The sequence below is a fragment of the Roseburia sp. AF20-18LB genome (assembly GCF_003461185.1).
Lineage (GTDB): Bacteria > Bacillota > Clostridia > Lachnospirales > Lachnospiraceae > Roseburia_C > Roseburia_C amylophila.
Genome location: NZ_QTWP01000001.1, coordinates 745,953 through 801,948, shown reverse-complemented (window position 1 = coordinate 801,948; position 55,996 = coordinate 745,953). Strand labels below are relative to the sequence as shown.

Genomic DNA, 55,996 nt, shown 5'->3' with positions numbered 1-55,996 from the left:
CGAGAAACAAACCGATTCAAAAGAATCAACAAACACAAGCGTCGTAACGCTATACGACGGGAGCATTAGTGTATACTAAGTGCTCATAACAAGGTCAAGCGAAGAAGAGCGCAGGGTGGATGCCTTGGCACTAAGAGCCGATGAAAGACGTGATAAGCTGCGAAAAGTCACGGGGAGGAGCAAATATCCATTGATCCGTGAATGTCTGAATGGGGAAACCCACATGAGTATACCTCATGTATCCATACGCCAATCCATAACGTATGGAAGGGAACCCGGTGAACTGAAACATCTAAGTAGCCGGAGGAAGAGAAAGAAAAATCGATTTCCAAAGTAGCGGCGAGCGAAATGGAAAGAGCCCAAACCGGAGTGCGTGCATTCCGGGGTTCGGACCGCATAATTGATTCAGCAATTCCAGCAGAACTGTTTTGGGAAAGCAGACCAGAGAGGGTGAAAGTCCCGTAAGCGAAAGAAGAGCTGACATGGCGGTATCCAGAGTACATCGAGACACGAGAAACCTTGATGGAATAAGCGGGGACCACCCCGTAAGGCTAAATACTACTTAGTGACCGATAGCGCATAGTACTGTGAAGGAAAGGTGAAAAGGACCCCGGGAGGGGAGTGAAAGAGAACCTGAAACCCTGTGTTTACAAGCTGTGGAAGCACTTTATATGTGCGACCGCGTACTTTTTGTAGAACGGTCCGGCGAGTTACGCTTACTGGCGAGGTTAAGGACTTAAGGTCCGGAGCCGAAGGGAAACCAAGTCTTAATAGGGCGGTTATAGTCAGTAGGAGTAGACCCGAAACCGGGTGATCTATCCATGTCCAGGTTGAAGATGCCGTAAAAGGCGTTGGAGGACCGAACCCACATCCGTTGAAAAGGGTGGGGATGAGGTGTGGATAGGGGAGAAATTCCAATCGAACCCGGAGATAGCTGGTTCTCCTCGAAATAGCTTTAGGGCTAGCCTCGTTTTAGTCTTGTGGAGGTAGAGCACTGAATTTCCGCGGGGGCGTCAAAGCTTACCAAAGAATATCAAACTCCGAATGCCATTAAGATGATGAACGGGAGTCAGACTGTACGAGATAAGTTGGACAGTCAAAAGGGAAAGAGCCCAGACCACCAGCTAAGGTCCCAAAGTGTGTGTTAAGTGGAAAAGGATGTGGGGATTCAAAGACAACTAGGATGTTGGCTCAGAAGCAGCCATTCATTCAAAGAGTGCGTAACAGCTCACTAGTCGAGAGTCCCTGCGCCGAAAATGTCCGGGGCTGAAACACAACACCGAAGCTGTGGAATCATACCTAGTATGATTGGTAGAGGAGCATTCTTAAGACCGACGAAGCTGTACCGGTAAGGAGCAGTGGAGGGATAAGAAGAGAGAATGCCGGAATGAGTAGCGAGAGGAAGGTGAGAATCCTTCCGGCCGAATATCCAAGGATTCCAGGGTAAAGCTGATCTGCCCTGGGTAAGTCGGGACCTAAGGAGAGGCCGAGAGGCGTATCCGATGGACAACAGGTTTAGATTCCTGTACCACATATGGTCAGAACTGTGGGGACGCAGAAGGAAAGCATGAGCCAGGAATGGAAAGACTGGTACAAGCAGAGGGGATGGTGTGCTGGCAAATCCGCACACGAAAGTCCTTGCTGTGATGTGGAGCGAACTAGAGTAGCGAAGCATGCGGACCGGCTGCCGAGAAAAGCCGCTATTGTGCCATATGTGCCCGTACCGTAAACCGACACAGGTGGATGAGGAGAGAATCCTAAGGCCGACGGAAGAAGTATTGTTAAGGAACTCGGCAAAATGACCCCGTAACTTCGGGAGAAGGGGTGCCTGAGAAATCAGGCCGCAGAGAATAGGCTCAAGCAACTGTTTAGCAAAAACACAGGTCTATGCAAAACCGAAAGGTGAAGTATATGGGCTGACGCCTGCCCGGTGCTGGAAGGTTAAGAGGAGAGGTTAGCGCAAGCGAAGCTTTGAATTTAAGCCCCAGTAAACGGCGGCCGTAACTATAACGGTCCTAAGGTAGCGAAATTCCTTGTCGGGTAAGTTCCGACCCGCACGAAAGGCGTAATGATTTGAGCACTGTCTCGACAATACATCCGGTGAAATTGAAGTACCAGTGAAGATGCTGGTTACCCGCGCCAGGACGGAAAGACCCCATGGAGCTTTACTCCAGTTTGGTACTGGGATTCGGTACTGCATGTACAGGATAGGTGGGAGACGAAGAAGTTAGGACGCCAGTCTTAACAGAGTCGCTGTTGGGATACCACCCTTGCAGTATTGGGTTTCTAACCAGCCGCTGTGAACCAGCGGTGGGACAATGCCAGGCGGGGAGTTTGACTGGGGCGGTCGCCTCCGAAAGGGTATCGGAGGCGCTCAAAGGTTCCCTCAGAATGGTCGGAAACCATTTAAAGAGTGCAAAGGCAGAAGGGAGCTTGACTGCGACACCGACGGGTGGAGCAGGTACGAAAGTAGGACTTAGTGATCCGGTGGCATAAAGTGGGATTGCCATCGCTCAACGGATAAAAGCTACCCTGGGGATAACAGGCTTATCACTCCCAAGAGTTCACATCGACGGAGTGGTTTGGCACCTCGATGTCGGCTCATCGCATCCTGGGGCTGTAGCAGGTCCCAAGGGTTGGGCTGTTCGCCCATTAAAGCGGTACGCGAGCTGGGTTCAGAACGTCGTGAGACAGTTCGGTCCCTATCCGGCGCGGGCGTAGGATATCTGAGGGGAGCTGGCCTTAGTACGAGAGGACCGGGCTGGACGGACCACTGGTGCATCAGCTGGATACCAAATCCATAGCTGGGTAGCCAAGTCCGGAAGGGATAAACGCTGAAGGCATCTAAGCGTGAAGCCCCCCCCAAGATGAGATGTCCCTGTCTATAAGACAGTAAGACCCCTGAAAGAGTATCAGGTAGATAGGGCAGAGGTGGAAGCACGGTAACGTGTGGAGCTGACTGTTACTAATCGGTCGAGGGCTTGACCAAAAAGCAGTAAGATGGTAGGACGGATGAAGAGATGTGGAGCAGATTTATCTGCGGAAACAGCTCTTAAGCCGGACGAACATTTGCCTGCAAATGACATCGAAAATGCGAAGCATTTGAGATGACCATCTTAGAAATAAAGTTTTCGGATTCCTGTATGAAGTTTTGAAGGTATGTTACAAAACAAACCTATTGTGACGTACTTGTACGTCATTTTAGCATATAGGGGTGTAGTTCATCGGTAGAATAAGAGTCTCCAAAACTCCAGAGGAGGGTTCGATTCCTTCCACCCCTGTTCTTTAAAAGAAAGTATATTCTATACTTTCTTTTTTTACTTTACAGGAAATTGCTTTCCTGTAAAGTAAAAAACGCTCTGCGAGGATGCACACTGCGGCGTATAAGGTAGATGTCGCAAGCGACCGCCGCAGGCGCAAGAATGTGCCAAGGCACATTCTGTGTTATGCGAGTAGCGAGAAACTCGCAAAGCATGTTTCTCGTAGTTGTGCCAGGTATTCGTAAGAAGCTACCGGCAGACTTAGCATGAATTCACAAACAGCTATTAGCAGTAAATTTTGTATAAAAAAGAAAAGTGGTATAAAATAGACAAAGAGTGTTAAAATCTAAGAGAAAGTAATGAAAGAGAAGTTTTATAAAGGGTAGTCTACTGACATAGAAGAAAATATGTGATGAATGAAAACAGGATTGTGAGGAAGGGAGCTGTAAGAGAAATGAACAGGTATTGGTTGCATGCGGCATCAGGAGAACTTTCTTTAGCAAGGGATAATGGGAAAAATATAGAAAAGGAATCTGAACCGCAGATAATACTATTAAATATGGAAGAATTTCAGCAATTAGAAGGAAATTATCCGCATCGAAAGAATCTGATTAGCAGCATGCGTTTTATCCGCTATAGCAAAGTAGAGGCATTTCATGAATGTGTACAGGGGATTATACATGTACCAAAACAGGGAAGTAAAAAGGAAAAAGAGTTTTCCTTTGGCTTTTATCTCTTTGAAAATAAACTATTTTTAATAGAAGAAGATGAGGAATTACAGGAAATATTGGCAAAGGTCAAAAATGATATGTTTGATGGCTGCACACTTCATATGGTGTTGCTCTTTATTTGTAATGCATTAATTGACAATGATATTCTTTATCTGCAAAAGATAGAGGAAAATTTGGAGAAGGTAGAGGATGTTGTAATTAAGAGGATACCGGAGCATTTTAATGAAGTAATTATGCGTTATCGGAAGCAGCTTTCAGAGAGCCGGGCATATTATGAACAGTTAATGAATATGGGAGATTTCATGCAGATGTATATGAATCGGGAGTCTTTAGTAGAAGAGGAACAGGGCTGGGAACGCTATATGAATCGTGTGGAGCGGCTGCATAATTACGTAGAGACAATCCGCGAGTATTTACAGCAAATCCGTGAAATGTATCAGACGCAGATTGATATTCACCAGAATCGGATTATGAGTATTCTGACCATTGTAACAACTCTCTTTTTGCCATTGACACTAATTACAGGCTGGTATGGAATGAATTTTCCGGGAATGCCGGAATTTCAATGGAAATATGGTTATCTGGCAGTAATCGGAGTGTCCGTTCTTCTTATTATTATAGAGATAGTATATTTCAAGAAAAAGCGGATCTGGATATCTTCGAAAGACGTAATATAATGAGCGCAAGCGAGTCAAGATACTTGCATGATTTAAAATCGGCGAAATTAATGAGTGATACAATCACGTTATAATACACAAAATGTCCACTTATATGGAAAACCGCTGAATGTACGGGAAAAAGTGCAATAGTAAGTATTATGTAAATGTTATGTGTAGAAAGAAGTTTAGGAATAATGATGGAATTTGGAGCTTTTTTGAAGACTTTTGAAGGAATGCGAGGCTTATTACCTTATTTTTTGACACAAAAATTTGTGAAAAACGATAAAAAATATTGACTGAGTAAAAAAAAACTTGTAAATGTGACTAAAGTACCATAAAAAACGACAAAATGTGACAGGCAAACTAATTTTGGTAAGACCAAAATTGAGAAAAACAGAAAAATTTATTGTGTAAAATGCTCATAAAATTCATATACTAAGATGGTAAGCGAAAATTGACAAAAAAAAGAAATGGTGTCATAATGCTCAAGAATCAAAAGTAAATCAGTTTATTTTTTTGAGGATGGTGAAAAAAATGAATGAAAAGAAAATCAAATTAGCTGGCACAGAAGAGGTTAGAGACTTTGTACGTGAGGCAGGAAAATGTGATTTTGACATTGATATTTCATACAATAGAGTAATAATTGACGCAAAGTCTTTTCTTGGAGTATTAAGTCTTGATCTGAATCGAGAGCTTACTGTTAAGTATGGCGGACATGATATGAACTTTGAGAATGTATTAAGCAAGTATGCAACTGCTTAAATGATGGCACAGGTTTTCTGGCAGCCAGAAAATACAGGTTCATAAGGTAAGAAGAAATACCGGGTAGCGGACAATTTGGATATTGTCTTTTCTATCTGGTATTTTTTTGTTATTATGAAATGAGAGTACGTTTCAATTCCTTTAAAGTCTGCTAGAAAAATGAGATTTTTCAAAAATTGATAAATAGAAAAAATAGTGAATAGCATAAATAGAAATAAGTATAAGATGGGATGAAATGAGGTGACAGCGGAATGGAACGTGAGCAGATAAGAATATCGGTACGAAATCTGGTGGAGTTTATCTTGCGTTCCGGAGACATTGATAACCGTAGAGCCAGTCTTGATACGATGGAAGCCATGCAGGCGGGCAGCAGACTCCATCGGAAGATTCAAAAGAAGATGGGAAGCACTTACCATGCCGAGGTTCCGTTAAATATTATCATTGAGGAAGAAAATTATGAGCTTGGAATCTGGGGACGGGCAGACGGCATTATAATAGAAGAAACAGTTACCATTGATGAGATAAAAGGCGTATATTTAAGCCTTGACTTATTGGAAGAACCCGTAAAGGTACATCTGGCACAGGCAAAGTGCTATGCGTACATATATGGAATCCAGAATGATTTACAGAAAATCAATGTTCAGATGACATATGGAAATCTCGATACCGGAGATTTAAAATATTTTTCTTATGAATATAGCATGCAGCAGCTGCAGGAATGGTTTTCAGATTTGATTTTAAAATATAAGAAATGGGCGGATTTTCAGTATGAGTGGCGGAAGAAACGGCAGGCATCCATTAAGGAACTGGCATTTCCGTTTCCGTACCGGGAGGGACAGAAGGAGTTGGCTGCCGGGGTTTACCGTACGATAGCCAGAAAAAAGAATCTGTTTATTCAGGCACCCACCGGAGTAGGCAAGACCATTTCTACATTATATCCGGCAATCAAAGCGGTGGGAGAAGGATTAGGTGATAAGATTTTTTACTTAACTGCCAAGACTGTTACCGCAAATGTGGCAAAAGAGACCCTTGGCATTTTATGTGAAAAGGGTTATCGGGCAAAAAGTGTGCAGATTACAGCGAAAGAAAAATTATGCCCTTGTGAGGAAGTGGACTGTAATCCCGTAAGCTGCCCTTATGCAAAGGGGCATTTTGACCGGGTAAATGATGCGGTTTACGATTTATTACAGAAAGAAAATAATATGACAAGAGAAGTTTTGCTGGCACATGCAAAAGAATATCAGGTCTGCCCGTTTGAAATGTGTCTGGACACGGCAACCTGGGCAGATAATATTATCTGCGATTATAATTATGTCTTTGACCCGAATGTGTATCTAAAGCGTTTTTTCGCAGATGGCATCAAGGGTGATTATATCTTTCTGGTGGATGAGGCACACAATCTTGTGGAACGTGGACGGGAGATGTATAGTGCTGCCCTTGTCAAAGAGGATATTCTTGCGGTGCGGAAAATTATGAAGCCAAGAAGCTCTGCCATTGAGAAAGAACTGGGTAAATGCAATAAGCTGATGTTGGAATATAAGAGAGAATGCGAAACTTATCAGATTTACGAAAGCATTCCGAATCTCATTTTCTCCTGTATGCGTCTTGCAGCAAAAATCGAAGAATATATGCAGAAGAATCCGGAGTTCCCGGGGCGGGATGTGGTTCTTGATTTCTATTTTGAATTGCGCAATTTCTTGAATATCTATGAGCGTGTGGACGAGCATTATGTAATTTACGGGCAGCATGATGAAGAGGGCAGATTTGTCATAAAGCTTTTTTGCGTGGATCCATCCTTTAATCTGCAGGAGTGTCTGGATAAGGGAAATGCTACGATTTTCTTCTCGGCAACGCTGCTGCCGGTTCAGTATTATAAGGAGCTTTTGACGAATAAAACGGATAATTATGCGGTTTATGCAAAGACAACATTTTCTCAGGATAAGAGACTTTTGTTAATCGGAAATGATGTCAGCAGTAAATATACCAGAAGAACACCGGAAGAATACGGAAGGATTGCAGATTATATTTATCGTACAATAAAGAAGAAAAAGGGCAATTATATGGTGTTTTTCCCATCCTATCTTTTCCTGAAAAAAGTGCATGAGGCATTTGAGCTGCGGACGGATGAAACAATTACCTGCATCTGTCAGGAATCCGGTATGCGGGAAGAAGAAAGAGAAGCTTTTTTAGAAGCATTTCAGGGAGAAAAAGAGGAGTCACTGGTGGCATTTTGTGTCATGGGCGGAATCTTTGGAGAAGGAATTGACTTAAAGAGGGAGCAGTTGATTGGCGCAATTATCGTAGGAACCGGTCTGCCGCAGATTAGCAATGAGCGGGAAATTTTAAAAGAGTATTATGATAAGAAAGAGGGCATGGGATTCGACTATGCCTATCGGTATCCGGGAATGAATAAGGTACTTCAGGCAGCGGGACGCGTTATCCGGACTGCAGAAGATGTGGGAATTATTGAACTTTTGGATGAACGCTTTCTGCAGAATGATTATCAGCGGCTGTTCCCAAGAGAGTGGGAACAGCGGAGTGTGTGCCAGCTTTCTAATTTGGAAGAGAAGCTGACCGCCTTCTGGGAGAAAATGCATTTATAATGTCGGCAGCAGGTTTAAGAATTCTTCCGTAGAAGTAAGAATCGGAAGATTCGGATTGACGGAGACGGCAAGCTGTCTTCGCGGAAGAGGTTCTAAGGTTTTTAAGATAAACAAATCTTTGGATTCATGTTTTAAACAGTAGTCCGGAATGCAGGCAATGCCAAGACCGATGCGGGCAAGGTCAATCAGAAGGTCATTACTGCTCAGTTCAATTTCCGGAATCAGCTCCAACTGATGGGAGAGGAAGAGATTGTGCATGAATTCGCTGGTGGTACTCTTGTTATCGAGCATCAGCAGAGGATATTTTGTTAAATCCCGGAAACTTAATTCCTGTTGTCTTAAATTAAAGTAGGATGGATTCGCAATAAATACATCCGTAAAATCCAGTACCATTTTGCGGATGTAGGATTGATTTAATCGTACATTCGGGCAGTTGGTAACGGCAATATCGACTTTTCCCTGCTCTAAGAGGTCAACGCAGCCAAGAGAGGTTGCATTGGTAACCTTGATGGGAACGCTGGGAAATTTTTTATGAAATTCTTTTAAATAAGGTACTAAAAAATAGCGGCAGATAGTATCGCTGGCAGCAATATGAAGCTGACCCAATCCAAGAGTATTGGACTCTAAGAGCTGGTTTTCCCCGCGGGCGATGAGATTCATGGCAGGTTCAATGTGTTTTAACAGAACCTGTCCTGCCGGAGTAAGCTGGACTTTCTTGGTGCTCCGGATAAAAAGCGGCTGCTCTAATTTCTTTTCTAAGGTCTTGATGGACTGGCTTACTGCAGACTGGGAAATGTAAAGCTGCTTGCTGGCTTCCGAGAAGCTTAAGGAAGTAGCAACGTGATAGAATACTTTATATAATTCGTAATTAATATCCATAATGGCTCCTTTATCATATCAGAATGCATATCTTGCATATTTTCCTTTATTATAAGTGACGCTTATAACTGTGTCAACATTAGTAACTCTTATAAATAAAATTAAATATATTAATTGTTCTTATTCATAATGCCGTGCTATAATGAACATAAGAAAGTAAACATTCAGGAGGTAGAAGATGAGTAAGGTAAGAAGAGTGTATGTAGAGAAAAAAGACGCTTACGCAGTACGCGCCAAAGAGTTACATGCAGAGATTAAGAGTTATCTTGGAATCAGCGCAGTAGATAAGGTACGTGTCCTGATTCGTTATGATATTGAAAACATTTCCGATGATGTATATAAAAGAGCAGTTCAGACTGTATTTTCAGAGCCGCCGGTAGATGATGTCTATGAAGAGAATTTTGAAATGGGGGATGGAAAAGTATTTTCCGTTGAATTCCTTCCGGGACAGTTCGACCAGAGAGCAGATTCTGCAGAGCAGTGTGTGAAGCTTTTAAAAGAGGATGAAGAGCCGGTTATCCGTACCGCAACAACGTATGTTATTTACGGAGATATCAACGCTGGGCAGTTAGAGGCAATCAAGCATCACTGCATCAACCCGGTAGATTCCAGAGAGACCGGCATGGAGAAGCCTGAGACTTTGGTAACAGAGTTCCCGGAGCCTGCAGATGTTAAGATTATGACCGGATTTAAGGATATGCCGGAGCAGGAATTAAAAGCACTCTATGATTCCCTTGGACTGGCTATGACATTCAAGGATTTCTTACATATTCAGAACTATTTCCATGGAGAAGAAGATAGAGACCCATCCATGACCGAGATTCGTGTGCTGGATACCTACTGGTCAGACCATTGCCGTCATACCACATTTTCTACCGAACTGAAAAATGTTGCATTTGAAGATGGTTTCTACAAAGAGCCAATGGAAAAGACATATGAGGATTATCTTGATACACATAAGAAAATGTATGAAGGCAGAGATGACAAATTTGTCTGCTTAATGGACATTGCATTAATGGCAATGAAGCGTCTGAAAAAAGAAGGAAAATTACAGGATCAGGAAGAGTCCGATGAGATTAATGCCTGCTCTATTGTAGTGCCTGTTGAAGTAGATGGCAAGACAGAAGAATGGCTTGTAAACTTTAAAAATGAGACCCACAACCACCCAACCGAAATCGAGCCGTTTGGTGGAGCTGCAACCTGTCTTGGTGGAGCAATCCGTGACCCGTTGTCAGGACGTACCTATGTATATCAGGCAATGCGTGTAACCGGAGCTGCTGACCCTACCGTATCTGTAAAAGATACCATGGAAGGAAAGCTTCCTCAGAAGAAACTGGTTCGCGGCGCAGCACAGGGATACAGTTCCTATGGTAACCAGATTGGACTTGCTACCGGATATGTCAAAGAAGTATATCATCCGGATTATGTTGCTAAGAGAATGGAAATCGGAGCCGTTATGGGAGCAGCACCTCGTCGTGCCGTTCAGAGACTGACTTCTGATCCGGGGGATATTATTATCCTCTTAGGCGGACGTACCGGACGTGATGGCTGCGGTGGAGCAACCGGTTCCTCCAAAGCACACAATACAGAATCCATTGATACCTGTGGAGCAGAGGTTCAGAAAGGTAACCCACCTACCGAGCGTAAGATTCAGAGACTTTTCCGCAGAGAAGAAGTTGCCCACATTATTAAGAAATGTAATGACTTTGGTGCCGGTGGAGTGTCCGTAGCAATCGGAGAGCTTGCAGACGGATTACAGGTTGATTTGGATAAAGTACCAAAGAAATATGCCGGACTGGACGGAACAGAACTTGCTATTTCCGAGTCTCAGGAGCGTATGGCAGTTGTTGTTGCACCGGAAGATGCACAGCAGTTCTTAGATTATGCAAAAGAAGAAAACTTAGAGGCTGTGAAAGTTGCCGTTGTAACCGAAGAGCCAAGATTAGTATTATCCTGGAGAGGAAAAGAAATTGTAAATCTTTCCAGAGCATTCTTAGACACCAACGGAGCACATCAGGAGACTGATGTAAAGGTAGAGCTTCCGGTAAAAGAAGAGAATTATTTAAATAAAATCAGCACAAAGGCTGTAGAAGAAGCAGTTGCAGCAGGCGATATGAAAGCAGCATGGTTAAATGAATTAAAAGACCTTAACGTATGTTCCCAGAAGGGTCTCGTAGAAATGTTTGATGGTTCCATCGGAGCAGGCAGTGTATACATGCCATATGGTGGAAAATATCAGTTGACCGAGACACAGAGTATGGTTGCAAAACTTCCGGTTATGAATGGAAAATGCGATACAGTAACCATGATGAGCTACGGATTTGATCCATATTTATCTTCATGGAGCCCATACCATGGAGCAGCTTATGCAGTATTAGAGTCTGTTTCCCGTATCGTAACAGCCGGTGGTGATTTCCACAAGATTCGTTTCACATTCCAGGAATACTTCCGCAGAATGTCGGAGGAGCCAAGTCGTTGGAGCCAGCCATTTGCAGCACTGCTTGGTGCTTATAATGCGCAGATTGGTTTCGGACTTCCATCCATCGGTGGAAAGGACTCCATGTCCGGTTCCTTCAATGAAATTGATGTACCGCCAACACTGGTATCCTTTGCAGTTGATGTAGCAAAAGAAAAAGATGTTATCACACCGGAGCTTAAGAAAGAAAATGATAAGCTGATGTTATTTACCATCGAAAAAGATGCTTATGATATGCCGGATTACGCACAGGTTATGAAGCTTTATGATGCAATTCATGAAATGACTGAGACAGGCGTTATCGTAGCAGCTTATGCATTAGACGGAAAAGGTCTTGCAGCAGCAGTCAGCAAGATGGCATTTGGTAATAAACTTGGCGTTACTGTAAATGCAGATGTAACAAAAGAAACATTATTTGCACCGGGCTTTGGAAATATCGTAGCAGAAGTTCCGGAAAATAAAGTTGCAAAAGCACAGGAAATCCTTGCAGCAGCAGGCCTTGCAGCAAACGGAGCTGTTGTGGGTGCAGTAAATGACAGCAAGAACTTTATCTATGGTGATATGAGCATTTCCATGGATGAAGCAATCAAAGCATGGGGACAGACTTTAGAGAAAGTATTCCCAACCAGAGCAACCACCGGAACAGAAGAAGTGAAGAGCGGACTTTACGATACAAAAGACATTTACGTCTGCAAGCACAAGGTTGCCCGTCCACATGTATTTATTCCGGTATTCCCGGGAACCAACTGCGAGTACGACAGTGCGAAAGCATTTGAAAATGCAGGTGCAGATGTAACCGTAAAGGTATTTAAGAACTTAAATGCAGAAGACATCCGTGATTCTGTTGATGTATTTGTAAAAGCAATTGATGAAGCACAGATTATCATGTTCCCTGGTGGATTCTCCGCAGGAGATGAACCGGAAGGCTCAGCAAAATTCTTTGCAACAGCATTCCGTAATGAGAAGATGAAAGAAGCTGTAAACAAGCTTTTAAATGAGCGTGACGGTCTTGCACTTGGTATCTGTAACGGATTCCAGGCACTGATTAAGTTAGGTCTGGTTCCTTACGGCAAGATTACACACCAGAGACCGGATTCACCGACTCTGACCTACAATACCATCGGACGTCATATTTCCAAGATGGTATATACCAAGGTAGTGACCAACAAGTCTCCATGGTTAGCACAGGCTGAGCTTGGCGGCGTATACTGTAACCCGGCATCTCACGGAGAAGGTCGTTTCGTTGCTCCGAAGGAGTGGTTAGACAAGCTTTTCGAGAATGGTCAGGTGGCAACCCAGTATGTAAACGAAGCCGGTGTTCCAACCATGGATGAAGAGTGGAACGTAAACGGTTCTTACATGGCAATCGAAGGTATCACCAGCCCGGACGGACGTGTCCTTGGTAAGATGGCACATGCAGAGCGTCGTGGAGAGTCTGTTGCAGTCAACATTTACGGCGAGCAGGATATGAAGCTGTTCGAAAGTGGAGTAGCATATTTCAAATAAAAAATAGGAATAAAGAAGAGCAAGACCTTGTAGATAGGAGAAATCCTTTCTGCAAGGTCTTTTTTTAGTAGAAGATGGTAAGTACATGAAACATTAAAAATTGTGGTGAGCAGGAGGAAGCGGCGAATCGTTTCGCAGAAGATAGTCTGATTCCGAAAGGGTATTATCAGGAATTTATAAGACAGGGTGAATTTGATTTACAGGCTATTAAGAAATTTGCAAATAAAATAAATCGTGATCCAGGTATTGTATTAGGAAGACTTCAGAAGGATAAGAAAATAGATTATAACGACTATACGATGAATACTTTACGACATAAATATAAAGTATGTACAAAGTTCTAGCGTATACAACGAGCGGTTCTGTTAAAAGCAGAACCGCTCGATTGCGTATGCAACACCATCTTCTTCATTAGAAAGGGAAATGAAATCAGCCGAATCTTTTAAGAGCTGTTGCGCATTTCCCATGGCAACGCCAATGCCGGCAGCTTTGACGATATCGAGATCATTTTCGCTGTCACCTACCGCCATGGTATCTTCCATGGAAATGTGGAGGTAATCACAGAGGAATTTAAGTCCTTGGGATTTGGCAATGCCGCATCTGGTAACTTCTAAGTTATGAAAACCGCCGGACACATAAGTGACTTCCGGGAAGGTGTCTAAGATTTCTTTTGTTTTTTCTCTTGTGGTATAGCTTCCATCTGCATCCGGTGCAAAGTTTAAAGTCAGTTTTGAAACACAAAGTTTATGTTCTTCGATATAAGCAGCTAAGTCAGTAATCGTCTTCCGGGTGGTCTGGATATATTTTTTTAAGGAATCTGGAATATCTAATAGGTTGGTAAGCTCACTGGTGGAAAACTGGGTATAGCCGTCACCATTGATAAAGGCATCGATATGAAGAGACTGCGTATAGAGCTTGCGTAACAGCCGGACACTTAAATCGGTATCCATGCTTTCATCTAAGAGCAGTTCCTTTTCCGGGACGCGGTATACCGCAGAACCGTTGGCAGTAATGGCATATTGGATGCCAAGCTCCTTCATTTCATCCACAGGAAGACCGATATAAGGCCGGCCGGTGGAGATAATAACGGTAATCCCGTTTTCTACGGCTTTTCGAATCATTTCTTTATTATAAGAGGTAATGACACCGTCTTTATTATAGAGGGTGCCATCGATGTCTAAGGCAATTAGCTTTACTGAATTCATCAAGTGTACTCCTTTGTATTTGAAAATATCATTGTCAATGAATAACAGTGTAGCACAGAAAATGAAAAAAGCAACTCACCGGATTAAATTTATATTTTTAAGTTGCAGGAAAAGGAGCTTACATATATAATTAGTAGGAATTCAAATGTAAGATAAACTGGAGCATACTATGAATATAAAAGAATATATCAAAGAACAAAGACTGATAACCGATGGTGCCATGGGCACTTATTATGAGGAAAAATACAGCGAAGATACCGTGATTGCAGAAAAGGAGAATCTCAAGAATCCGGAGCAGATTAAGGAGATTCATTTAGAATATCTGCGTGCGGGAGCAAGGCTGATCCGTACCAATACATTTGCAGCAAATACCATGTTTCTTGCAGATATGCAGGAAGTAAAAGAGACAGTCCGGGCGGGCTATGAGATTGCAAAGGAAGCAGTAACCGCATTTCAGGCAGAAAATGGAAAGGATATTCCGGTATTTATCGGAGCAGATTTAGGACCGATTTATGATCTTGACCATCAGGACTATGACAATGTGTTACAGGAGTACAAAGAAATTTGTGACACCTTCCTTTCCTGTGGCGCAGACTGTTTTGTATTTGAGACACAGAGTGACTTTACCTATATTGAGCCGGTAACGGCATATATCAAAGAAAAATCAGACGCATTTATTCTGGTGCAGTTTGCATTTGACAAGAGTGGATACACCCGCTCAGGTCTTTCCATGCAGCGTGTGGCAGTAGAAGCTTCCGAGATGGAAAATGTGGATGCCTATGGATTTAACTGTGAACTGGACAGTACCCATATGTATCAGTTTATGAAGAACCTGAAGTTCTCCAGTGACAAATTCGTATCAGCACTTCCAAATGCAGGGTACCCATATACTTTGCGGGGAAAGACAATTTATTCCAATAATGCATCTTATTATGCAGAAAAAATGAAGGATATTGCAGCCCTTGGCACAGATATTTTAGGTGGCTGCTGTGGAACCACACCGGAATATATTGCTTTGCTTTCTGGCGAGTTACAGGATCTGCCGAAGGCAGCAAAGAAAATTGAAAATGTAGTAACGCAGGAGGTTACAAGAACTCCGTCTATTTTTGAAGAGAAGCTTTCCCGTGGGGAGAAGGCTTATATTGTAGAATTGGACCCGCCATTTTCCGGGGATGCATCCAAGGTTATGAAAGGAGCAGAAGATTTAAGAAAATGTAATGTGGATCTGATTACCCTTTCCGATTCCCCAATGGCGCGGGCGAGAATGGATGCCGGACAGCTGGCAGTGAAAATCCAGCAGAAGACCGGTGTGGCAGTAATGCCGCATATCAGCTGCCGTGACCGCAATGTGATTGCACTTCGGGCAGGCCTTTTAGGCATGCATATGAATGATGTCCGCCATTTCCTGATTGTGACCGGAGACCCGGTTTCAAGGGCAGACCGCGAAAGAGTGACTTCTGTTTTTGATTTCAATTCCATTAAACTGATGCAGTATGTTAAGGAAATGAATTTAGAAGTTTTTGCACAGGAGCCGGTTTATTATGGTGGTGCACTGAATTATCATGGCGCCAATCCGGATGCGATTATTGAACGGATGAAGCGTAAAGCGGAAGCAGGATGCGGTTATTTCCTGACACAGCCGGTATATACCGAGGAAGATGTGGAAAGACTGACTTATATCAAAGAACACATTGACACCAAAATCATGTGCGGTATTATGCCGCTGGTAAGCTATAAGAATGCAATGTTTGTGAAAAATGAGATGCCGGGCATCCATGTTTCCGATGAAATTGTAAACCGGTATCGGGAAGATATGACAAGAGAAGAGGCAGAAGAAGTGGCAATTGAATTATCTGTTGAAATCGCAGCAAAATTATATGATATTGCAGACGGATTTTATTTTATGACACCATTTAACCGGACGGGCTTAATTGCGAGAATTATTGAGGCAATCCGACAGGAGGAAGAACGCAGATGACAAGAGAGGAATTTAAAGAATTAGTAAAAAATGGACCGGTTATCTTAGATGGTGCAACCGGAAGCAATCTTCAGAATGCAGGAATGCCGGTAGGAGTCTGCCCGGAGCAGTGGATTTTAGAGCATCCACAGACCATGATAGATTTGCAGCGGGCTTATGTGGAGGCTGGAACACAGATTCTTTTGGCACCGACCTTTACTGCAAACCGCATTAAATTAGAAGAATATGGACTGGCAGATAAGCTGGTAGAGATGAACCAGCAATTAGTTGCCATTTCCAAAGAGGCAGCAGGCGGAAAAGCGCTGGTAGCCGGTGATATTACCATGACCGGTCAGCAGCTTTATCCGATGGGTGAATTGCAGTTTGAAGAACTGGTAGATATTTATAAAGAACAGGTCAAAGTTGTGGCAGATGCGGGAGTAGACTTATTTATCATTGAGACCATGATGAGTCTGCAGGAAACAAGAGCCGCTGTGCTGGCAATCCGTGAAACCTGTGATTTGCCGATTATGGCAAGTATGACTTATAACGAGGATGGCAGAAGCTTGTATGGAACAGATCCGGTAACTGCGGTAGTTACGTTGCAGAGCCTGGGTGCAGATGCAGTGGGAATGAACTGCTCCACAGGACCAGAGGAAATGTTAGAGCCGATTCGCCAGACTGTAGAATATGCCTATGTTCCTGTTTTGGCAAAGCCAAATGCCGGACTGCCGGAATTAGAGGATGGCGTAACGGTATACAAGACCACACCGGAAGAATTTGCAGAAGTTGGTGCAAAATTAATCGAAGAAGGTGTTTCGATTATTGGTGGATGCTGTGGAACGACCCCGGCACATATCAAAGCATTGGCAGATAAAGTAAGACCAATGGGAATCCATCATGTGGAAGCACCAAGACGAAGAGTGCTTACTTCCGAGCGTAAGACGGTAGAAATTGATTTGGACGGACCATTTATGGTAATTGGTGAGCGGATTAATCCGACCGGAAAGAAGAAATTGCAGGCAGAGCTTCGGGAAGGCAGCCTTAATATGGTTCGTGATATGGCACGGGCACAGGAAGAAAATGGTGCAGCCATTCTGGATGTCAATATGGGTATGAATGGAATTGATGAGAAACAGATGATGTTAAATACCATTCATGAGGTTACTTATACAGTGGATTGTCCGCTTTGTATCGATTCATCCCATGTGGATATTATTGAAGCAGCACTTCGTATTTATCCGGGACGAGCTTTGATTAACTCTATTTCCTTAGAAAAAGAGAAATTCGAAAAATTGCTTCCGATTGCAAAGAAATATGGAGCAATGTTTATTTTGCTTCCGCTTTCTGACGAGGGACTTCCAAAAGACGCAGAAGAGAAGCGGCAGATTGTCCGTACCATTTTAGATGCCGCCTTAAAAATCGGTCTTCATAAAGAAGATATTATCGTGGACGGACTGGTAGCAACGGTAGGTGCCAATCCGCTGGCAGCATTGGAATGTTTTGATACCATCCAGTATTGTAAGGATGAATTGAGCCTTGCCACAGCCTGTGGACTTTCCAATATTTCTTTCGGTCTGCCGGAACGTATTTATGTAAACAGTGCATTTCTTACCATGGCAATTGCAAAAGGACTTACGATGGCAATTGCAAATCCATCCCAGGATTTATTAATGAATGCGGCAGTGGCTTCGGATATGCTTTTACATAAAGAAGGTTCCGATATCCGCTATATCAATCGGATGAACCAGCGGGCACAGAAGGAAGCTCCGGCAACCGATAACGCAGCTTCGGCAGGCACTTTAGAGCCGGCAAATCCGGTATTTGATTGTGTATTAAAGGGAAATAAGGGCAATATTTTAAAAGAAGTAGATAAAGCTTTGGCAGCAGGAGAAGAACCGGGAGCGATTATTAATGGACAGTTGATTCCTGCCATTAATGAAGTAGGTGTCCTTTTTGACAAGCAGATTTATTTCCTGCCGCAGCTGATTTCCAGCGCGCAGACCATGCAGCATGCCATTGAATACTTGGAGCCAATGCTTTCCAAAGATAAGGACGCAGAGCCAAAGGCAACCATTATTATTGCAACCGTAGAAGGTGACATACACGATATCGGTAAGAATCTGGTAGCACTGATGCTCCGTAACTATGGTTATCGTGTCTTAGACCTTGGCAAGGATGTGGCAGCGGATATTATTGTGGATACAGCGTTAAAAGAAAATGCCCAGATTATCGGACTTTCCGCCCTGATGACCACTACCATGATGCGTATGAAGGATGTGGTAGAACTGGCAAAAGAGCGCGGCTGCAACAGCAAGATTATCGTAGGCGGCGCAGCAATTACACAGAGCTTTGCAGATGAAATCGGTGCAGATGGCTATTCCCCGGATGCAGCTGATTGTGTAAAACTGGTAGAGCGTCTACTGGAAGAAATGTAAATTTTTATTTTGGGAGGTTTTTGATATGGTAAAGATAATTTCAGATAGTACCTGTGATTTATCTGAAGAACTGGTAAAACGTTATGATATTACCATTCTTCCGCTTCACATTTTATTAGGTGACGAAGAATATCTGGATGGAGTAAATATTACTCCGCAGGAGATTTTTGACTGGTCGGATGAACACAAGACCACTCCAAAGACTTCAGCACCATCCGCAGAGCAGGCAGTAGAATTGTTAAAGCCTTATGTAGAAAAAGGTCAGGAGGTTATCTGTTTTGCCATTGCGTCCGGGATGTCTTCTTCCATGAATGTGATGCGTCTTGCAGCGGAAGAACTGAATGCGGAAAATCTGGTTACAGTAATTGATTCTGCAAATCTTTCTACCGGTATCGGACTTCTTGTCATAGAAGCAGCCGAAATGGCACATCAGGGAAAGAGCGCGGCAGAGATTACTGCACGCATTGAAGAATTAAAGCCTCTGGTTCGGGCAAGCTTTGTGGTAGACACCTTAACCTATCTTTATCGTGGTGGCAGATGCAGTGGACTGGCTGCCTTAGCCGGTGGTGCGTTAAAACTCCATCCCCGCATCAGTGTGGAAGATGGTAAAATGGGACCGGGCAAGAAATACCGTGGCAATATGGAAAAGGTTGTTCTCTCTTATGTGAAAGACATGGAAGAAGCAATGAAGAATGCCCGGCCGGAACGTGTATTTATCACTCATTCCGGCAGTGCTCCGGAAATCGTAGATAAGGTACGTGCTTATCTCAATGACCTGCATGTCTTTCATGAAATTTTAGAAACAAGAGCCGGCGGTGTAGTATCCAGCCATTGTGGACCGGGAACACTGGGTGTTTTGTTTATTGCGAAGGAGTAGGGAGTACGGAGAGATATATGATTTGCAAAGGTATCTCATAAGGCAGGTATCCGGCAGCTTGACAGAATTATTTGAGTAATTTTGAATCTTGAAATATTTTCAAAAATTTTAAATATTTCAAAAATATTTTTGAAAAAGTGCTTGACTTCACTATTCCTATATAGTATACTAGCAAAGCGGGTTGCAGATGAGTAACCCGCAGGAATATGGGATCTTAGCTCAGCTGGGAGAGCATCTGCCTTACAAGCAGAGGGTCACAGGTTCGAGCCCTGTAGGTCCCATTCCAAAACAAATAATTGAATATGGCGGAATAGCTCAGTTGGCTAGAGCACACGGTTCATACCCGTGGTGTCGAGAGTTCAAATCTCCCTTCCGCTACTGAAAAGAATCTTGCAGATGCAGGATTCTTTTTTTGCGAGTAGCAAGAAAAAATCTGGCATCAGGAAAGAACTGCAGGTGAGAATTTCTTGTAAATCCCTTACCGGCCTGTTTTCCTATTTAAAAATAGCTTATGGCTCCTGAAAAAGTCCAATCTCAGGCGGATAGTAACTAAAGATAAAAAACAGAATTGCAAGAATTACAAGGCAGGTAAGTAGCAGTCCACTGCGGTTGGCAAGTTTGCGGTTATCTTTCAGAAACCATCCGGTAAGAAAGACACCCAGAACACTGATGTAGAAAATTGCAATATCAATCGCCATGACAGAGAAGCCCAGCACACCGGTGTATGTGTAGAAGAGAATTGGAATCAATGCCAACCCAACCAGCGTCCCAATGGAGAGTGCTACTGGAATCGGATTTTGTTCCGGCAGTTTGAAAAAGAGAAAAAGCACAAGAACCAGCATTGGAAAGAAAAGGAGCTTCATGTGCTCCCAGGTGGATTCATTCCATGGTGCAAAAAGCCGTACGATGGAATTGTTACCGGACCATTCATAGACGAAATGTAATAGGGATCCAATCACAGACACAAAGAGAAAACCCCAGATAAAAAGTTTTTTAGAATTCATAAAAATACCTCCTGAAACTATAGTATGATGCAAAACAGGAAATAATATGAAAAAAGAAATCTATAAACAGCTATCAGAAAATACCTCCAGTGTGGTATAATGTCCGTAAGCATTGAGCAGTGCCAAAACAAGAAAAATCCAGATTGGCTGCTTGCAGACAAAACTGGATTTTCCTTGTTTTTGATAGGGCGAAAGCCCGAGAGCGGGAAGGTGCTTTGCAGCTTCCCGCATGCACTGCGGAGCTGGACCGAGATAGGGCGGAAGCAGAGAGCCGGAAAGTTGAAAAGAAAAAAAGAAAGCAGGTAATCACATGCGAGTAGGAATGGGATATGATGTTCATAAATTAGTAGAAGGAAGAAAATTAATCATAGGCGGAGTGGAGATACCGCACAGTCTTGGCTTGCTGGGACATTCGGATGCAGATGTATTGTTACATGCCATCATGGATGCGTTGCTGGGGGCAGCAGCTTTAGGAGATATCGGAAAGCATTTTCCGGATACAGACCCGGCATATGAGGGGATTTCCAGTATAAAATTATTGGAAGAAGTGGGACAGCTTTTAGAGAAAGAGAATTATGTCATTGATAATATCGATGCTACGATTATTGCCCAGAAGCCCAAAATGCGTCCACACATTGAGAAGATGGAAGAAAATATTGCACAGGCATTGAAGATAGACGTCAGTCAGGTAAATGTAAAGGCAACCACAGAGGAAGGGCTTGGCTTTACCGGAAGCGAAGATGGAATCAGCTCCCAGGCAATCTGTGCTATCTCAAGTATCTATGAAAACAGCATAGCAGTGGGAGGCAGTGAACGAAATTGCGCAGGCTGCCCGGGATGCGGAAAATAACTTTTCTATTGACAAAATGGCAATTCGTGCATAAACTAGTAGCGTAAAAAGAATTTAAAAATGATTCAGAAATGAATTGATAAATGCAGTGAACGGAAAGAGTAGTATACATGCGTGAATAAAAGAGAGAGACTGTCATCGGCTGAAAGCAGTCTTGATTCCAAAGTATATGAAGTGCATCCGGAAGCAGTCCCGGTGAAAGCAAGTAGCCAGGAACGAATAGCACACGTTACGTGTATTGAGGGAAAGCAGCAATGCTTTACTTAGAGTGGAACCGCGGAATAATTTCGTCTCTATATTTATATAGAGACGATTTTTTACTTTACAGGAAATTGCTTTCCTGTAAAGTAAAAAATCGCTCCGCGAGAAAAATTGCAGGCTTGCATGCATAAAGGAAAGAATCTATACAGTGAACAGGAGGCTGTAATCATGGGTTTTATAAAAGAATTAAAAGAGGAATTTGAGATTATCAAGGAGCGTGATCCGGCATTAAAATCTCCAATGGAGGTTTTGCTTTATCCGTCATTTCGTGTTATGCTTAGTTATAGGCGTGCACATAAGCATTACCTGAAGGGACATTTCTTCCGGGCGAGATATATTTCACAGAAAGCAGCAAGAAAAACCGGAATTGAGATACATCCGGGCGCAGTAATTGGAAAAGGATTCTTTATCGACCATGGTACCGGCGTTATCATCGGAGAGACATCGATTATCGGAGATAATGTAACCTTATATCAGGGTGTAACCCTGGGCGGAACCGGTAAGGAAACCGGAAAGCGTCATCCGACCTTAGAGGATAATGTAATGGTAAGTGCCGGAGCGAAAATCATCGGTTCCTTTACGGTAGGAGAGAATTCGAAAATCGGTGCAGGGAGTGTGGTAATTGAAGAGGTGCCGCCAAACTGTACGGTAGTAGGTGTTCCGGGACGAATCGTAAAACGTAACAATGTAAAAATTCCACGCAGCGATATGGATCAGTGCAATCTGCCGGACCCGGTACAGGAAGACATCAATGTATTGCAGCGGGAAAATTCAGAATTATGCAACCGTATCATTGATATGGAAAAAGAGATAAAAGCATTAAAGCAGGAAGTAGAAAAGAATTAAATAAGTAATTCCAGGAACGATGGAGGATAACATGGAGAACAACGTAAAGATTTTTAATACCCTTACAAGAAAAGTAGAGACCTTTGTGCCAAACGAAGATGGCAAAGTGAAAATGTATACCTGCGGACCAACCGTATATCATTTTGCACATATCGGAAATCTGCGCAGCTATATTATGGAAGATGTATTAGAGAAAACACTTCGCTATGCAGGTTATGATGTAAAGCGTGTCATGAACATAACAGACGTAGGACATCTTTCCAGTGATGCAGATACCGGTGAGGATAAAATGTTAAAGGGCGCAAAGCGTGAGCACAAGACCGTTATGGAGATTGCAAAGTATTATACCGATGCATTCTTTTCCGATTGCTCCAAATTAAATATCAAACGTCCGGATGTGGTAGAGCCGGCAACCAATTGTATCCCGGAATTTATTCATATGATAGAGGTACTTTTAGAGAAAGGCTATGCATATATTGCCGGAGAAAATGTATATTTTGATACATCAAAATTAGATGATTATTATGTATTCTCCAGCCAGAGCGAAAAAGAGCTGATGGTAGGTGTCCGTGATGACGTATCTGAGGATGAAAATAAGCGCAACAAGAGTGATTTTGTATTGTGGTTTACCAAGTCCAAATTCGATAACCAGGAACTGAAATGGGATAGTCCATGGGGCGTTGGTTATCCGGGCTGGCATATCGAGTGCTCCTGCATCAGCATGAAGCATTTAGGCGAATATATGGATATTCACTGTGGTGGTGTGGATAATATTTTCCCACATCATACCAATGAGATTGCACAGAGTGAAGCATATCTTGGACACAAATGGTGTAATTACTGGTTCCATGTCCATCATCTGAATGATAAATCAGGAAAAATGAGTAAATCCAAGGGAGATTTCCTGACCGTTTCCTTATTGGAAGAAAAAGGTTATCTGCCGCTGGTATATCGTATGTTCTGTCTGCAGTCCCATTACAGAAAGCCATTGGAATTCTCTTATGAAGTAATGGATAATATGGAAAATTCCTATGTAAAGCTTCGTAAGACCATTGCAAAACTGGATGCGTCTACAGAAGTAGAGCAGGATAAATTTGATGCATACAAAGAGAAATTTCTGCAGGCATTAGAGGATGATTTAAATACTTCCATGGCACTGACTGTAGTATATGAAGTATTGAAAGCCGATATGACCGATGCAACCAAGCTTGCACTGGTAAAAGATTTTGATTATGTATTATCTCTTGATTTAGCAGCGGGAGAAGTAGCAAATCCTGCCGATGAGATCGATGCAGATTTAGAAGCATATGTATTAGAAAAAATCGAAGAGCGTAAGGCTGCAAAGAAGGAAAAAGATTTTGCCAAAGCAGACGCAATTCGTAATGAACTTTTGGAAAAAGGAATTGTCTTAGAGGATACCAGAGAGGGTGTAAAATGGAAAAAGGCATAGATTCCCATATCAAAGAATATTTTGACCTGCCAAAGGTGGATGTAGCAACCTACTCCCCTTTGGCACTTGCCTACATAGGAGATGGCATTTATGACCTTGTCATAAGAAGCATTGTAGTTGGAAAAGGCAATACCAAGGCATCCCGTCTGCATCAGACCACCAGCCATCTGGTGAAAGCACATGCGCAGGCAACGATGATGGAGACACTGACTCCGATGCTTACGGAAGACGAAACGGAAATTTACCGCAGAGGCAGAAATGCCAAGTCTCCGACAATGGCAAAAAACGCAACTATGTCAGATTATCGCCGTGCCACCGGCTTTGAAGCATTGATGGGCTATTTATATCTGACGGATCAGTTCGAGAGGATTTTAGAGCTGGTGAAAGAAGCAATCAGACATTATAATGTGAAGACCGGAAAAAATGATCTGGCAGGAGGAAAGTAGAATGGAAGAAATGCAGATGGAAAATACACAAACGGAAAGCACGAAGATAGAAGGAAGAAATGCAGTCTTAGAGGCATTTCGTTCCGGGAAAACCATAGACAAGCTGTTTGTATTAGATGGCTGTAAAGACGGTCCCATTCAGACCATTTTAAGAGAAGCGAAAAAGCATGATACGCTGGTACAGTTTGTGGCAAAAGAGCGTTTAGAGCAGTTGTCAGAGACGAAGAAGCATCAGGGTGTCATTGCCATGGCAGCAGCATTTTCCTATGCAACGGTAGAAGATATTTTAGAAAATGCCAGAAAGAAAAATGAAGCACCATTTGTCATTTTGCTGGATAATATTGAAGACCCGCACAATTTGGGTGCAATTATCCGTACTGCCAATCTGGCAGGTGCCCATGGCGTCATTATTCCAAAGCGCCGTGCAGTGGGACTGACCGCCACCGTAGCAAAGGCTTCTGCAGGAGCCATTTATTATACACCGGTAGCAAAGGTAACCAATCTTACCAATACCATCCGGGAACTAAAGGAGCAGGGCATGTGGTTTGTCTGTGCAGATATGGGTGGCACAACCATGTATGATCTGGATTTAAAAGGTTCTATCGGACTGGTTATCGGAAATGAAGGAGAAGGTGTCAGCAAATTGGTAAAAGAAAACTGTGATTTTGTGGCATCGATTCCAATGAAGGGAGATATTGACTCCTTAAATGCATCGGTAGCGACAGGTGTTTTAGCTTATGAAATTGTAAGACAGAGATTAAGTTAACAGGAGAGAGAGATGCAATCTTATCAGAACATGAGTGATGAGGAATTAATTGCAGCACTTCGTAGTGGTGAAAATGAAATTACAGATTATCTGATGGACAAATACAAGAGTCTTGTAAAGAAAAAAGCAAAAGCACTTTATCTCATTGGTGGTGAGACGGACGATTTGATTCAGGAGGGAATGATTGGCCTGTTTAAAGCTGTCCGGGATTATCAGCCGGATAAAGACAGCAGCTTTTTTCATTTCGCAGACCTTTGTATTGCAAGACAGATGTATACAGCAGTGGAGGCTTCCAATCGGAAAAAGCATGCACCGCTCAATTCGTATGTACCGCTTTATGCAGACAGTGAGGATTCGGAAGGCAGGAATCTGGCGGATGTGTTAGAAACCATGGATGAGACGAATCCGGAGAATTTATTTATCAGTCAGGAAGACCGGGAAGATTTCAAACGGAAAGTAAATGAGACTTTAAGCAAAATGGAACAGGAAGTATTATCGTATTATCTGCAGGGCTTTCGCTATGAGCAGATTGCAGAAGCTATGGGAAAAGAGCCGAAGGCTGTGGATAATGCGTTGCAGCGTTTAAAGAAGAAGTTGAAAGGGAAGTAACGGCATGAAAAATATCATTCACATTTTTCGAAAGGACGTAAGAGGACTTTGCAGGAATTTTTTTGCACTGGTCATTGCAATCGGATTGTGTTTTATTCCATCTTTGTATGCATGGTTTAATATTTATTCCAACGAGGATCCTTATGCCAACACCGGAAATATCTATATTGCAGTGGTATCTGAAGATGAAGGAATGAAATTAGAGGATGGCACAACCGTCAACATGGGTGCTCAGGTGATGGAGCAGTTGAAGGAGAATAAGTCCATAGGCTGGCAGTTTGTAGACAGCTCTGATGAAGCAATCAGCGGAGTAGAAAGTGGAAAATATTATGCGGCAGTAGTTATAAGTGACCGTTTTTCCGAGAGCATGTTCAGTATTTTTACAGAAGGACTGGAAAATCCGACAATTACATATTATGAGAATGAGAAGAAAAATGCCATTGCAACGAAAATTACCGATACTGCAGTGAGCACATTAAAGTCCAGTATCAATGAGACATTTCTTGAGACAGCGGCAAGTGCCATGTTTGCCCAGATGGATAATCTTTCTGAGAAAATAAGTGAAGATGGCGGTGTGGATGGATTCCGCCAGAAATTAGAGCAGCTCAGCCAGAATTTAAAGGACTATGATGCCATGATAGACAGCTTCCTGTCCGGAAATGAAGAACTGAGCGCAGGGATTGATGAAGCCAATTCCAGTGTGTCAAAGGTGGAAGATAAAATTGATTCAGCTGTAAATTCCCTGAATGGAACAAAGACACAATTAGACAGTACGGATACTACACTTTCAGATTTTTCCAAGAATGTGGAGACAACCTTAACGGATATTGAGAATTCTTTGAATAAGATTTCAACGGATATTACCAATGCCGGACTGGGAGATTCTGCCAAGAAGACAACTGAAAGTATTGAGACAACAACGAATGATATCAAGACTTTAAATGATCAGTTGCAGTCGCTTTATGGAGCAATCAGTGGACTCAAGACAGATGAGAGCTTTACGGACGAGCAGAAAACGGATATGGATGATGTGATGTCACAGATTGATGCGTTGAAGCAGGATGCAGAAGAAATGCAGAAGCTTTTAGAGACACTGATGCCGGACAATGCATCAGATGCAGTAAAAGATGCGGTAGATACTGTGACAGGCGGAATGAATACAGCATTGTCTACCTGCAGCAAGACCATTGAAAATATGAAGAATGTATACACCAATAATCTGGTGCCTGGAGTATCCGGAATATTGGATACGGCATCCCAGATACTGGTCAATGTAACCAATCTTTTGAATAATCTGAATAATACATTAGGTGACATGGAAACCATTTTCGATGGAACCTTAGATATGGTAGATGCTACAGATGAAAGCTTTACACAGATTCAGACATTGCTGAAGACCTGTGATACAAAGATAGAAGAGGCAATCAGCAAGCTGAATGAAGCATCGGAAGATGAACAGATGCAGATTATCATGGAACTTTTGGGCGGCGATCCGGAATCCTATGGTAAATTCTTTGCACAGCCGGTAAAAGTGGAGACAAAGCAGGTTTATGAGATTAAAAATTATGGTTCTGCGGTTGCACCATTTTATACAACACTGGCACTCTGGGTAGGCGGTATTGTACTGGTGGCACTGATTAAGGTAAAGGCATCCGAAAAGGATCTGACGAATCCGAAGCGTTATCAGCTTTTCCTTGGAAGATATCTCATTTTCTTTGTGATGGGACAGATACAGGCATTGATTATTGTGCTGGGTAATATTTATCTGCTGCATTGCCAGGTGAAGAATCCGGTATTGTTCTGGTTTGCGGCGTCGCTGACGAGCTTTACCTTTACGCTGTTAATTTATGCACTGACACTTTCCTTTGGCGATATCGGAAAAGCACTGGTGGTTGTAATGGTCGTTATTCAGATTGCAGGTTCCGGTGGAACATATCCGATTGAGATATTGCCGGAATTTTACCGGCGGGTATATATTTTCTTCCCATTCCCATACGCCATTAATGCCATGCGTGAAACCATTGGCGGCATGTATGGCGGAGCCTATGAGAAGAATCTGGCAGAGCTTCTGATTTTCGCAGCAGCGGCATTGTTAATCGGACTGCTGATTCGCGTACCATTTATGGGTATCAATCATTTCGTAGAAAAGCGAATGAAAGATACGAAGATGATGTAAGAGAGCAGGTGAAGAGCAGATGGAAAAGAAAGAAGATTATGAAAAGCTTTATGACATGCTTTTAGGCTATGAGCAGGAGATTCATAAGAAGAACCAGAAACGTATCCGCATCGGATTGCGGTGTCTTATCATTATTCCACTGATTTTCCTGGCATTGTTATTCTGGACAGAAAGCTCAAAAATTGTATTTTTGATTCTGTGGATTGTATCGCTGTTTATTCTGGCAGGATATTTAATCTTTGTAGAATATTCAGACTATAAATTACAGGAAAAATTAAATGAGATTTCTAACCGGGAGCAGCAGGAGAGAGATGCACTGATTGGCGATGGAATTGCCCAGGTAGAAGAACGGATTCGTACCGTACTTCAGACGGCAGAGCAGGAACTTTTAACGGATAGCACAAAGGAGTAGCAGAGGGATAACACATGAAAAATATTTTTAGAATCTTTTACCGGGATTTTAAGAGAGTCAGCACCAATGTGGTAGCAGTAGTTATTGTAATAGGCCTTTCCATTATTCCATCACTGTACGCATGGTTTAATATATTGTCCAACTGGGATCCATATGGACCGGAATCCACGTCGAATCTTAAGATAGCAGTATATTCTGCAGATGCGGGAATAGACATGGGAGGTCTGTCTTTAAATATCGGAGACAGCGTCATTGATGCCCTGAAAGCCAATCAGACTATGGGCTGGCAGTTTACTGATACCATGGATGAAGCAACCGACGGTGTATACAGCAGTGAATATTATGCGGCACTGATTATTCCGGAGGATTTCTCCGAGAAAATGATAAGCTTCCTTAACGGAGAAGTACAGAATCCGCAGATTATTTATTATGAAAATGAGAAGAAAAATGCCATTGCACCAAAGATTACATCCAAGGCAAAAACGGCAGTGCAGGAACAGGTTAATGCAACCTTTGTCAGCACTCTGGCAGAAGTCATGTTAAAGGTAAATGATGTCATGGTAGAAAATGGAATGGATTCCGGCTCTATGATGAATCTTTTCCTGACACAGCTTAATGATTTAAGCGGAGATTTGGACAGCTATATTGCATTGCTGAATTCTTTTGTCAGCATTACCAATTCGGCATCCAGCCTGATTGATACGACACAGGTTATGCTGCCGAATCTGAATACGATGGTAGATGATGGTTCGAATACGGTAAATACCATGCAGGGAGCATTGAATTCCGGCAGCCTTAATGCCAGTGCTTTGGCTGAGGTTATTTCAGCAAATCTTAATACAGCAGCCGACAGCCTTGACAACATCAATACGCTGATACAGAATGCCTTAGATCAGTTGGATAACTATGGTGATTTATCTTCCGGCGGACTGCAGAGCGCAATTAATATGATGCCGCTGATCCGTCAGTTATTTGAAAACAGTGTGGCAGACTGGAAGGATGATGAAAGTGTTTCCGGTCAGATTGCAGAAATCGAAGCACAGTTAGATAAAATTGAAGCAGATTTAAACAGTGTCCAGAATAATGTCACAGATTTAAATACTGCAAAGGATACTTTAAACACTGAAATATCTACCGAAATAACTTCCTGTAAGACCAAAATAAAAGCTTTAAAAGATACGTTTGACTATTCGGTAAAAGGTCAGCTGGAGACAACCATTCAGTCCATGCAGGGGTCACTGAATCAGACACTGGCAATTTTAAATGGTGTCGATGGAGATTTTGATGAAGTATCGGAAGTGTTGGATGCTTATAGTGAAACCCTCGATAAGGGAAATGAAAGCTTAAGTGATTCACTGGCAGCAGCACAGGAAATGAAGACCGGACTTGACAGTGTGATTACAAGTCTCAGTGCTCTGGAAATCAGTGACCAGTATCAGGCTTTGATGAAAATTTTAGAGACCGACCCGACTTTGTTAGGAGATTTCTTATCTTCTCCGGTCAATATGGAGACGAAAGAGATTTATCCGATTTCCAATTATGGTTCGGCAATGTCACCGTTCTATACGGTACTGGCTTTGTGGGTAGGCGCGTTGATTCTGGTGGCAATCATTCATGTAAAGGTACTTCCGGATGAGAAAATACCGGATGCAAAACCTTACCAGAAATTCTTTGGAAGATATATTACATTCTTCCTGATTGGACAGGTGCAGGCATTGATTACTGCGCTGGGAGATTTATTTTATATTAAGATACAATGCCATAACCCGTTCTTATTCTGGCTTGCCTGTGCATGCTGCAGCTTTGTATTTACCTTATTTATGTACGCATTAACGGTAGCCTTTGAAAATGTCGGAGAGGCTTTGGCGGTAGTTATTATGGTTATCCAGGTAGCGGGAGCAGGTGGTTCCTTCCCAATCGAAGTATTGCCGGCAATCTATCAGCGGATTTACCGTTTCTTCCCATTCCCTTATGGAATGGATGCACTCCGGGAGACCATCGGTGGTATGTATGGAATGACTTATTGGAAATGCATTGGCATCTTAGGCATCTATATTATAATTTCACTTCTGATTGGACTTGTAATTGCAGTTCCGTTCCGGAAGTTAAATATGAAGATTGAGCATAGCAAAGAAAAATCTGACATTATGGTGTAGAAAAGTATTGACAATCATAGCTCTCTATAGTATAGTATTACAAGTCGGGATTAGTTCCGACAGAATTGCTGGCATGGCTCAGTCGGTAGAGCGTCGCATTGGTAGTGCGGAGGTCACGGGTCCGATTCCCGTTGCCAGCTTAACTAGAAAAAAGGCTGTAATCCTTGATTTTTCAAGGGTTACAGCCTTTTTGGTGATTATGCAAATCGCATAAAACATATTAACATCCGAGTCTGAATAATTTGCAGATTGTGTTAAATAACTCGGAACAGCTATTGAAATTAAAACACATAGTTTCGTCCTCCTTATTTTCTTTGAAATCATGTCTTAGCTAAGTACAAATGAATTGTAACAAGTCTGTAACATTTTCGCAATAGGAGTACATTGGAAACATGGGAAATATCTGGCCTTAGGATAAGCCGGGAGGAGTTGGCTCTTTCTCAAGCTTTGCAAACCAGCTATTAACGGCCTTGCTTACCTCGTCACGTTTACGAAAAGGAATCTGCACAATGGAGTGGTCTTCCATAATAAGGTCGTGCTGCAGAATTCCAGTGACATGGTTTAGGTTTACCAGATAGCTGCGGCCAACCGGAAGAAAACAGGCAACAGAGGCAAAGTCCTCGGTAAGCTGTGTCAGGTTTCCGGGAATCGTAAAAGTCTCTGATATAGCGTGCAGCAGGACATTGTGCTGCCCGGTTTCAAAAAAGAGAATATCTGAGTAAGGAAGAGAATATTCCTTCCTACGGACAGAAAAGGTAAATACTTCATTGGATTCCTCTAAAAGCGTATCGCAGCGGCTCATGGCATTGAGAAAATCTGTGTGTGAGTAAGGCTTTTGCAGATAGTAAAGAGCATTTACCTCATAGCTTGCCATGGCATGTTCCGTAGAAGAAGTGGTGAAAATAATGCCACCTTCATAGCCCAGTGAACGAAGGATACGTGCTGTTTCCACACCATCCTGGTTATTCATATAGATATCTAAAAACAGCAGAACCGGATAACGCTTTTCTTCCTTATAATATTGAATCATCTCTTCGCCCGAAGAAAAAAGTAGAATCTCCATATTACAATGATGTTTCGTGGCATATGTATTCAGATGATGTTTCAGCCGTAAGGCATCGCTTTCAGAATCTTCGCATAAGTAAATCAGCATAATTATTCTCCTGTATATAAAAAGTAAAAAACACCGGATACGAAACAAGTATAACATATTGAAAGAAAATAAAAATCATTTTTTATCGACAATCAGGAAGATAAAATCACAATTTGGAAGAATTGGTTGCAAAATTTTAAGCGTTTTCTTAAGATAGAAACTGTGTGAACAAAAGAAATAGAAATAAAAAAAGGAGAGGAAATATGGGAAAGAAACGAAAAAACGATGTCTGGCATTTTTGATGGCATTGGCTATGATGACAGGCTTATTTATGGGAGATGCTGCCGGACTATTGGTAAAGGCAGAGGATACGCCGGCATCCGTTCAAATAGGAATTACAACATTAGAGACGGGCTGGTATGTGAAGGCGGTGGATCCTCCTTCTACACCGGGACCATCTGCAACGATTCGTGGCGTCGATAAAGTAGGGGAAGAACCGGAAAGTGGTGGTTATATTTATTTTGATAAAGATACGGCAACCATGACTGTATATAATGATATGGAGATTGCTACTTCCGGACCGAATCCGGTGACAGTAACAGGCGGAAACTTAACAATTTCCGGAGCAGGAAATTTTACTGTAGAAGGAACTTCTCCTGCATTTCTGTTAGCCGGAACCGGTGCTGCCGTTGTCACAAAGGATTTTACCGGAAATTTTAAGGTGACAAGTAATAGTAATGTAATAAACGGTGGCAGCAGATTTGAGATAGATACAACCGGTGATATTACACTGGAAACTGCATCAACGTCTTCAGAGCCAATTGCTTTGAGCAGTGGAGTGGTTGATTTAAGTGGAAAGAAAGTTACGATAACCGCACCATGTGGTATGATTGACAGTGGAGTATCCACACTGAACCTGACACAGACAGAAGGAGACCTTGCATTAAGTTCTGCATCTGATTATTATCCAATTTTCCATGCAGAAAATGTTACCCTGAAAAATACCGGTGGAAAGGTGGAACTGGAAAATACCAGCACAGGGGTGTTGACTGACAGTAATCTTACGATTGAAGCTGCAGGAGATATTTCTTTAAAATCAGCGAAGGGAATAACAAGCAAGAGTAATCCACAGGTGAGCTTAACTTCAACCAATGGGGATGTTACAATAGAACAGACTGCAAACTCTGTCATGCAAGATGGTAAGCTGACGATTCGGGCATTGGCAGGAGCAGTAAGCATTTCAACTAATGCAACTGTACCGATGTTTCAGGCAGAACTTGATATAAAGGCAAAGAATGATGTAACACTGAAACAGAATGGAACAACAAATTCATCACTTACCTGGGGTGGAGCAGGTGGAAGTATTGAGTGTACTGATGGGGATATTACAATAGAACAGGAAGGCAGCACATATGTAATTTCGACTTTGAATGCAGTCGACTTGAATGCAGGTGGAACGGTTACGTTAAAGAGAAATATGGAAGGAACAGCATTAACTTCCATGGTGAAAGGGATTCCTGCAACAGGTGTAATCCAGCTTGTAGACGGCACAAAGAAAGGAGCCATCGTAGATGGAACCGTATATACTGCCAGCGGATGTACGCATCCAAAGCGTATCAATGGAAAATGTGTTGTTTGTGATGACCAGGAGCCGGTGGCTGCTATTGTAGATGCCAGCGGAAATGTAACAAATTATAACAGCCTGTCCGATGCATTCCATAATGCCAATGCAGACAATACTGTAAAATTATTAGTTGATTATAAGAACAGCAGTGAAACAATTGATTTATCCTCTGTATATAAGGCTGTAAATCTTGATTTAAATGGGAAGAGTTTAACATTAGATGCATTTAATATCATGAATCACTTAAGCGTTTCCAATGGAAAGCTTAACCTGAGAATGCTCAATGATGCAAATACTAGTCTTTCTGATAAATGTACATTAGAAAATGTGGAAGCGGATATCCATGAGATAAGTTGGACTGCAAATGGTGGTCTGGAATTAAAGAGCAGTAGACTTCATGTAGGTTCACAGGCATCCCCTTGCTCATTCTTTGTAGAAATGATTACAATAGCACCGGATGACGATTCTGTAATTACAGTAGAAAACATGATAAGTGGTCTGGCAAAATATAAAAATGTACCAGCAATGGAACAGGCATTAGGTAAATTAATTCCTTTCGGATATTCAGTTTTTGTTGATACTGATATTACAGTACTGGATGAATCCGGAAATCGTGCCCAAAATCTGGTGCTTCGTAATAAGAAGCTGGCAGAAGCGGACATTACTTTAAACCCGGCTGCCTTTGTCTATGATGGCACAGGAAAAGAGCCGACTGTAACCGTAACGTATGATGGAATGACATTAACTGAAGGAAGGGATTTTACGGTTACTTATATTGACAATATTGAAGTGGGTGATACAGCTGCAGCAATTATCAGCGGTTCCCGCTTTTTAGACAGTGTAACAAAATACTTCAGCATTACCAAAGCACATCGTGGAGCACCAACAGGACTTACCGCAGTAGCAGAAACCATTGATGGCAAAAATGATGGAAAGATTCGTGGTGTGAATGCGGAAATGGAATATAGTATTGATGGAACTACCTATACCGCAATTACAGAAAATGAATTGACCGGACTTGCTGACGGAACTTATCTGGTACGTTATCAGGAAACACGCAATTATTATGCGTCTTCTGCAACACAGATTGTAGTAGAAAAAGGACTTCCTTCTTCCGACAGCTTAAACCCGTCAAACCCGGGCGGCGGAAATAATCTGGAAAATACACCAGGTGGAAGCACGCCAAATGAAAATAATAATGGAACGACATTAACCGCCGGAAGTAATGTTGTTACAACATTGCCAGACGCATCTTCGCTACAGACACCGGCAGCAACAACGTCTGATAGCAGCACACAGGTTAAAACCGGAGACGACAATCAGATATTCCTATATTTTCTTGTACTGATTGCTGCGGCAGGAGTGGCTGCGGGAGCATATGGCAGATTAAATGCAGGACGCCGTATGAAATAAGTGAAAAGGGATATATCGGAAATAGAAAAGTCATGAAATGAAAAATAAAAATGCTGTACTTTCAGAAATGGGAGTGCAGCATTTTTCTGTTGCAAAGAACATAAGGACGCGGTAAAATGTAGCGTAGTCAAAGAAGAGGAGATAGAAGATGCTGACACAGTTTTCAAGAACCGAACTATTGCTTGGAAAAGAAGCAATGGAAAAATTAAAGAATGCAAAGGTTGCAGTATTTGGAATTGGCGGAGTAGGTGGATATGTCTGCGAAGCACTGGTAAGAAGCGGAGTTGGAGCTTTTGATCTGATTGATGATGACAAGGTATGCCTGACGAATCTCAACCGTCAGATTATTGCAACCAGAAAGACCGTTGGAAAATATAAAACAGACGTCATGAAAGACCGTATTTTAGAGATTAATCCAGATGCCAGGGTAGAAGTGCATAAATGCTTTTTCCTGCCGGAAAATGCGGATGAATTTCCTTTTGAAGAGTATGATTATATCGTAGATGCAGTAGATACGGTAACAGCGAAGATTTCACTGGTTATGAAGGCACAGGAGATGAATGTGCCGATTATCAGCAGTATGGGAGCCGGAAATAAGTTAGATGCCAGTCAGTTCCGTGTGGCAGATATTTATAAGACAAAGGTATGCCCGCTGGCAAAAGTAATGCGCCGTGAGTTAAAGAAACGTGGCGTAAAGAAGCTTAAGGTGGTTTATTCCGAAGAGCAGCCAACCAGACCAGTTGAAGATATGGCAATCAGCTGTAGAACCAACTGTATCTGTCCGCCGGGAGCAGCCCATAAATGTACGGAGCGGCGTGATATTCCGGGCAGTGTGGCATTTGTGCCATCTGTCGCTGGACTGATTATCGCAGGTGAAGTAGTAAAGGATCTGGCAGCAAAATAAGAAACAGATAAAGAAAACCGGATGTGGAATCACATCCGGTTTTCCGTTTCTATTGATTTCCTTATCAGGAAAATTATTTCTGAGGACCTGCAGAAACAAGAGCTTTACCAGCTTCATTTCCTTCGTATTTAGCAAAGTTCTTGATGAATCTGTCAGCAAGATCTAATGCTTTTGTCTCCCATTCAGAAGCATCTGCGTAAGTATCACGAGGATCTAAGATGCCTGAATCAACGCCTGGAAGCTCTGTAGGAACTTCAAAGTTGAAGAATGGAATCTGTTTTGTAGGAGCGGTTAAGATAGCTCCGCTTAAGATAGCATCGATGATACCACGAGTATCTTTGATGGAGATACGTTTTCCGGTTCCGTTCCATCCTGTATTTACGAGGTAAGCCTTAGCTCCGCTCTTTTCCATTTTCTTAACAAGCTCTGCAGCGTATTTTGTAGGATGCAGCTCTAAGAAAGCCTGTCCGAAACATGCTGAGAAAGTAGGTGTAGGCTCTGTGATTCCACGCTCTGTACCAGCAAGTTTTGCTGTAAATCCAGACAGGAAGTAGTACTGAGTCTGCTCTGGAGTTAAGATAGATACTGGAGGCAGTACTCCGAATGCATCTGCGGAAAGGAAGATGACATTCTTAGCTGCTGGAGCAGAAGAAATCGGGCGGACAATGTTCTCAATGTGGTTGATTGGGTAAGATACACGGGTGTTTTCTGTTACGCTCTTATCAGCAAAATCGATTTTTCCGTCAGCATCTAATGTTACGTTCTCAAGAAGAGCGTCACGTCTGATTGCATTGTAGATATCCGGCTCGGAATCCTTGTCAAGGTCGATAACCTTAGCGTAGCATCCACCCTCGAAGTTGAATACGCCGTTGTCATCCCAACCATGCTCGTCATCACCGATTAAGAGACGCTTAGGATCGGTTGAAAGGGTTGTCTTACCTGTTCCGGAAAGTCCGAAGAAGATAGCGGTGTTTTCACCGTTCATATCTGTGTTAGCAGAGCAGTGCATGGAAGCGATGCCCTTTAATGGCAGATAGTAGTTCATCATAGAGAACATACCTTTTTTCATTTCTCCGCCGTACCATGTATTAACGATAACCTGTTCACGGCTTGTAATGTTGAACATTACTGCTGTCTCAGAGTTTAATCCTAATTCTTTGTAGTTTTCAACTTTTGCTTTAGAAGCATTGTAAACGATGAAGTCCGGCTCAAAGTTCTTTAATTCTTCTTCAGTAGGCTGGATGAACATATTTGTTACGAAATGTGCCTGCCAAGCTACTTCTACGATGAAACGGATAGCCATACGGGTATCTTTGTTTGCACCACAGAATGCATCTACTACATAAAGTTTCTTGTTAGAAAGCTCTTTGATAGCGATGTCTTTTACAGCGCTCCAAGCTTCTTCAGATGCTGGATGGTTGTCGTTTTTGTATTCATCAGATGTCCACCATACAGTGTCTTTGGAATTCTCATCCATAACGATGAATTTGTCTTTAGGGGAACGACCTGTATAGATACCAGTCATAACATTGACTGCGCCAAGTTCACTTTCCTGACCTTTTTCATAGCCTTCCAGTTCTGGCTGGGTCTCTTCTGCGAATAATGTTTCGTAGGATGGGTTGTAGACAATTTCTGTTGTTCCAGTAATGCCATACTTGCTTAAATTGATTTCTGCCATTTTGTTTTTACCTCTTTCCTTTAAATATAGTAATATGATAATCGCCCGCAAAAAGCAGGTTTTTATGATATCTTGACTGAGAAACTATAAATCCTAGTTACGTCATCATAATTATTATACATAAATAAGTCATAAAATCAATAAAAAAACTGCGAAATTTTTATAAAGTGAAGAAAGTTGAAAGATTTTCCCCCTAAAGAATTAGCCTCCTGCTTAAAAATGCTGCCATATAATTCTACAGAAGTCCGTTGCGGCAGCACCACAGACAAGCTATAATACAAAGTAAGAGAAAAATATAATCTTACTTTGTAGGATAATCTTGTATAGAAAAGGAGCACATGGGCTATGAAGATATTTCACTTATCCGACCTTCACATCGGATTGAAATTAATGAATCATGATTTAAGGGAAGACCAGGAATATATCCTGCATCAGATTGTAGAGCGGGCCAGAGAAGAAAAACCGGATGCCATTTTGATTGCAGGAGATATTTATGATAAAGCAGTGCCAGCGGCAGAGGCAGTAGAGGTATTCGATCATTTTATCAATGAACTGACGGAGATGGTGCCGGAGGCTGTCATTATGATGGTTAGCGGAAACCATGACAGCGCACCAAGAGTGAACTGTTTTCGAAGCATTTTATCAAGACAGCATTTATATATGATAGGAAAGCCGCCTGAGACGAAAGAGGAATACATTGAGAAAGTGACATTGACGGATAAGTATGGGAAAGTGAATTTTTATCTACTGCCTTTTGTGAAGCCGTCTATGGTAAAGCAGATTGTGGGAACGGATGAAAATGATAACAATCTTTCTTATGATGCAACTTTGCATAAGCTTCTGGAAAGAGAAAATGTAAATGAAGCAGAGCGGAATGTGCTGGTGAGCCACCAGTTCTATCTGCCGGCAGGAAAAGCGGCGGAGGATGTCGAGCGGATGGATTCCGAAATCCGCACCGTGGGAAATATTGATGAAGTGTCTGCGGATGTGTTGGAGCGGTTTGACTATGCGGCATTGGGACACATTCATAAGCCTATGACCGTGGGAAAAGAGTGTTATCGTTACTGTGGAACACCTCTTGCCTGCTCCGTCAGTGAAGCGGGACAGAAAAAGGGCATTATTATGGTGGAACTGGAAGAAAAGGGCAAGCTTTCCACCAGAGTAATTCCGTTAAAACCACTGCGTCAGGTGCGTATTGTGGAAGGAGAATTAGAAGAAGTATTAAAGCAGCCATCCGATAATTTTGTAACTGTGATTCTTACCGATAAGGTGGATGTCAATGTCTTTGACATGCAGGACCGGCTGCGTCATGCATTTCCCAATTTGCTGGAAATCCGAAGAGAAACGCTGCACAAAGCCAATTATGAAATGGAAAAATTCCGGCATGAGGCAGAGCTTGATGCCTTTTCGCTATGCTGTGAGTTTATCGGAGAGATGAATGAGGAAGAGAGAGAAATTCTTAAGGAAGTCATCAATAAAGTAGAGGAGGAGGCTGAGTTATGAGACCATTAACTTTGGAAATGCAGGCATTTGGTTCTTATGGAGACCGGACGAAAATTGATTTTCGAAAACCATCCCAGAATTTATTCCTGATTACCGGGGATACCGGTTCCGGCAAGTCCACTATTTTTGATGCCATAGTCTTTGCGTTATATGGAGAAGCCAGTTCCAATGCTAATAAAAAAAGTGGAACAGAGCTGCAGAGTCAGTTTGCTACAGCGGGCGCAGAGCCTTATGTGGAATTAAAATTCTGTGAAGGAACAGAAGAAAGCGGCGTCTACACAGTGCACCGTGTGCCAAGACATGTCCGCCCATTGAAGCGGGGAAGCGGTGAAAAGGAAGAAAGTGAATCCGTTACCTTAATCATGCCGGATGAAAACGTTTATTCGCAGAAGGAAACAAATCAGAAAATCATTGATATTATCGGGCTGACCAAGGGGCAGTTTATGCAGGTGGCAATGATTGCCCAGGGAGAATTTATGGAACTGCTCCGGGCAAAATCCGATGAGAAAAAAGTGATTTTCCGAAAATTATTCCACACAGAAAAATATGAAAAGATTGCCAATGAATTAGGAGACCGGAAAAGAAAATTAGATGCAGAGATTGCCACAATCCGTACGAAGTTTCATGCCAAGGCTGAGAATGCGGACATACCGGAAGCTTTTGAAGAAGCGGGAGCCCTGTTGGCATTGAAAAAGAAGATGCAGCAGGCGGATGCGAAAGCACCGGAGATGGAACGATTTTTAGAATTGATGCAGCAATTGTGCCAGTATCTTAAGGAAGAGGGAAAGCAGAAAAAGAAGGAAGCAAAAGAAGCGGAAAAACTGCGGGAGCATTGCAGGAGTGCGTTGCAGGAAGCGGAAAATCTGCAAAAATCCTTTACCCAGATGGAAGAAGCACAGCGGGAGTTAGCACGCCTTTTTGAAGCGGAAGAGGAGATAAAAGAGACTGCCCGGTTAGAGCAGATGATAAAGCTTGCCTATGATGCAAAGCAGCTCTATCAGCAGTATGAAGAAGCGGTAAAGAGGCTGGAGAATTTAAAGGCAGAACAACAGAAATTAGAAGAAAAGCTGCCGGAGATAAAGAAAGCTTTAAAAGAGGCAGAAAAGGAAAGAAACTTAGCAGAGGCGGAAAAGGAAACACAGCAGAAGAATTACAGTATTATAGAAGAAAAAGTAAATCGCACGAAAGCGGCATTGAAAGAAATAAGAAAAGCCGCACAGGAAGTAGAGCAGAGTAAAGATGCTTTGCAGCAGGCGGAAGAGACGGAAAAAGAGACAAAAGAAAAAAGCACTGTCTTAGAGCAGAATATCGTGCAGTGGAAGAAAGAAGCAGAAGCCTTCGAAGAAATTGAAGTAAGGAAGTTACAGATTACCGGAAAGAAAGATGCTCTTGCAGAAATTGAAGATGCCGTAGCAGAGATTACAGAATCAAAGCAGCTTCTTGGTAAAGAAAAGAAACAGGAGGAACATGCAAAAGAGATTTATCGGGAAGCATCCGGACAGTATCAGGCAAAGCAGCAGGAATACGAAACATATCGTAAGCGGTTTTTCGATGCGCAGGCAGGTATTTTAGCAAAGGAATTAAAAGAAGGAGAGCCATGCCCGGTCTGCGGTTCCATGGAACATCCAAAGCCATGCATTGCAGTAGAAATGCAGGAAGAATTAAGCCGGGAAATGTTAGAAGCTTTAGAAGAAAAGGTTAAAAAGCTACAGCAGAAGCAGGAAGCGGCATCCACAGAAGCCGGTGCATGTCACGTAAGAAGAGAGAACCGGGAGAAAGAGTTAACAGAAAAACAGGAAAAGTGCCGGAAGAAAATAGAAGACTTTGGAAAGGAAGCAAACCCGGCAGCCGATGAAGAAATGGAATCCTGGCTTGTCATACGAAAGAAAGAGCTTACAGAAGAAGAAAAAATACTTTCGCAGGAGATAAAAAAGCAGAAGGAATTGTCTCATAAATTAGAAGAGGCAGAAGCAAAAAAGATTGTCCTTCAAAAAGAAGAGACAGAAGCAACAGAAAAGAAGCTATTGGCAAAAGAGCAGTTTGACCGTTGTCAGGCAGCTTACACAGAGCGGAACCGCACCCTTGACTATACATCTGAAAAAGAAGCGGATGAAGTCTTGGCAGAAGCACAGCAGAAGAAGGCTTCTGCAGAAAGTGCATATGCAAAGGCTGATAAAGAAAAGAGCCGTTTAGAGGAAGAGAAAACCGGTACACAGACAGGCATTGTCCGTTGTGAAAGAGAACTTCCGGAACGGAAAAAGGAAGCAGAAGCCAAGCAGCAAAAATATGATTTATATATAGAAGAAAAAGATATTTCCAAACTGGAATGGCAGACTCTGGTGGAGCAGTATTCGATGGATGCCATGGAAGAGATGCGGCAGAAAAGGGAAGATTATCAGAATCAGAAGACGATGTATCAGAGCCGCTATGAGACAGCGAAAGAAACTGTAGGAGAGAAAGAAAAACCGGACGTAGAGAAGCTTTCAGAGGAACTTAAGGCAGCAGAGGAGCAGAGTAAGCTTGCAGGCAGGGCAGCCAATGAGTGGGAGATTTCTAATCAGAAGGATACGGAAATCTTAGAAGCGGTAGAGGAAATATGGAGCGGGCGGCAGCAGGTATTAGAGCAGCACAACCGTATAACACGGCTTTATACTGTCATTTCCGGAAATGTGTCCGGCAGCCGTATGGATTTGGAGACCTTTGTGCAACGTTATTATCTGGAGCGGATTCTTTATGCAGCAAACCGCCGTTTTGAAGAAATGTCAGCAGGACAGTTTGAACTCAGAATGTTTGATGAGAAGAAGGCTGCAATCGGAAAGAACAAGGGACTTGACCTTATGGTATATTCCAATGTGACCGGAAAAGAGCGGGAAGTCCGTACGCTTTCCGGAGGAGAGTCCTTTATGGCGGCGTTATCCATGGCACTAGGCATGGCAGATGAGATTCAGGAAAATTCTGCTGCCATACATCTTGATATGATGTTTATTGATGAAGGCTTTGGTTCCCTAGATGAGCATGCAAGAGAGCAGGCGGTCCGGGTATTAAAAGAGATGGCAGGCGGCTCAAAGCTTATTGGAATCATTTCCCATGTAACAGAATTAAAGCAGGAAATGGAAGACCAGCTTCTTATTACAAAAGATGAAGAAGGAAGCCATGTCCGCTGGCAGCTAAGCTAGCGGATAGGCTCCCTGTTCTAACATTTCCGTCACCATGGCAGCCATAGCGGAAGGATGCTCCTTCATTCCGTTTTGCAGCCATTTTAAGAAAACATTATAGAGTGCGCCGGAATAGAAGTAGACTTTATACCGGTGAATATCATTATAAGGCATGTCACCCATATGATTTTCTAATTCCTGATCAAAAAGGTCTAAGTAAATGTATGCAAGACCTGCCTTATATACACTTAAAATAAATTTCTTGTAAGTCTTAAAATACCGGAAAATCAGTAAAATTGCCTCATAGCTGAAAAAGTCATTTTCAAGCTGTTCTGCCCGCTTCCGGTATTCTTCCATAATATCGTCCGTAATTTTAATCAACACTTCTTCCTTGGAATGAAAATTCCGGTAATAGGAAGCTCTTGCTACTCCGGCAGTGGTAATAATATCGGTTACGGATATATCGGAAAATGCTTTGGTGTCCATGAGTTTGGTCAGGGCACGGGCAATCTTTAATTTTACCTGGCGGTTCGCTTCGTATCGTTTGTCTGTTTCTTTCATTTGAATGCTCCTGTTCGTATGTGCTATGGATGTGTGCTGGTGGGTGGGACAGAATATGATATTCGTTTCTTACGATTTGCATTTGATATGTGCATTGGTTCATTACGCAAAGAGCGTTATTTTTCTTAGCACTGTATTTTTCTTGCTGTCAGGCTGTCCTTTCCGTTGCTTTGACCGGATGCCGGCTCTGTCCGTCTGATGCGGATACCACATTCCGTCTGAAAGAGACGCTAAGAATTCCGTTAAAGTTTCCGTATCTTCCGGCACCCGGCACATATTCGCATCCATGCTTAAGATGTGCCTCGCTGGCACGTCCCTGTGCCAGCGTTGCCGGTTGCTGCCGGAATTCTAAGCGTCTCTAACAGACTGCATATATCGTATCCGCATTCAGGCGAACAGAGTCCGGCATACTGTCAAACATTGGAAAGACAGGCTTTATCGGCAAAAGAAAAATGCAGTGCAAGAAAAACCGCTCTTTGACGTTAGAAGCAATGTATGTATCAAATACAAATCGTAATAACAAATATAAAACGACTGTCCCACCCACCGGCACCACATCCGTATCATGATACAAAATGATATAAAATGTCTCACATCAAACCGTTGAAAAAAGGGAAAACTATGCTACAATGCTACTTATGCAGCCACAACAATGTGATATAAATTATCTCACATATAGTGTGGCATAGATACAGACAACAGTCAAGAGATGGAGACGAAAATGAAGATAATTACAGATACAGGATCTGATATATTAGAAATCGAAGCAAAGGCAATGGGTGTGGATCTGGTGCCGATTTCGGCAAACTTTGCAGATGTTATATTCGACCGGAATACAGAAGAGAATTTCAAAGCATTTTATGAGAAACTGCGCAGCGAGGAACAACTTCCGGTATCCAGCCAGCCATCACCGGCAGCATTTTTAGAAAAGTATGAAGCGGCAGAAGAAGCAGGCGAAGAAGTGTTGGTGATACTCATTTCCTCAAAACTTTCAGGAACTTATAACGGAGCGGTGCTGGCGAAGGAAATGTGCGGATATGAAAAGATATATATCGTGGATTCCCTGCAGGCATCCTTATCCCTGCGGCTTCTGGTGGAGTATGCCGTGAAGTTAAAAGAAGAAGGTAAAAATGCAGAAGAGATTGCAGGAATCTTAGAAGAAGTAAAGAACCGCACCTATCTTACCGGTGTTCCATCCACATTATTATATTTGAAAAAGGGCGGACGTATTTCTCCGGTAGTTGCAGCGGTGGGAAATGTAATGGGAATCAAGCCGGTGCTGCTGCTCCGGAATGGAGAGATTGAAGGCTATTCCAAAGCCCGCGGCATGAAAGCAGCCAAAAGCGGAATGCAGGCATTTTTGAAAAAAGGAGAAGTGGATAGCTGCATGCCGGTAGAATTTGCTCACAGCAATAATCCGGAAATGGGAGAGGAATTCCGGAAAGAAACCATGGAAGCTTTTTCCCTGACAGAAAGCAGCTTACATGAAGTTGGAATGGCAATCGGAACCCATATCGGACCGGATGCACTGCTGATGGCATTTATTTTAAAAGAAAGCATGAAATAAGAATTTTCAGATTTAAGGATTCTTTAATAATTGATTCGTTATAGTAGAACCAGCAAAGGAAATAAAACTTTGCCGGTTCTTTTTTTGCTTTACAGGAAATTGACTGCAAAGTAAAAAACGCTCCGCGAGGATGCACACTGCGGCGTATAAGGTAGATGTCGCAAGCGACCGCCGCAGGCGCGGGAATGTGCCAAGGCACATTTTTTGTTACAAGTAGCGAGAAAATCGCAAAGCGCGTTTCGCGTAGTTGAGGTATACTAAGAGGATAGAAAGGAGCAGAAGATGTTTTGGGATATCTTACGCAAAGACTTAAAGCGAAAGAAAACAATTAATATTGTAATTTTGCTGTTTATTATTTTAGCTGCCATGTTTGTGGCAAGCGGGCTGAACAATGTACTGACGGTAGTAAATGGAACCGATTATTATCTTAATCAGGCAGACATTGGAGATTATGTAGTATTGACCCAGCAGGGGGATGGCGGTGTGCCGGAGCTTTTGGATACCTGTCAGTATGTAAAAGACTACCGCATGGATCATATTATGTATGCAGCCAAGGGGAATATCAAGGCAGAGGGAAAAGAACTTGATATAGCAAACAAGGCAATGATCATAGAATCCATTTCCGAAAGTGAGATACATTTTTTCACAAAGGATAATAAGGAGCTTACAAAAGTGCCTGAGGGTGAGGTCTATGTCACAGGAAATTTCTTAGATGCAAATGATTTAAAAGAGGGAGATAAACTTACGATTACCCATGGCAAAAACAGTGTGGAGTTTACGATTGCCGGAAAAGCAAAAGATGCGCTGCTGGGTTCTGAATTTATGGGAAATAAAAGATTTATTTTAAATGAAGCGGATTATCAGAAATTTGCATCGGATGAAAGTCTTGCAGAATACCGTGGCGAGATTATTTATATTGACACAGACAATCCATCGGAAATAGCCTCTTTGTTAAGCAATGCATCCAACATCCTATTTAACCGGGGACGGGACATTTTTAAATTATGTTATGTCATGGATATGATTGGGGCATTTGTGGTGCTGGTTTTAAGTGTATGCTTGATGATAGTATCCTTTGCAGTGTTGAAATTTACGATTACTTTTACGGTGACAGAAGAATACCGGGAAATCGGTGTCATGAAAGCCATCGGAATTACGGACTTTAAGATACGAAGCCTTTATCTTGTAAAATATCTGATGCTGGCTGTTGTGGGAGCAGCAATTGGATTCCTGGCAAGCATCCCATTTGGCAATATGCTGCTGCAGTCTGTGACAGAAAATATGATGTTGGGAAACAGTCATGCCATTACGGTAAATTTCATAGGAGCAGTCATTGTTATTGCAGTTACTATCTGGTTTGCATACCGGTGTACCGGAAAAGTAAAGAAGCTGACACCGGTGGATGCTATTCGAAACGGTCAGTCCGGAGAACGCTTTAAAAAGAAATCCATTTACCGGCTGGGAAAAAGCCGTTTTAACAGTACCTGGTATCTGGCAGTCAATGATATTTTAAGCAGTCCAAGACGGTTCCTTACGATTATATTGTCCTTTTTCCTCTGTTCCGTTTTTATGCTGGGAGTGGTTATTACAACAGATACCATGAAAAGTAAGAATCTGATTACGACATTTGGAAAAGAAAGTGATGTCTACATATCAGATGTATCACAGGCAATGGGGAATATGGCAGGAAAGACCCGGGCTGATTTGGCAAAAGAATTAGATGACCTGGCAGAAGAACTTACGGAAGAAGGCATGCCATCGGAAATGTCTGTCGAGATACAGTATACTATAAAGATAAACTTTCACAGCTTCATATAGGGTTTAACATGGGGGAGTATCAGAATTTTCTGGTGAAGGCAGATACAGAACGTTTGCTGGAAGTATTGCAGAATATCATAGAAAATGCTATAAAATATGGTAGTGGCAAAAAAAATTGGTATATCAATTTCAAAAGAAGAAGACTGTGTGCTGATTACCGTGGAAAATACAGGAGAAGTTCTTCCGGCAGAAGAACTTCCGCATCTTTTTGACAGCTTCTATCGTGGCTCTAATGCAGGAAACCAGGAAGGAAGCGGACTGGGGCTTTATATATGCAGAAAGCTGATGCATAAAATGAACGGGGATGTTTTCCTGAAACAGGAAGAAAATCTTTTTTCGGTAACTGTGGTAGTGGGGATGGCAAATTAGTCAATGGAAAAAGCAGGAAGAAAATGTAATATGATAAAAGCAGTTTTATTTGATATGGACGGAACACTCATTGATACAGAGAAATACTATAGAATCTGCTGGCCTAAGGCAATGGCGCATTTTGGCTATGAAATGAGTGATGAGCAGGCATTGTCCATGCGTTCCTTAGGACAACCCTTTGCACCGACGCATTTAAAGGAAATGTTTGCAGATGAGAATCTTGACTATCCGGCTATCCGGGCTTACCGGAAGGAATTGATGGAGGAATATCTTGCAAAGAACGGTATTGAGATAAAAAGAGGAGCTATTGAGTTATTGAATTTCTTAAAAGAAAAGAAAATCCGGCGGGCAGTTGCAACGGCAACCGACATGGAACGGACAGAAAGATATTTAAAGCAGATAGGACTATATCCGTACTTTGATGAAATCATCAGTGCAACCATGGTAGAACATGGAAAGCCGGCACCGGATATCTATACTTTTGCATGTGCACAACTTGGACTTGCTCCGGAAGAATGCCTTGCGGTGGAGGATTCGCCCAATGGGGTTATGAGTGCTTGTCGGGCAGGCTGTCAGGTGGCAATGGTCCCGGACCAGACACAGCCAGATGATGAATTAAAAAAGAAACTTACGATATGTGTAAATACACTGGATGAATTGAAAAACTTATTTTCATAAAATGGGAGAGGAAAGATGAATTTTTTATTTGATACCTCAATTGATGTGAGCCGCAGACAGTTTTATGTGCTGGCAATGGGAAGCTGTATCGGAAATCTGGCAGGATTTATTGGAAATGCATTGATTTTCGGATGGAGCGGAACAACGATTTTCTGCGGAATCTGTATGTTACTTATGGTTGCAGGAAGTTTCATTGGAATTAAAAAAGGACAGATACGTTATGCGTCTTATTTGATGATAGCAGTATTAAGCCTTGTGGAATTTCCGGCACTGTATTATATATATCAGACGGGAACGATTGTATACATGGTACTTGCGATGGTAGCAATTGCGATTTTTATTCCAACCGGAAATGCAATCCGGTTTGCCGGCGTGGTAATTGTAGCAGATGTGGCAGCAGTTATTTTAGCCTATATGAGACCGCTGGAAAGTGAAAAACTGTCAAAAGAAGTCGTGCTGCAGAGCACACTTTGTTCCCTGCTTATCGTTTTACTTTGTGTCTTTTTAATTTCTATCCTGCTTCAGATGCAGAGACAGAGACAGGAAGAAGAAGTAAAGAAGTTGAATGAACAGTTGAAAGATGCCGCAGATAAAGATGCACTGACCGGAATCTATAATCGTCGTTATTTAAATCAGTATCTGGGAGACCTTATTCTGGATGAGAAGGAAGAATTTGATGCGGTACTGATTGACCTTGACTTCTTTAAACATGTGAATGACACATACGGACATGGATTTGGAGATATTATTCTGGTGGAATTTGCAAGACTTTTAACAAAGCATGTAAAGAACAAAGGGATTGCAGTACGCTTTGGCGGAGAAGAATTTATGCTGGTTTTAAAGGGGATGAACACGGATGAAATCGGTAAAATGCTAGAGCATATAAGACGGGAATATAAGGAATTTACAAAGCATGAAAAGAATATCGAATGTTCTTTCAGCAGTGGAGTACAGCATTATACAGAAGGGATTGCTGTTACGGTATTATACCGCTTAGCGGATGAGAAGCTCTATGCTGCAAAAGAACGGGGAAGAAACCAGGATGTATTTGATTTAGAATAATAGAAAGATAAAAAAGGGGCGAGAAACGAAAAGGAACATCAGGAGGATTCGTTTGTGAAAGGGAAAAAGTTTTTAGTAATGATATTAAGTGCAGCGTTGGGAATGTCAACGTTTGCGGCTTGCGGAAGCAGAGTCGTGGAGTCGGAGAAAAAGACCATAGAAACAGAGGCAGAGACTGAGACGGAAGAAACGGAAAACTCAGAAGAGGTGACAGAGGAGACAGAAACGGAAAATGTGGATGAAGATGACATTTTTGCACAGCTTGCAGGAGAAAGCTTTATGTTTACCAGCGGAGCCGGTGCATGGGATTCTACATTGATTTTATCCGAGGATGGCTCTTTTGTGGGAAATTATCATGATGCAGATGCGGGAGATAGCGGGGATGGATATCCAAATGGAACCCTTTACTATTGTGATTTCTATGGAAAATTCACCCAGCCGGAAAAGATAAATGATTATACCTATGAGATGCAGTTGGAGAATATTGCAACGAAGGAAACAGAAGGCGACACGGAAATTAAAGGCGGCGTGAAATATATTTACACGGGACCGGCTGGCTTGGAAGAGGTTTATGATTTATATATTTATCTGCCGGGTGCACCGTTAGATGAATTGCCGGAAAGATTCCTGGACTGGGCATCCATTGGTCTTACCGATGAGGATACGACGCTTCCATTCTATGCAATTTTTAATACGCTGACCTTTGATACCTTTTTAGGACCGAGTGGAGATAAGGTTACGGTAAATGATAAAACCACAACTTCCGATGTATCCATAGAGAGTGAATTGCAGAAAATCGAGGAGAAAGCAGCAACCATGCAGGAAGACCTTTCCAGTGGAGAACTGGCACAGCAGGAAATGAATACCCTGTCTCTGCAGTTGTATCAGTTGTGGGATAATGAGCTGAATTCTATCTGGAGCCGTTTAAAAGAGACTTTGGATGAGGACACTATGACGACTCTTACCCAGGAAGAGCGTGACTGGATTAAGACAAAAGACAGTGCAGTAGAGGAAGCCGGCAAAGATGCCGAGGGCGGAAGCCTGCAGCCATTATTGGAAAATGATAAGGCGGCAGAATTAACAAGAAACAGGGTATATGAACTGGCAGAGTATTTGAAATAAAAAGATATTTTAGCGAGGAAAAATGGTTACATTAAATGATTACTTATACTCCGGAGCAACGGTGTTCCGGATATTGAAAAAGTATACGCAGGACCTCCGGGCATCCGCAAAAGTATCAAAAAATGAAGTGGATCTGGTGCACTGCAATTTCCTGATTCAGATTATGGAGCTGTTAGAGCACAATGATTTCCTGACAGCGCAGTCCCAGAAAATCCGTGAGTTCTACAAATATATGGCAATGGAATATCCTTATCTTTCCTTTACTTTTAAAGGAAGAATCAAGTCACTGATTCGTGCGGAGGGCAAATTCAACGGCTATATTGTAGAGTACATTTATGATTATTATAAAAAGAATAAAAGCTATCCGGACATTGCAGAATTAAAGGAAAAGCTGAACTGCTTCCGTGATCTGATTGCATACCGGATTGTGATTTCCATGCCACGGTGTCATTTGAAAAATCATGAGAACCGCGAAGAAGAGGAATTAAAGCACCTTTATCAGATTGCAAATGTGCTGCCACAGTTTTTAGAGGAGCGTGGATTTACGGCAGAGCCGACAGGCGGTGTCTTAAGAAGCAGTTCCCCGCTTTTGGATGATGCTGTAAAACCATATTACCGGGATTATATCACCAGCGAAAAGGAGGACGATTACAAATCCTTACATATTACTTTTTATGATAACAGTGCGAGATGTTATGTGGAAATGCAGCTTCGCACAAAGCAGATGGATGACATTGCAGAAATCGGTTCCGCCAATCATATTAATTATGAGAAAAAGCAGGAAGCATCCAGAGCACGCCGGGATACCATCCCGGAGGGAGAATGCATTTATTTTGATGAAGCTTATGAACGGTGCAGGCGTTTGCAGGAACTGGAGCTTTCCGGTGTGGATGTCGACATGTTTACAGCAGTAAGCAACAGCCTGATGAATGACGGCTGCGGCTTATACCGGGGAAGACTGATTCTTCCCTATGAGCATTTGTCGAGATTTCAGAATGATTTGATTGATTAGAAATAGAACAGAATGGAAGCGTATGAAACGGAGAAGGCAGCTATGGGTGAAAATATGGAAAAGGAACAATGGATGAAAGAGAGTCTCCAGATGCAGAAGGCAAGCTGGATTCAGGATGAAATCACAAAGCGCAGAGAGCGGGAAGATGAGTTGCTGCAGCAGATTTTTATGGAACAGAAAATGTTGCAGGAACTGGACGAAGACATGGACGAAAATATGGCACATGCCAGAGAAGGCCGCAAATACCGGGAGGACATGAAGGAGCGGGTCAATGACCGGGTATATGAAATCCATGACCTGAGTGCAGATAAGCGAGAGGGAATGCGGGAATACAAATATGCATACCGCAGAGGCTACGCCCTTGCCATGTTTTTCTTTTCACTGGCATTGTGCGTCTTTGTAGGCTTTTTACATGGAATCACATCACAAATCTGTCTGATGCTGATGTTCTTTACCGGCGTGCAGGCTGCCATTTTTGTACATCAGAAGCAGTGCTTCTTTCTCTGGAGACTTATCTGCGATATTTTCTCAGCAGTAGTTTTCCCGGTGATGCTGGTTCTCTTTATCGGCTATGAATTAAAGTACGGCTTCTACGATTTCCTGCTTCCAATCTGCCTTATCGTAGGACTGGTGCTGCTGGCACTTACCACAGCATCCTATTTCCTCTACGATCCATACCGCAGTGCCCGCCGCAGAGTCGGTGATGCCAAGAGCATGATCCGTTCTATCGAGCGTTCCGCCAAAAAGCAGGTCAAGAAGAGCCAGAAGCAGCAGGCGAAAGACGAGCTTCGCCAGAACCGCCTGCAGCAGAAGGAGCAGGATAAAGCCGAGAAGCTTCGCATCAAAGAAGAGCAACGCCAGGAAAAAGAGCTTAAGAAAGCCGCGCAGCGCGAAGAACAGCAAAAACTACGTGACGCAAAGAAGCAGGAAGCCTTAGAGAACCGCGAAGAGAAGAAGCTTGCCCTCATGGACGCTGTGGCAGCCAAGAAAGAGCAGTTCCGGGAGAAGTTCCGGAAGGATGGGGGAGTGGAAGAAACGGAAGAAGAGGAGAAGGAGAAAGCGGAAGAGGGCGTTTTGGCTTCGAATGAAGGCACGGAAGATGCAGAAAATGCAGAGCAGGGCGAGACAGTAGTTGTGGAAGATGCGGTGCAGGAAGAAGAGGCTGTGCCGGAGGATGTAGCGCAGGAAGAAGAGACGTTAGAAGAGGAAAACGTGCCTGAGGATGTTGTAACATCGGAGGATACTGCGGATTCGGGGGAGAATGAGGTAGTTTAGAGTTCAGATGAGGACGAGGAAGAGGAAGAAATCGTGACGGGGATGGAAAAATAATTAGATAAGGATAGAGATATAAGTATAAAATAGGAATCATAGAAAGTATTGTCGAATTGGGGCGTGAAGCAGATTGATAAGAGGGGAGATTTTGACGGTTTTTATTAAAAAAGGTTGCAATTTGGAGGAGGGAGATGCATAATATTTATATAGAATTTGGGGGAGAGAATGAGTATGGAAAAGTTAAGTAAATATGATAAAAAGAAATTAGAAGTTCACAAAAGATATGATGCGTAAGGGCATTGGTCGTTTGTGAATTTTTTTGTTGGGGTAAATTAGGGAGATATTAGAACCAAAATATTGGAATATTTGAGAAATATTGATAAAAGGAATTCTTATATGGATTAGTGGAGAAAAAGTTTAATGAAGATAGAAGTGGTAGACATAAATGATTGATGAAAGTTAAAACTATCATGGGAAGAACCAATAAAAAGTTATTTGATAAAGGAAAATAGACAATGTCAAAAATAATATTTTTTTATGATGAATCCGAACATAGTAGAAGGTTAACGCAAGATACGCTATCGGCAAATAATTTTGCAGACAATTTTTTGGCTGGCATAATTGGATATTCAGATAGTAATAGTTTTAATGTTGAAAAAGCATATGATGAATTTGAAAAAAAATATAAAAAACTATACACTGTTGAAGGCGAATTGAAAAGTACCATATTAAGGCAATCAAAATATAAATCGGGATTAGTTTCATTCAAAAAGGTTGATTTGTGTCTTTTGAATGATTTATTAGATTTAATAATTTCTAATGATATGTACTTGTATATTTGTTTGTTTAACAAAATTGAATATATCATAATTCAGTTATTGGACGGATATAAAAATTCTTTGGTTGTTGATGCAGATAGTTTAAAGTATTCGGTTGCAAAATTAGTTTCGCTATACAGGCCTCAAAATGTGTATGATGCGATGTATAAAAAAAGCGAAGATTTTATAAAGGAATTAAGAAAGTTTTTAATTGAGGTCAAAGATGAAAATGAAAGAGAGAAAAAAAGGGAAACAGAATCGTTAGCAATTGAAGAATTACTTATGCTTCTTGAGAACTGTTCTGATGATTTTGTTATTGATTGGGATTATAAAATTGCATTTTTGGGATTTAGTAAATATTTGGATGAAATAGAAATTGAGGATTATCAGCTAATTATTGACAAAGAAGGGAATGGGAAAACATTAAAAGCAGCAGAATTAGTTGGAATAAGAAATTGCAGTGAGGCAGATTCTAAAGAAATTATAGGCTTAAGAATTGTCGATTTTATTGCGGGGATAAGTTCTTCATTTATTAAATCTATACATAATAGTTTTGAATATGGTTCTACTGAAGAAACCAAAAAACTACTCTTTCTAAATAAAGCATGGTTTTATGTTCAAAGTAACAGTTTAGAAGTATATAAAAAACTTAAAAAGGTGATTATTGAACAGCATAAGGTATGGTATAAGACTTATTGTGGAAATTATTCTGATGATTTTCTCTACTTTATATGTATACTTAATTATTTCTCAAGGTTTTGTGACATTGAAGAGTTCAATAAATTGACACCAGAGCAACATCAAAATAATTTGAATGATTTGGCGGTTAAGTCATTAGGTGAGAGATTTGAAGTGCTTAGACATAAATTACCTATTGAGAAAATTAGAGTGGAAGAAGATGGTGTTTATTATAATAAGCAAGGGGCAAAATGCTATGTAGATTATAAAAGGTATAAGATGTTACCAATAGAAGCTAATAAAAGGAAAAAATTCAGTGTACTTAGTGTTGGAATGCTTGGAAAAATGGAAAAACCATGTGTAACAATTTTGGAAAATGATGTGCCGATATGTTATTTATTGCCAGATGAATTAACGGAATGGGCTATAATGTTGATAACTATAGCCGATATGGGGCAAAATCTATTTCCTTCATTTGTAGAATTTGGAATTATTGATAAAAGATTTTATGCAGAGATATTATAAAAGATGGTGTTTAAGGTAATTTTTCTTTAAATTAAATAACTTATGAATGTATAGAAAGAAGATGATTATATGTATATTTCAGAATTGGAAATCGATGGATATAAAAACTGCAATAAGAAGTCCAAAATATCATTTAATCCAGGAATTAATATTCTAGTGGGAGAAAATGCATCTGGAAAAACAACGATTATTGATGCAATACGAATGATATTAAGGGATTCTGAACAAGGTTATATTACAGAAAATGATTTTTATAAATCATTTGAAAAAGATGATCAAAAAAGAAATATCTTAATAAATTTGAAAATGAAGAATTTAAGTCCAGAAGAAAAAATTACCTTTTTATCATGGTGTAATGCTGACTTTGAAGCAGAACTTCATTTAGAAATTGAGAAAGAACCAAATCAAAAAGGGTACTTTAAGAAAAGTATTTGGGGCGGCAAAGCAAAATCAAGTGCATTTGAAGAAGAAACATTTGATAATATAGATGCAATATATCTTCCGGCACTTAGAAATGCTGAGGAGAAACTTACAAATGGTAAAAAATCTAGACTTGCGTTGCTGTTAAAGCATCAATATAAGGATGATGATAGAAAAGAGCAATTGGTTGAGGCGTTTAGTGCTTTTAATCACTCTATTATAAAAAATAAGGATAGCAAGTATAGTGAGATTGAACAAGCTAAGACGGATATAAATACAGCGATAAAAGAATCTATGGGAACAGTATTTGGGCAAAGTGTAAATTTGCAGTTTTCGGAAAGTTCTTTTGCTTCAATTTTGCAAAATATTAAGATGGTCTTTTTTCCTCATATTGGGGAGATGGATGAAAAAAAGTTTCGTGATGTAGCAATAAATAGCCTTGGATATAATAATTTGCTTTATATAGCTACGGTATTTGCAGAGTTGGAAGTTGTAAATAAAAATCATAGTTTGTTTACTGTGTTATTGATAGAAGAACCTGAAGCACATTTGCATCCACAAATACAGTCAAAATTAATTAAGTATTTGCAAAAAATGGCAAGTGAAAAAGAAAACTTACAAATAGTTGTAACTACTCATTCAGCGGTAATAGCCGCTTCTGTTGGCATAGATGCTATTATACATATAAAAGGAATAGAGGATGGAATTTCATCAAAAAAAATTAGGGATTTTCAGTTGGAGGACAATATAAAAAAATATTTAAATAGATGGATGGATATTACAAAATCCACAATTCTATTCTCTAAGGGAGTAATCTTAGTAGAAGGTATATGTGAGGCAATGTTATTGCCAGCTTTGGCAACTATTGTATTAGCGGAATATAATCAAGGTAGAAATCAGAAACTACCAAATTCATTGGAAGAAGCTGGAGTCTCAGTAGTAAATGTAAATGGTATTAACTTTAAGTATTTCTTTCCATTGTTCTGCGATCCTGAAGGTTGGGATGATGAAAGGCTTCCAATTCGTTGTAGTGGGATTACAGACAAAGATCCAGAAACAATAGAAATAACTGATGCTGGGGGGAAAAAGATAAAGCGAAAAATATATCCGATTGAAACTGAAGAAATTAAAGGTGGAAATGAGGTAATTAGTTTAGCAACAAAGTTGGAGTTAACTAAACAAGCAAGATTATATGTCTCTCCTTTAAAAACTTTTGAATATGATTTTGCAATGTGTGGAAACTTTGCATTGATGGCTGAAGTAATAAGAGAAGGTTGGCAAAAAGGAGATGAAAGTAAGAGTGGTGTTAAGAATGAGTGTAAAATAATTAGTGAAAAAAAGAATAAATATGATGGGGATAATGAAAATAGAAGAAATGATGCGAAGTATATTTATGAACATATTGATAGCAATGAATTAGGAAAAGGTATTTTTTCGCAATTGTTATTAGAAAAGATAGAACAAGGGGAGAAAGTAAAGGTTCCTGATTATATTAAAAAAGCAATTATTTGGTCATGTGGAGGAGATTATGACGAAGGAAGAATGTCAAGAGAAAATAGCGAAAGTAATCTGTAAAAAATCAGAGGGGGTTACATGTGATGAATGCTTTAGAATGTCAAAGGGGACTATATGTGCTGGATTTGAAAAGTGTAGAATTTCTGAAAAAACAGTGGAACAATTAAACTATGTTTTGGCTTCAAAGAAAGATAATGCCTTTTTAAGTGCCTGTGCCGGAAGTGGAAAAACTGAAGTGGTGGGTATGAAAGCTGCATATGAGATAAAGCAGTGGAATGATAGAAATAAAGGAATTGCGGTTTTATCATTTACAAATGACGCAACGGAAGTAATCAAGAATAGAGTAAGTATGTTCGCTGGAAGGAATGGAACATATCCACATTATATTGGTACATTAAGTAGTTTTATTCATAGTTATATAGTACAGCCTTTTGCATATAAATTCGTTGGATATCGAGCTGAAAATTCGGATTGTTCATTACATATAGTTGAAGAAGGTGTACCTATATATTCAAGGCATTGGTTAAAGAATTATGAATGTTCAATTCCTTATTTAAGTTCTCGAAATAAGAGAAGTTCTATATATGCTCATCAAATTGGATTTGATTTTATAAAAAAAGATTTTTATTTTTATGTTGGAAATCGTTTAATTTGGCTTAAAGATTATTATCAGAGTAATAGTATCCAAGAGTATATATGTGAGCGTAGGGAAAAAAAACCACATTTTTGGGAATGGAACTATGTAAAAGAATGTTTTAGCAATTGTAAAAAGAAATTTTGGAAACAAGGTTTTGCGAATTTTGATGATTTAAATTTTTTAGCAGTTAGAATTCTTAAAAAAAATATAGGAACCGAAATTGCAAAGCGTTTTCCACTGATT

At 41.5% G+C, this 55,996-nt stretch carries 38 protein-coding genes, 4 tRNA genes, 1 rRNA gene and 1 other annotated feature (1 of these 44 running past the window's edge); of the genes, 36 read left to right on the top strand and 7 right to left on the bottom strand.

Translation table 11 applies throughout. From position 1 onward, the window contains the following. Positions 1 to 92: 92 nt before the first annotated feature. The 5 genes from DWX65_RS03810 (at position 93) to DWX65_RS03790 (ending at position 8,015) form a co-directional block, all read left to right on the top strand. Positions 93 to 2,989: ribosomal RNA gene (locus tag DWX65_RS03810) — 23S ribosomal RNA — on the top strand. A 221-nt stretch (positions 2,990 to 3,210) separates the two neighbouring features. Further along, positions 3,211 to 3,281 (top strand) — tRNA-Trp (locus tag DWX65_RS03805). A 433-nt stretch (positions 3,282 to 3,714) separates the two neighbouring features. Beyond that, positions 3,715 to 4,668, top strand: coding sequence for a magnesium transporter CorA family protein (locus DWX65_RS03800; protein ID WP_022243381.1), 954 nt, complete (start codon positions 3,715 to 3,717; stop codon positions 4,666 to 4,668). Between the two features lie 516 nt (positions 4,669 to 5,184). After that, positions 5,185 to 5,412, top strand: coding sequence for an HPr family phosphocarrier protein (locus DWX65_RS03795; protein WP_117698613.1), 228 nt, complete (start codon positions 5,185 to 5,187; stop codon positions 5,410 to 5,412). A gap of 251 nt (positions 5,413 to 5,663) precedes the next feature. Next, the gene (locus DWX65_RS03790) at positions 5,664 to 8,015 is read left to right on the top strand and encodes an ATP-dependent DNA helicase (RefSeq protein WP_118172835.1); all 2,352 of its coding nucleotides are present in this window, start codon (positions 5,664 to 5,666) and stop codon (positions 8,013 to 8,015) included. On the opposite strand, the gene DWX65_RS03785 is transcribed toward DWX65_RS03790, so the two are convergent. Further along, the gene (locus DWX65_RS03785; protein ID WP_118172834.1) at positions 8,010 to 8,894 is read right to left on the bottom strand and encodes a LysR family transcriptional regulator; all 885 of its coding nucleotides are present in this window, start codon (positions 8,892 to 8,894) and stop codon (positions 8,010 to 8,012) included. The two genes, DWX65_RS03790 and DWX65_RS03785, sit on opposite strands and share 6 nt — an antisense overlap. 178 nt (positions 8,895 to 9,072) lie before the next feature. Between DWX65_RS03785 and DWX65_RS03780 the strand changes: the two genes are divergently transcribed. Continuing rightward, entirely contained in the window at positions 9,073 to 12,876 is a 3,804-nt protein-coding gene (locus tag DWX65_RS03780) for a phosphoribosylformylglycinamidine synthase (RefSeq protein WP_118172833.1), read from the top strand. Between the two features lie 365 nt (positions 12,877 to 13,241). On the opposite strand, the gene DWX65_RS03775 is transcribed toward DWX65_RS03780, so the two are convergent. Then, the gene (locus tag DWX65_RS03775) at positions 13,242 to 14,081 is read right to left on the bottom strand and encodes a Cof-type HAD-IIB family hydrolase (protein WP_118172832.1); all 840 of its coding nucleotides are present in this window, start codon (positions 14,079 to 14,081) and stop codon (positions 13,242 to 13,244) included. 169 nt (positions 14,082 to 14,250) lie between these two features. Between DWX65_RS03775 and DWX65_RS03770 the strand changes: the two genes are divergently transcribed. From DWX65_RS03770 to DWX65_RS03750, 5 genes are all read left to right on the top strand, one after another. Next, complete coding sequence (locus DWX65_RS03770) at positions 14,251 to 16,059, top strand: bifunctional homocysteine S-methyltransferase/methylenetetrahydrofolate reductase (protein WP_118172831.1); 1,809 nt, start codon at positions 14,251 to 14,253, stop codon at positions 16,057 to 16,059. Then, complete coding sequence (locus DWX65_RS03765; RefSeq protein WP_118172830.1) at positions 16,056 to 18,476, top strand: homocysteine S-methyltransferase family protein; 2,421 nt, start codon at positions 16,056 to 16,058, stop codon at positions 18,474 to 18,476. The genes DWX65_RS03770 and DWX65_RS03765 overlap by 4 nt, the downstream gene beginning before the upstream one ends. 25 nt (positions 18,477 to 18,501) lie before the next feature. After that, positions 18,502 to 19,353: a DegV family protein gene (locus tag DWX65_RS03760; protein ID WP_118172829.1), complete on the top strand. Its 852-nt coding sequence runs from the start codon at positions 18,502 to 18,504 to the stop codon at positions 19,351 to 19,353. Positions 19,354 to 19,561: 208 nt separating this feature from the next. Next, a tRNA-Val gene (locus DWX65_RS03755) sits at positions 19,562 to 19,634 on the top strand. Positions 19,635 to 19,657: 23 nt separating this feature from the next. Then, positions 19,658 to 19,731: transfer RNA gene (locus DWX65_RS03750), tRNA-Met, on the top strand. A 131-nt stretch (positions 19,732 to 19,862) separates the two neighbouring features. On the opposite strand, the gene DWX65_RS03745 is transcribed toward DWX65_RS03750, so the two are convergent. Further along, on the bottom strand, positions 19,863 to 20,357 hold the full coding sequence (locus tag DWX65_RS03745) for a DUF6512 family protein (RefSeq protein WP_118172828.1): 495 nt from the start codon (positions 20,355 to 20,357) through the stop codon (positions 19,863 to 19,865). A gap of 310 nt (positions 20,358 to 20,667) precedes the next feature. Here DWX65_RS03745 and ispF point away from each other — a divergent pair, with 310 nt between their 5' ends. The 10 genes from ispF to DWX65_RS03695 all read left to right on the top strand — a co-directional run bounded on the left by ispF (position 20,668) and on the right by DWX65_RS03695 (position 30,469). Beyond that, entirely contained in the window at positions 20,668 to 21,207 is a 540-nt protein-coding gene (gene ispF / locus DWX65_RS03740; protein WP_022242903.1) for a 2-C-methyl-D-erythritol 2,4-cyclodiphosphate synthase, read from the top strand. Between the two features lie 79 nt (positions 21,208 to 21,286). Then, positions 21,287 to 21,505, top strand: a binding site (T-box leader). A gap of 131 nt (positions 21,506 to 21,636) precedes the next feature. After that, the gene (gene epsC, locus DWX65_RS03735) at positions 21,637 to 22,314 is read left to right on the top strand and encodes a serine O-acetyltransferase EpsC (protein WP_022242902.1); all 678 of its coding nucleotides are present in this window, start codon (positions 21,637 to 21,639) and stop codon (positions 22,312 to 22,314) included. Between the two features lie 31 nt (positions 22,315 to 22,345). Next, on the top strand, positions 22,346 to 23,764 hold the full coding sequence (cysS, locus tag DWX65_RS03730) for a cysteine--tRNA ligase (protein WP_022242901.1): 1,419 nt from the start codon (positions 22,346 to 22,348) through the stop codon (positions 23,762 to 23,764). Beyond that, complete coding sequence (locus DWX65_RS03725) at positions 23,749 to 24,210, top strand: Mini-ribonuclease 3 (RefSeq protein WP_118172827.1); 462 nt, start codon at positions 23,749 to 23,751, stop codon at positions 24,208 to 24,210. Before cysS ends, DWX65_RS03725 begins: the two co-directional genes overlap by 16 nt. A 10-nt stretch (positions 24,211 to 24,220) precedes the next feature. Then, positions 24,221 to 24,976 carry a 23S rRNA (guanosine(2251)-2'-O)-methyltransferase RlmB gene (rlmB, locus tag DWX65_RS03720; RefSeq protein WP_442969756.1) on the top strand — a complete coding sequence of 252 codons (756 nt, stop codon included), beginning with the start codon at positions 24,221 to 24,223 and terminating at the stop codon, positions 24,974 to 24,976. A 12-nt stretch (positions 24,977 to 24,988) separates the two neighbouring features. Continuing rightward, positions 24,989 to 25,585 carry an RNA polymerase sporulation sigma factor SigH gene (gene sigH / locus DWX65_RS03715; protein WP_118172826.1) on the top strand — a complete coding sequence of 199 codons (597 nt, stop codon included), beginning with the start codon at positions 24,989 to 24,991 and terminating at the stop codon, positions 25,583 to 25,585. A gap of 4 nt (positions 25,586 to 25,589) precedes the next feature. Next, complete coding sequence (locus DWX65_RS03710; RefSeq protein ID WP_118172825.1) at positions 25,590 to 27,761, top strand: YhgE/Pip domain-containing protein; 2,172 nt, start codon at positions 25,590 to 25,592, stop codon at positions 27,759 to 27,761. A gap of 19 nt (positions 27,762 to 27,780) precedes the next feature. Next, entirely contained in the window at positions 27,781 to 28,173 is a 393-nt protein-coding gene (locus tag DWX65_RS03705; protein ID WP_199534332.1) for a hypothetical protein, read from the top strand. Between the two features lie 14 nt (positions 28,174 to 28,187). Further along, positions 28,188 to 30,329, top strand: a complete 2,142-nt coding sequence (locus DWX65_RS03700) for a YhgE/Pip domain-containing protein (protein ID WP_118172824.1) — start codon at positions 28,188 to 28,190, stop codon at positions 30,327 to 30,329. Between the two features lie 67 nt (positions 30,330 to 30,396). Then, positions 30,397 to 30,469 (top strand) — tRNA-Thr (locus DWX65_RS03695). Between the two features lie 269 nt (positions 30,470 to 30,738). Here DWX65_RS03695 and DWX65_RS03690 read toward each other — a convergent pair. Next, on the bottom strand, positions 30,739 to 31,482 hold the full coding sequence (locus tag DWX65_RS03690) for a LytR/AlgR family response regulator transcription factor (RefSeq protein WP_158561855.1): 744 nt from the start codon (positions 31,480 to 31,482) through the stop codon (positions 30,739 to 30,741). A gap of 253 nt (positions 31,483 to 31,735) precedes the next feature. Here DWX65_RS03690 and DWX65_RS03685 point away from each other — a divergent pair, with 253 nt between their 5' ends. Both DWX65_RS03685 and DWX65_RS03680 read left to right on the top strand, forming a co-directional pair. Beyond that, positions 31,736 to 34,459, top strand: a complete 2,724-nt coding sequence (locus tag DWX65_RS03685; RefSeq protein ID WP_147339131.1) for a DUF4097 domain-containing protein — start codon at positions 31,736 to 31,738, stop codon at positions 34,457 to 34,459. Positions 34,460 to 34,607: 148 nt separating this feature from the next. Continuing rightward, positions 34,608 to 35,363, top strand: a complete 756-nt coding sequence (locus DWX65_RS03680; RefSeq protein WP_022242242.1) for a tRNA threonylcarbamoyladenosine dehydratase — start codon at positions 34,608 to 34,610, stop codon at positions 35,361 to 35,363. A gap of 73 nt (positions 35,364 to 35,436) precedes the next feature. Here DWX65_RS03680 and pckA read toward each other — a convergent pair whose 3' ends face one another. Continuing rightward, positions 35,437 to 37,041, bottom strand: coding sequence for a phosphoenolpyruvate carboxykinase (ATP) (gene pckA / locus DWX65_RS03675; protein WP_118172822.1), 1,605 nt, complete (start codon positions 37,039 to 37,041; stop codon positions 35,437 to 35,439). A gap of 345 nt (positions 37,042 to 37,386) precedes the next feature. On the opposite strand from pckA, the gene DWX65_RS03670 reads away from it, so the two are divergent. Both DWX65_RS03670 and DWX65_RS03665 read left to right on the top strand, forming a co-directional pair. After that, on the top strand, positions 37,387 to 38,544 hold the full coding sequence (locus tag DWX65_RS03670; protein ID WP_118172821.1) for an exonuclease SbcCD subunit D: 1,158 nt from the start codon (positions 37,387 to 37,389) through the stop codon (positions 38,542 to 38,544). Next, entirely contained in the window at positions 38,541 to 41,720 is a 3,180-nt protein-coding gene (locus DWX65_RS03665; protein ID WP_118172820.1) for an AAA family ATPase, read from the top strand. Before DWX65_RS03670 ends, DWX65_RS03665 begins: the two co-directional genes overlap by 4 nt. On the opposite strand, the gene DWX65_RS03660 is transcribed toward DWX65_RS03665, so the two are convergent. Further along, positions 41,712 to 42,260, bottom strand: coding sequence for a TetR/AcrR family transcriptional regulator (locus tag DWX65_RS03660; RefSeq protein WP_118172819.1), 549 nt, complete (start codon positions 42,258 to 42,260; stop codon positions 41,712 to 41,714). The two genes, DWX65_RS03665 and DWX65_RS03660, sit on opposite strands and share 9 nt — an antisense overlap. A gap of 102 nt (positions 42,261 to 42,362) precedes the next feature. Further along, positions 42,363 to 42,548 carry a hypothetical protein gene (locus DWX65_RS14815; RefSeq protein ID WP_118087211.1) on the bottom strand — a complete coding sequence of 62 codons (186 nt, stop codon included), beginning with the start codon at positions 42,546 to 42,548 and terminating at the stop codon, positions 42,363 to 42,365. A 433-nt stretch (positions 42,549 to 42,981) separates the two neighbouring features. On the opposite strand from DWX65_RS14815, the gene DWX65_RS03655 reads away from it, so the two are divergent. From DWX65_RS03655 to DWX65_RS03605, 11 genes are all read left to right on the top strand, one after another. Then, positions 42,982 to 43,827 (top strand): DegV family protein, encoded by an 846-nt coding sequence (locus DWX65_RS03655; RefSeq protein ID WP_158564693.1) that lies wholly within the window; start codon positions 42,982 to 42,984, stop codon positions 43,825 to 43,827. A gap of 282 nt (positions 43,828 to 44,109) precedes the next feature. Then, entirely contained in the window at positions 44,110 to 45,645 is a 1,536-nt protein-coding gene (locus DWX65_RS03650) for an ABC transporter permease (RefSeq protein ID WP_118087213.1), read from the top strand. Between the two features lie 96 nt (positions 45,646 to 45,741). Continuing rightward, complete coding sequence (locus DWX65_RS03645; RefSeq protein ID WP_118172817.1) at positions 45,742 to 46,014, top strand: sensor histidine kinase; 273 nt, start codon at positions 45,742 to 45,744, stop codon at positions 46,012 to 46,014. Between the two features lie 30 nt (positions 46,015 to 46,044). Continuing rightward, positions 46,045 to 46,692 carry an HAD family hydrolase gene (locus DWX65_RS03640; protein WP_118172816.1) on the top strand — a complete coding sequence of 216 codons (648 nt, stop codon included), beginning with the start codon at positions 46,045 to 46,047 and terminating at the stop codon, positions 46,690 to 46,692. 15 nt (positions 46,693 to 46,707) lie between these two features. Beyond that, complete coding sequence (locus DWX65_RS03635; protein WP_118172815.1) at positions 46,708 to 47,754, top strand: GGDEF domain-containing protein; 1,047 nt, start codon at positions 46,708 to 46,710, stop codon at positions 47,752 to 47,754. Between the two features lie 54 nt (positions 47,755 to 47,808). Continuing rightward, positions 47,809 to 48,876 (top strand): lysozyme inhibitor LprI family protein, encoded by a 1,068-nt coding sequence (locus tag DWX65_RS03630; protein ID WP_118172814.1) that lies wholly within the window; start codon positions 47,809 to 47,811, stop codon positions 48,874 to 48,876. Between the two features lie 22 nt (positions 48,877 to 48,898). Further along, a complete protein-coding gene (locus tag DWX65_RS03625; protein WP_118172813.1) occupies positions 48,899 to 49,888 on the top strand; it encodes a guanosine polyphosphate pyrophosphohydrolase in 990 nt (329 codons plus the stop codon). A gap of 12 nt (positions 49,889 to 49,900) precedes the next feature. After that, positions 49,901 to 51,163, top strand: coding sequence for a hypothetical protein (locus DWX65_RS03620; protein ID WP_118172812.1), 1,263 nt, complete (start codon positions 49,901 to 49,903; stop codon positions 51,161 to 51,163). 512 nt (positions 51,164 to 51,675) lie between these two features. Then, positions 51,676 to 53,181, top strand: coding sequence for a hypothetical protein (locus DWX65_RS03615; RefSeq protein ID WP_118172811.1), 1,506 nt, complete (start codon positions 51,676 to 51,678; stop codon positions 53,179 to 53,181). Positions 53,182 to 53,250: 69 nt separating this feature from the next. Next, positions 53,251 to 55,176, top strand: a complete 1,926-nt coding sequence (locus DWX65_RS03610) for an ATP-dependent nuclease (RefSeq protein ID WP_118172810.1) — start codon at positions 53,251 to 53,253, stop codon at positions 55,174 to 55,176. Continuing rightward, a protein-coding gene (locus DWX65_RS03605; protein WP_118172809.1) for an ATP-dependent helicase crosses the window boundary here: on the top strand, positions 55,130 to 55,996 show its beginning. It continues 1,155 nt past the right edge of the window; only the first 867 of its 2,022 coding nucleotides appear in the window; the start codon lies at positions 55,130 to 55,132; its stop codon lies beyond the right edge, outside the window. Before DWX65_RS03610 ends, DWX65_RS03605 begins: the two co-directional genes overlap by 47 nt.

Excerpts from the sequence above, each read along its gene's own strand:
- epsC (WP_022242902.1), top strand. The coding sequence starts at position 21,637 with ATGGGTTTTATAAAAGAATTAAAAGAGGAATTTGAGATTATCAAGGAG.
- DWX65_RS03790 (WP_118172835.1), top strand. The coding sequence starts at position 5,664 with ATGGAACGTGAGCAGATAAGAATATCGGTACGAAATCTGGTGGAGTTT.
- DWX65_RS03800 (WP_022243381.1), top strand. The coding sequence starts at position 3,715 with ATGAACAGGTATTGGTTGCATGCGGCATCAGGAGAACTTTCTTTAGCA.
- DWX65_RS03690 (WP_158561855.1), bottom strand. The coding sequence starts at position 31,482 with ATGCTGATTTACTTATGCGAAGATTCTGAAAGCGATGCCTTACGGCTG.
- DWX65_RS03705 (WP_199534332.1), top strand. The coding sequence starts at position 27,781 with ATGGAAAAGAAAGAAGATTATGAAAAGCTTTATGACATGCTTTTAGGC.
- DWX65_RS03795 (WP_117698613.1), top strand. The coding sequence starts at position 5,185 with ATGAATGAAAAGAAAATCAAATTAGCTGGCACAGAAGAGGTTAGAGAC.
- DWX65_RS03660 (WP_118172819.1), bottom strand. The coding sequence starts at position 42,260 with ATGAAAGAAACAGACAAACGATACGAAGCGAACCGCCAGGTAAAATTA.
- sigH (WP_118172826.1), top strand. The coding sequence starts at position 24,989 with ATGCAATCTTATCAGAACATGAGTGATGAGGAATTAATTGCAGCACTT.
- DWX65_RS03665 (WP_118172820.1), top strand. The coding sequence starts at position 38,541 with ATGAGACCATTAACTTTGGAAATGCAGGCATTTGGTTCTTATGGAGAC.
- DWX65_RS03785 (WP_118172834.1), bottom strand. The coding sequence starts at position 8,894 with ATGGATATTAATTACGAATTATATAAAGTATTCTATCACGTTGCTACT.
- DWX65_RS03770 (WP_118172831.1), top strand. The coding sequence starts at position 14,251 with ATGAATATAAAAGAATATATCAAAGAACAAAGACTGATAACCGATGGT.
- DWX65_RS14815 (WP_118087211.1), bottom strand. The coding sequence starts at position 42,548 with ATGGATGCGAATATGTGCCGGGTGCCGGAAGATACGGAAACTTTAACG.
- DWX65_RS03745 (WP_118172828.1), bottom strand. The coding sequence starts at position 20,357 with ATGAATTCTAAAAAACTTTTTATCTGGGGTTTTCTCTTTGTGTCTGTG.
- DWX65_RS03765 (WP_118172830.1), top strand. The coding sequence starts at position 16,056 with ATGACAAGAGAGGAATTTAAAGAATTAGTAAAAAATGGACCGGTTATC.
- DWX65_RS03700 (WP_118172824.1), top strand. The coding sequence starts at position 28,188 with ATGAAAAATATTTTTAGAATCTTTTACCGGGATTTTAAGAGAGTCAGC.
- DWX65_RS03670 (WP_118172821.1), top strand. The coding sequence starts at position 37,387 with ATGAAGATATTTCACTTATCCGACCTTCACATCGGATTGAAATTAATG.
- DWX65_RS03710 (WP_118172825.1), top strand. The coding sequence starts at position 25,590 with ATGAAAAATATCATTCACATTTTTCGAAAGGACGTAAGAGGACTTTGC.
- DWX65_RS03635 (WP_118172815.1), top strand. The coding sequence starts at position 46,708 with ATGAATTTTTTATTTGATACCTCAATTGATGTGAGCCGCAGACAGTTT.
- DWX65_RS03725 (WP_118172827.1), top strand. The coding sequence starts at position 23,749 with ATGGAAAAAGGCATAGATTCCCATATCAAAGAATATTTTGACCTGCCA.
- DWX65_RS03645 (WP_118172817.1), top strand. The coding sequence starts at position 45,742 with ATGGTAGTGGCAAAAAAAATTGGTATATCAATTTCAAAAGAAGAAGAC.
- DWX65_RS03640 (WP_118172816.1), top strand. The coding sequence starts at position 46,045 with ATGATAAAAGCAGTTTTATTTGATATGGACGGAACACTCATTGATACA.
- DWX65_RS03610 (WP_118172810.1), top strand. The coding sequence starts at position 53,251 with ATGTATATTTCAGAATTGGAAATCGATGGATATAAAAACTGCAATAAG.
- cysS (WP_022242901.1), top strand. The coding sequence starts at position 22,346 with ATGGAGAACAACGTAAAGATTTTTAATACCCTTACAAGAAAAGTAGAG.
- DWX65_RS03625 (WP_118172813.1), top strand. The coding sequence starts at position 48,899 with ATGGTTACATTAAATGATTACTTATACTCCGGAGCAACGGTGTTCCGG.
- DWX65_RS03655 (WP_158564693.1), top strand. The coding sequence starts at position 42,982 with ATGAAGATAATTACAGATACAGGATCTGATATATTAGAAATCGAAGCA.
- rlmB (WP_442969756.1), top strand. The coding sequence starts at position 24,221 with ATGCAGATGGAAAATACACAAACGGAAAGCACGAAGATAGAAGGAAGA.
- DWX65_RS03615 (WP_118172811.1), top strand. The coding sequence starts at position 51,676 with ATGTCAAAAATAATATTTTTTTATGATGAATCCGAACATAGTAGAAGG.
- DWX65_RS03680 (WP_022242242.1), top strand. The coding sequence starts at position 34,608 with ATGCTGACACAGTTTTCAAGAACCGAACTATTGCTTGGAAAAGAAGCA.
- pckA (WP_118172822.1), bottom strand. The coding sequence starts at position 37,041 with ATGGCAGAAATCAATTTAAGCAAGTATGGCATTACTGGAACAACAGAA.
- DWX65_RS03760 (WP_118172829.1), top strand. The coding sequence starts at position 18,502 with ATGGTAAAGATAATTTCAGATAGTACCTGTGATTTATCTGAAGAACTG.
- DWX65_RS03650 (WP_118087213.1), top strand. The coding sequence starts at position 44,110 with ATGTTTTGGGATATCTTACGCAAAGACTTAAAGCGAAAGAAAACAATT.
- DWX65_RS03685 (WP_147339131.1), top strand. The coding sequence starts at position 31,736 with ATGATGACAGGCTTATTTATGGGAGATGCTGCCGGACTATTGGTAAAG.
- DWX65_RS03620 (WP_118172812.1), top strand. The coding sequence starts at position 49,901 with ATGGAAGCGTATGAAACGGAGAAGGCAGCTATGGGTGAAAATATGGAA.
- DWX65_RS03780 (WP_118172833.1), top strand. The coding sequence starts at position 9,073 with ATGAGTAAGGTAAGAAGAGTGTATGTAGAGAAAAAAGACGCTTACGCA.
- DWX65_RS03775 (WP_118172832.1), bottom strand. The coding sequence starts at position 14,081 with ATGAATTCAGTAAAGCTAATTGCCTTAGACATCGATGGCACCCTCTAT.
- ispF (WP_022242903.1), top strand. The coding sequence starts at position 20,668 with ATGCGAGTAGGAATGGGATATGATGTTCATAAATTAGTAGAAGGAAGA.